The sequence below is a fragment of the Vibrio aquaticus genome (assembly GCF_003970385.1).
Taxonomy (GTDB): Bacteria; Pseudomonadota; Gammaproteobacteria; order Enterobacterales; family Vibrionaceae; genus Vibrio; species Vibrio aquaticus.
The window spans coordinates 57,672-115,342 of the sequence record NZ_RXZH01000007.1; the positions used below are offsets into that span (position 1 = coordinate 57,672).

General features: G+C 41.6%; 57 protein-coding genes, 1 pseudogene and 1 riboswitch (2 of these 59 cut by a window edge). Of the genes and pseudogenes, 40 read left to right on the forward strand and 18 right to left on the reverse strand.

Features of this window, described 5'->3' with window-relative positions; all coding sequences use genetic code 11:
• The 6 genes from EJ063_RS14970 to EJ063_RS14995 all read left to right on the forward strand — a co-directional run.
• On the forward strand, positions 1-305 hold the final stretch of the coding sequence (locus EJ063_RS14970) for a surface lipoprotein assembly modifier (RefSeq protein ID WP_126575165.1). It extends 1,174 nt beyond the left edge of the window; only the last 305 of its 1,479 coding nucleotides appear in the window; the start codon falls outside the window, past its left edge; the stop codon is at positions 303-305.
• 89 nt (positions 306-394) lie between these two features.
• Positions 395-1,330, forward strand: a complete 936-nt coding sequence (exbB, locus tag EJ063_RS14975) for a tonB-system energizer ExbB (RefSeq protein WP_244225196.1) — start codon at positions 395-397, stop codon at positions 1,328-1,330.
• A 13-nt stretch (positions 1,331-1,343) separates the two neighbouring features.
• Positions 1,344-1,775, forward strand: coding sequence for a TonB system transport protein ExbD (exbD, locus tag EJ063_RS14980; RefSeq protein ID WP_126575167.1), 432 nt, complete (start codon positions 1,344-1,346; stop codon positions 1,773-1,775).
• Positions 1,772-2,644, forward strand: a complete 873-nt coding sequence (locus EJ063_RS14985; RefSeq protein ID WP_126575168.1) for an energy transducer TonB — start codon at positions 1,772-1,774, stop codon at positions 2,642-2,644. The genes exbD and EJ063_RS14985 overlap by 4 nt, the downstream gene beginning before the upstream one ends.
• Positions 2,645-2,740: 96 nt before the next feature.
• Positions 2,741-2,840: riboswitch (purine riboswitch) on the forward strand.
• A gap of 66 nt (positions 2,841-2,906) precedes the next feature.
• Positions 2,907-4,277, forward strand: a complete 1,371-nt coding sequence (locus EJ063_RS14990) for an NCS2 family permease (protein WP_126575169.1) — start codon at positions 2,907-2,909, stop codon at positions 4,275-4,277.
• 103 nt (positions 4,278-4,380) lie between these two features.
• Positions 4,381-4,806, forward strand: coding sequence for a phosphate-starvation-inducible protein PsiE (locus EJ063_RS14995; protein ID WP_126575170.1), 426 nt, complete (start codon positions 4,381-4,383; stop codon positions 4,804-4,806).
• Between the two features lie 62 nt (positions 4,807-4,868).
• On the opposite strand, the gene EJ063_RS15000 is transcribed toward EJ063_RS14995, so the two are convergent.
• A complete protein-coding gene (locus tag EJ063_RS15000) occupies positions 4,869-5,735 on the reverse strand; it encodes a YicC/YloC family endoribonuclease (protein WP_126575171.1) in 867 nt (288 codons plus the stop codon).
• A 142-nt stretch (positions 5,736-5,877) separates the two neighbouring features.
• Between EJ063_RS15000 and rph the strand changes: the two genes are divergently transcribed.
• Positions 5,878-6,594 carry a ribonuclease PH gene (rph, locus tag EJ063_RS15005; protein WP_126575172.1) on the forward strand — a complete coding sequence of 239 codons (717 nt, stop codon included), beginning with the start codon at positions 5,878-5,880 and terminating at the stop codon, positions 6,592-6,594.
• A gap of 122 nt (positions 6,595-6,716) precedes the next feature.
• Entirely contained in the window at positions 6,717-7,358 is a 642-nt protein-coding gene (pyrE, locus tag EJ063_RS15010) for an orotate phosphoribosyltransferase (protein ID WP_126575173.1), read from the forward strand.
• A 178-nt stretch (positions 7,359-7,536) separates the two neighbouring features.
• On the opposite strand, the gene lpxM is transcribed toward pyrE, so the two are convergent.
• The 4 genes from lpxM to coaBC form a co-directional block, all read right to left on the reverse strand.
• On the reverse strand, positions 7,537-8,499 hold the full coding sequence (gene lpxM, locus EJ063_RS15015) for a lauroyl-Kdo(2)-lipid IV(A) myristoyltransferase (protein WP_126575174.1): 963 nt from the start codon (positions 8,497-8,499) through the stop codon (positions 7,537-7,539).
• 16 nt (positions 8,500-8,515) lie between these two features.
• A complete protein-coding gene (locus EJ063_RS15020; RefSeq protein WP_126575175.1) occupies positions 8,516-9,466 on the reverse strand; it encodes a Kdo(2)-lipid IV(A) acyltransferase in 951 nt (316 codons plus the stop codon).
• Positions 9,467-9,471: 5 nt separating this feature from the next.
• Positions 9,472-10,062: a nucleoid occlusion factor SlmA gene (gene slmA / locus EJ063_RS15025; protein WP_004410873.1), complete on the reverse strand. Its 591-nt coding sequence runs from the start codon at positions 10,060-10,062 to the stop codon at positions 9,472-9,474.
• A 100-nt stretch (positions 10,063-10,162) separates the two neighbouring features.
• A complete protein-coding gene (coaBC, locus tag EJ063_RS15030) occupies positions 10,163-11,368 on the reverse strand; it encodes a bifunctional phosphopantothenoylcysteine decarboxylase/phosphopantothenate--cysteine ligase CoaBC (RefSeq protein ID WP_126575176.1) in 1,206 nt (401 codons plus the stop codon).
• Between the two features lie 235 nt (positions 11,369-11,603).
• On the opposite strand from coaBC, the gene radC reads away from it, so the two are divergent.
• The 5 genes from radC (at position 11,604) to mutM (ending at position 14,516) form a co-directional block, all read left to right on the forward strand.
• Entirely contained in the window at positions 11,604-12,272 is a 669-nt protein-coding gene (radC, locus tag EJ063_RS15035; protein ID WP_126575305.1) for a RadC family protein, read from the forward strand.
• 276 nt (positions 12,273-12,548) lie between these two features.
• Positions 12,549-12,785 (forward strand): 50S ribosomal protein L28, encoded by a 237-nt coding sequence (gene rpmB, locus EJ063_RS15040; protein ID WP_004743834.1) that lies wholly within the window; start codon positions 12,549-12,551, stop codon positions 12,783-12,785.
• Positions 12,786-12,798: 13 nt separating this feature from the next.
• Complete coding sequence (rpmG, locus tag EJ063_RS15045; protein WP_004410866.1) at positions 12,799-12,969, forward strand: 50S ribosomal protein L33; 171 nt, start codon at positions 12,799-12,801, stop codon at positions 12,967-12,969.
• A 237-nt stretch (positions 12,970-13,206) separates the two neighbouring features.
• Positions 13,207-13,689 carry a hypothetical protein gene (locus tag EJ063_RS15050; RefSeq protein ID WP_126575177.1) on the forward strand — a complete coding sequence of 161 codons (483 nt, stop codon included), beginning with the start codon at positions 13,207-13,209 and terminating at the stop codon, positions 13,687-13,689.
• Positions 13,690-13,709: 20 nt separating this feature from the next.
• A complete protein-coding gene (gene mutM / locus EJ063_RS15055; RefSeq protein ID WP_126575178.1) occupies positions 13,710-14,516 on the forward strand; it encodes a bifunctional DNA-formamidopyrimidine glycosylase/DNA-(apurinic or apyrimidinic site) lyase in 807 nt (268 codons plus the stop codon).
• A gap of 124 nt (positions 14,517-14,640) precedes the next feature.
• On the opposite strand, the gene coaD is transcribed toward mutM, so the two are convergent.
• Entirely contained in the window at positions 14,641-15,135 is a 495-nt protein-coding gene (gene coaD / locus EJ063_RS15060; protein WP_126575179.1) for a pantetheine-phosphate adenylyltransferase, read from the reverse strand.
• Between the two features lie 106 nt (positions 15,136-15,241).
• Here coaD and EJ063_RS15065 point away from each other — a divergent pair, with 106 nt between their 5' ends.
• The gene (locus EJ063_RS15065; RefSeq protein WP_126575306.1) at positions 15,242-16,276 is read left to right on the forward strand and encodes a glycosyltransferase family 9 protein; all 1,035 of its coding nucleotides are present in this window, start codon (positions 15,242-15,244) and stop codon (positions 16,274-16,276) included.
• A 46-nt stretch (positions 16,277-16,322) separates the two neighbouring features.
• Here EJ063_RS15065 and EJ063_RS15070 read toward each other — a convergent pair whose 3' ends face one another.
• Positions 16,323-17,108, reverse strand: coding sequence for a glycosyltransferase family 2 protein (locus EJ063_RS15070; RefSeq protein ID WP_126575180.1), 786 nt, complete (start codon positions 17,106-17,108; stop codon positions 16,323-16,325).
• 27 nt (positions 17,109-17,135) lie between these two features.
• Positions 17,136-18,191 (reverse strand): glycosyltransferase family 9 protein, encoded by a 1,056-nt coding sequence (locus EJ063_RS15075; protein ID WP_126575181.1) that lies wholly within the window; start codon positions 18,189-18,191, stop codon positions 17,136-17,138.
• Positions 18,192-18,284: 93 nt separating this feature from the next.
• Between EJ063_RS15075 and EJ063_RS15080 the strand changes: the two genes are divergently transcribed.
• Positions 18,285-18,974 carry a 3-deoxy-D-manno-octulosonic acid kinase gene (locus EJ063_RS15080; RefSeq protein WP_126575182.1) on the forward strand — a complete coding sequence of 230 codons (690 nt, stop codon included), beginning with the start codon at positions 18,285-18,287 and terminating at the stop codon, positions 18,972-18,974.
• A 3-nt stretch (positions 18,975-18,977) separates the two neighbouring features.
• Here EJ063_RS15080 and EJ063_RS15085 read toward each other — a convergent pair whose 3' ends face one another.
• The 7 genes from EJ063_RS15085 to waaF form a co-directional block, all read right to left on the reverse strand.
• Positions 18,978-19,895, reverse strand: coding sequence for a WavE lipopolysaccharide synthesis family protein (locus tag EJ063_RS15085; protein WP_126575183.1), 918 nt, complete (start codon positions 19,893-19,895; stop codon positions 18,978-18,980).
• Between the two features lie 54 nt (positions 19,896-19,949).
• The gene (locus tag EJ063_RS15090; RefSeq protein ID WP_244225197.1) at positions 19,950-20,903 is read right to left on the reverse strand and encodes a glycosyltransferase family protein; all 954 of its coding nucleotides are present in this window, start codon (positions 20,901-20,903) and stop codon (positions 19,950-19,952) included.
• A 96-nt stretch (positions 20,904-20,999) separates the two neighbouring features.
• Positions 21,000-21,872 carry a phosphotransferase family protein gene (locus tag EJ063_RS15095; RefSeq protein ID WP_126575185.1) on the reverse strand — a complete coding sequence of 291 codons (873 nt, stop codon included), beginning with the start codon at positions 21,870-21,872 and terminating at the stop codon, positions 21,000-21,002.
• A gap of 16 nt (positions 21,873-21,888) precedes the next feature.
• Positions 21,889-23,154: a lipid IV(A) 3-deoxy-D-manno-octulosonic acid transferase gene (waaA, locus tag EJ063_RS15100; RefSeq protein ID WP_126575186.1), complete on the reverse strand. Its 1,266-nt coding sequence runs from the start codon at positions 23,152-23,154 to the stop codon at positions 21,889-21,891.
• Complete coding sequence (locus EJ063_RS15105) at positions 23,151-23,939, reverse strand: glycosyltransferase family 32 protein (protein WP_126575187.1); 789 nt, start codon at positions 23,937-23,939, stop codon at positions 23,151-23,153. Before EJ063_RS15105 ends, waaA begins: the two co-directional genes overlap by 4 nt.
• 39 nt (positions 23,940-23,978) lie before the next feature.
• Entirely contained in the window at positions 23,979-24,992 is a 1,014-nt protein-coding gene (locus EJ063_RS15110) for a glycosyltransferase family 9 protein (protein ID WP_126575188.1), read from the reverse strand.
• A gap of 5 nt (positions 24,993-24,997) precedes the next feature.
• Positions 24,998-26,026 carry a lipopolysaccharide heptosyltransferase II gene (waaF, locus tag EJ063_RS15115; protein WP_126575189.1) on the reverse strand — a complete coding sequence of 343 codons (1,029 nt, stop codon included), beginning with the start codon at positions 26,024-26,026 and terminating at the stop codon, positions 24,998-25,000.
• Between the two features lie 177 nt (positions 26,027-26,203).
• On the opposite strand from waaF, the gene EJ063_RS15120 reads away from it, so the two are divergent.
• The 3 genes from EJ063_RS15120 to EJ063_RS15130 are packed head-to-tail and all read left to right on the forward strand — an operon-like array spanning position 26,204 to position 29,117.
• Positions 26,204-26,929: a glycosyltransferase family 25 protein gene (locus EJ063_RS15120; RefSeq protein WP_126575190.1), complete on the forward strand. Its 726-nt coding sequence runs from the start codon at positions 26,204-26,206 to the stop codon at positions 26,927-26,929.
• A 14-nt stretch (positions 26,930-26,943) separates the two neighbouring features.
• A complete protein-coding gene (locus EJ063_RS15125) occupies positions 26,944-28,149 on the forward strand; it encodes an O-antigen ligase family protein (RefSeq protein ID WP_158676002.1) in 1,206 nt (401 codons plus the stop codon).
• Between the two features lie 2 nt (positions 28,150-28,151).
• Positions 28,152-29,117 carry a hypothetical protein gene (locus tag EJ063_RS15130; RefSeq protein WP_126575192.1) on the forward strand — a complete coding sequence of 322 codons (966 nt, stop codon included), beginning with the start codon at positions 28,152-28,154 and terminating at the stop codon, positions 29,115-29,117.
• Here the strand turns inward: EJ063_RS15130 and EJ063_RS15135 are convergent.
• The 3 genes and pseudogenes from EJ063_RS15135 to rfaD all read right to left on the reverse strand — a co-directional run bounded on the left by EJ063_RS15135 (position 29,114) and on the right by rfaD (position 31,828).
• Positions 29,114-29,683: an acyltransferase gene (locus EJ063_RS15135; RefSeq protein ID WP_126575307.1), complete on the reverse strand. Its 570-nt coding sequence runs from the start codon at positions 29,681-29,683 to the stop codon at positions 29,114-29,116. The genes EJ063_RS15130 and EJ063_RS15135 overlap by 4 nt on opposite strands.
• A 105-nt stretch (positions 29,684-29,788) precedes the next feature.
• Positions 29,789-30,805, reverse strand: a pseudogene (locus EJ063_RS15140) (glycosyltransferase family 4 protein); the annotation flags it as partial.
• 81 nt (positions 30,806-30,886) lie between these two features.
• Positions 30,887-31,828: an ADP-glyceromanno-heptose 6-epimerase gene (gene rfaD, locus EJ063_RS15145; RefSeq protein WP_126575193.1), complete on the reverse strand. Its 942-nt coding sequence runs from the start codon at positions 31,826-31,828 to the stop codon at positions 30,887-30,889.
• Positions 31,829-32,075: 247 nt separating this feature from the next.
• Between rfaD and wecB the strand changes: the two genes are divergently transcribed.
• The 22 genes from wecB to EJ063_RS15255 form a co-directional block, all read left to right on the forward strand.
• Positions 32,076-33,200 carry a non-hydrolyzing UDP-N-acetylglucosamine 2-epimerase gene (gene wecB / locus EJ063_RS15150; protein WP_126575194.1) on the forward strand — a complete coding sequence of 375 codons (1,125 nt, stop codon included), beginning with the start codon at positions 32,076-32,078 and terminating at the stop codon, positions 33,198-33,200.
• Positions 33,201-33,223: 23 nt separating this feature from the next.
• Positions 33,224-34,483, forward strand: coding sequence for a UDP-N-acetyl-D-mannosamine dehydrogenase (wecC, locus tag EJ063_RS15155; protein ID WP_126575195.1), 1,260 nt, complete (start codon positions 33,224-33,226; stop codon positions 34,481-34,483).
• 27 nt (positions 34,484-34,510) lie between these two features.
• A complete protein-coding gene (pseB, locus tag EJ063_RS15160; RefSeq protein WP_126575196.1) occupies positions 34,511-35,524 on the forward strand; it encodes a UDP-N-acetylglucosamine 4,6-dehydratase (inverting) in 1,014 nt (337 codons plus the stop codon).
• Positions 35,521-36,690 carry a UDP-4-amino-4,6-dideoxy-N-acetyl-beta-L-altrosamine transaminase gene (gene pseC, locus EJ063_RS15165; protein ID WP_167469909.1) on the forward strand — a complete coding sequence of 390 codons (1,170 nt, stop codon included), beginning with the start codon at positions 35,521-35,523 and terminating at the stop codon, positions 36,688-36,690. Before pseB ends, pseC begins: the two co-directional genes overlap by 4 nt.
• Positions 36,687-38,303 carry an aldo/keto reductase gene (locus EJ063_RS15170; RefSeq protein WP_126575197.1) on the forward strand — a complete coding sequence of 539 codons (1,617 nt, stop codon included), beginning with the start codon at positions 36,687-36,689 and terminating at the stop codon, positions 38,301-38,303. The genes pseC and EJ063_RS15170 overlap by 4 nt, the downstream gene beginning before the upstream one ends.
• Position 38,304: 1 nt before the next feature.
• Positions 38,305-39,090, forward strand: coding sequence for an SDR family NAD(P)-dependent oxidoreductase (locus EJ063_RS15175; protein ID WP_126575198.1), 786 nt, complete (start codon positions 38,305-38,307; stop codon positions 39,088-39,090).
• Positions 39,091-39,135: 45 nt separating this feature from the next.
• Positions 39,136-40,215: a UDP-2,4-diacetamido-2,4,6-trideoxy-beta-L-altropyranose hydrolase gene (gene pseG, locus EJ063_RS15180; protein WP_126575199.1), complete on the forward strand. Its 1,080-nt coding sequence runs from the start codon at positions 39,136-39,138 to the stop codon at positions 40,213-40,215.
• On the forward strand, positions 40,212-40,862 hold the full coding sequence (locus EJ063_RS15185; protein ID WP_126575200.1) for a formyltransferase family protein: 651 nt from the start codon (positions 40,212-40,214) through the stop codon (positions 40,860-40,862). The genes pseG and EJ063_RS15185 overlap by 4 nt, the downstream gene beginning before the upstream one ends.
• Positions 40,852-41,538 carry a formyl transferase gene (locus tag EJ063_RS15190; RefSeq protein WP_126575201.1) on the forward strand — a complete coding sequence of 229 codons (687 nt, stop codon included), beginning with the start codon at positions 40,852-40,854 and terminating at the stop codon, positions 41,536-41,538. The genes EJ063_RS15185 and EJ063_RS15190 overlap by 11 nt, the downstream gene beginning before the upstream one ends.
• Position 41,539: 1 nt before the next feature.
• Positions 41,540-42,595 (forward strand): pseudaminic acid synthase, encoded by a 1,056-nt coding sequence (pseI, locus tag EJ063_RS15195; protein ID WP_126575202.1) that lies wholly within the window; start codon positions 41,540-41,542, stop codon positions 42,593-42,595.
• On the forward strand, positions 42,585-43,259 hold the full coding sequence (locus tag EJ063_RS15200) for a PIG-L deacetylase family protein (RefSeq protein ID WP_126575203.1): 675 nt from the start codon (positions 42,585-42,587) through the stop codon (positions 43,257-43,259). Before pseI ends, EJ063_RS15200 begins: the two co-directional genes overlap by 11 nt.
• 37 nt (positions 43,260-43,296) lie before the next feature.
• Complete coding sequence (locus tag EJ063_RS15205) at positions 43,297-44,433, forward strand: hypothetical protein (protein ID WP_126575204.1); 1,137 nt, start codon at positions 43,297-43,299, stop codon at positions 44,431-44,433.
• Complete coding sequence (locus tag EJ063_RS15210) at positions 44,430-45,800, forward strand: capsular polysaccharide export protein, LipB/KpsS family (protein ID WP_126575205.1); 1,371 nt, start codon at positions 44,430-44,432, stop codon at positions 45,798-45,800. The genes EJ063_RS15205 and EJ063_RS15210 overlap by 4 nt, the downstream gene beginning before the upstream one ends.
• Position 45,801: 1 nt before the next feature.
• A complete protein-coding gene (locus EJ063_RS15215) occupies positions 45,802-47,040 on the forward strand; it encodes an O-antigen ligase family protein (protein WP_126575206.1) in 1,239 nt (412 codons plus the stop codon).
• Between the two features lie 15 nt (positions 47,041-47,055).
• On the forward strand, positions 47,056-48,930 hold the full coding sequence (gene asnB / locus EJ063_RS15220; protein ID WP_126575207.1) for an asparagine synthase (glutamine-hydrolyzing): 1,875 nt from the start codon (positions 47,056-47,058) through the stop codon (positions 48,928-48,930).
• A gap of 100 nt (positions 48,931-49,030) precedes the next feature.
• Positions 49,031-51,172, forward strand: a complete 2,142-nt coding sequence (locus tag EJ063_RS15225) for a bi-domain-containing oxidoreductase (RefSeq protein WP_126575208.1) — start codon at positions 49,031-49,033, stop codon at positions 51,170-51,172.
• Positions 51,173-51,195: 23 nt separating this feature from the next.
• Positions 51,196-52,983 carry a heparinase II/III family protein gene (locus EJ063_RS15230; protein WP_244225198.1) on the forward strand — a complete coding sequence of 596 codons (1,788 nt, stop codon included), beginning with the start codon at positions 51,196-51,198 and terminating at the stop codon, positions 52,981-52,983.
• Positions 52,980-54,227 (forward strand): glycosyltransferase family 4 protein, encoded by a 1,248-nt coding sequence (locus tag EJ063_RS15235; protein WP_126575210.1) that lies wholly within the window; start codon positions 52,980-52,982, stop codon positions 54,225-54,227. Before EJ063_RS15230 ends, EJ063_RS15235 begins: the two co-directional genes overlap by 4 nt.
• Entirely contained in the window at positions 54,211-54,807 is a 597-nt protein-coding gene (locus tag EJ063_RS15240) for a sugar transferase (RefSeq protein ID WP_167469910.1), read from the forward strand. Before EJ063_RS15235 ends, EJ063_RS15240 begins: the two co-directional genes overlap by 17 nt.
• On the forward strand, positions 54,800-55,429 hold the full coding sequence (locus EJ063_RS15245; RefSeq protein ID WP_126575211.1) for an acetyltransferase: 630 nt from the start codon (positions 54,800-54,802) through the stop codon (positions 55,427-55,429). Before EJ063_RS15240 ends, EJ063_RS15245 begins: the two co-directional genes overlap by 8 nt.
• Positions 55,430-55,433: 4 nt before the next feature.
• Positions 55,434-56,609 (forward strand): DegT/DnrJ/EryC1/StrS family aminotransferase, encoded by a 1,176-nt coding sequence (locus EJ063_RS15250; RefSeq protein WP_126575212.1) that lies wholly within the window; start codon positions 55,434-55,436, stop codon positions 56,607-56,609.
• Positions 56,610-56,676: 67 nt separating this feature from the next.
• Positions 56,677-57,671: the 5' portion of a polysaccharide biosynthesis protein gene (locus EJ063_RS15255; protein ID WP_126575213.1), read on the forward strand. 916 nt of this gene lie beyond the right edge of the window; the window shows 995 of its 1,911 coding nt (coding positions 1-995); it begins with the start codon at positions 56,677-56,679; the stop codon falls past the right edge of the window.

The window sequence follows — 57,671 nt, forward strand, 5'->3', positions numbered from 1 at the left end:
CCGTGCATGAGTACCATCTTTGGGGGGGGAGATTGGGTGTCAACAAGACGTTTTCGTCAATCGATACAGATGTCACCCTGTTTGCTTCTCTGCGTGAGCGCCTTTACGGTGACTACAACGCTGTTCTAGGTGAGCGACGTGATGACACAGAGCAGAGCTACACCTTGGTGGTGACGCTACCGGAACTGTTTGCAGGAATTAAGCCTTTGATAGAGCTCAAAGCGAATAAAACAGAGAGCAATGTTAATTGGGCATACAGTTATAAACAGCATCAATACAGTGTAAAGCTTGAAAAAAGATTTTAATAATAATCAGCCGCTTAAGGCTAATTGGTGAAATAACTTAAAATTAAATTACGGATATTGGTTTTTGGTTCGGTGTAAATATTGGAGGTGTGCGCATTTGGCTAGGTGCAGTACACACAGATAAACCGAATGTGAGTAAAACAATGGAATGCTTAACCAAACCACTACTGATTCTTTTCACTGTCTTGTCCCCTGCGATCAGCTGGGCGGAAGCAACGTCAGACATAGGGTTACAACCTGTCACGCAAGAGGTTACCCAACAAGTAGAGGAGGCGGTTATTTCTGAACCCAAAGGCGAAGAGTTGGGTTCAGAAGCCGTCGTTCTCTCTCCTCATCATGATCTTTCTCCATATGGTATGTATCAGGCCGCAGATTGGGTCGTAAAATCGGTAATGATCCTATTATTGGTCGCTTCTGGTGTGACTTGGGCCATTGGTATCGCAAAACAAATCCAGCTACACCTCGCTTGTTGTCGTGCTAAGCATCTTCTTACTGAGTTGCTTGATTCGGAAACCTTGGTTGAAGGGAAGCTAAGATGCAATAGTGCCGAAGGAGCGGGGCTTGCTTTGCTTGAGGCTACGGAAAAAGAACTGGCATTGTCGGCGAGGGCAGACAATGACGATGGGATTAAAGAGCGCCTGCAGTTAAGGCTAGAACGTGTGCAAGCAGGACTTAGTAGTGCAATGACGAGTGGGACTGGGGTTTTGGCCACGGTAGGTTCGGTCGGCCCTTTCATTGGTTTGTTTGGCACCGTTTGGGGAATTATGAATGCCTTTATTGGCATCGCTAAATCTCAGAATACCTCTTTGGCTGTGGTTGCTCCTGGCATTGCGGAAGCCTTGTTGGCTACGGCGATTGGTTTGGTCGCCGCTATTCCCGCGGTTGTTCTATACAATCACTTTATTCGTGGAGTCGGTCAGTATCGCGCTCTAATGGCTGATATCTCTGCTGCCTTAATGGTGCTGGTCAGCCGCGATTTAGACCGAGAACCGATTTCCATTGATGGCAAAAAGCTCGCAGCTTAGGTGAGGTTTGTCTATGGGATTTAAAGTATCTCCTCAGCAAGATGAGCTAGCGGTTAACCATGAAATCAACATCACTCCTTTTGTGGATGTGATGTTGGTTCTGCTTATCATCGTGATGGTTGCCGCTCCGCTAGCGACGGTGAACGTGCCAGTGGATCTTCCGACGTCTTCGGCGACTCCTTCTCCTCAACCTAAAGAGCCTTTTTATCTTACGGTAAGCGCTGATTTGGCTCTTACGCTAGGAGAAAAGACGCAGGTGAACTTAGAGCAGTTGCCGCAGGCTTTGGGTCAGGCTTTGGCTGATAAAGAGCAACGCATTTATCTCCGAGCGGATAAGACGCTAGATTATCAAAGTTTGATGAAAGTGATGAACGTGCTCGTCTCCTCAGGTTATGGACAGATTGCTTTGGTCGGTTTGGAGTCTACAGAGAATAAAAGCACATGATGCAAAATCGAAAAGTAGCGAGTGATGGTTTTATGCCGTGGCTTGTACCGGGTGTTGCAGTCAGTGTCGTTATCCATCTTGCCATCGCTCTCTATTATCTTTACCAACCGAAAAGAGAAGTCGTACAACTGCCAGCCGCAATACCTGTCAGCGTCGCTATGGTTGCGCCAATTGCAGCACCTAAGGTTGAAGAGCAAGCCATTAATGATGGAGCTAAGCAGGTAGAGTCGATCGACTCAGTTGCTACGGTTACCGACGACGCTCCAGCAGAGCAAAAGGAAATCGAGCCAGAACCAGAACAGAAAGAGGTGGATCTTGCTTCTGAGCCACCGCCTATCATTGCCAAAGAGTCCAAGCTTGACTCTGAATTGGCCAAACCTCAGAACGTTGAGCCGAGTGAAAGTACGCCTACAGTTAAGCAGACTCCAGCAAAAGCTAAGCAAGCGACCCCTGTAAAACCGGCAGTCTCTCAACCCGCTTCCGTTGCCAAAGTCGAACAAAGCGCACCTAAGATTGAAGTGGAAAATCGGCAAGAGAAAGTGCAAGGAGTCGCCGGGGCTTTCAGTCAACACTTAAGACAAGTGCGTTTAGATTGGAAACAACAGCTGGTATTGCATCTTGAACAGCATAAGCAATACCCAAGGCGCGCCAAGCGACTACGTAAACAGGGCGTACCACTTATTACCTTTACCATGGACCGGGCTGGAGAAGTTTTAGGGGTAGAGTTGGTTCGTAGTAGTGGCACAGAGTCTTTAGATAAAGAGGCTCTGGATTTGGTATTTAGAGCAGTGCCTCTGCCTACTCCTCCAAAGGAAGTTGATGGTGAGACGTTGACTTGGACGGTACCTGTTCGGTTCTATGTTCAATAATGATTTTGCTTTGTGGTGTTCCTCAGAGAACACTACAGAGCAAACGTTTGCTAAAGTCTCATAAAACTATTGAGTTTTTATTCAAGATTCGTACAATTCGCGCAAACGATTAAATGCTGTATATGTCTGATGAAAAGGATTAGACGTTTCTACCACTGAGCCTACCTTAGTGACTACAGTTTTTAAGTGATGAGCGCCTTTTTAGCAACGCTTACAGCATTTGATTATGTTTACCATCCATTTTGATTGTAAAGGTTTCACTGTGAGTATCGATTCAACGCTAAAGGCACCAAAACACACGGGTCTATTGGATTCTTTGTTCAAGATTACTGAGCGAAAAACCACTCTAGGTACAGAGCTGTACGCTGGCTTTATTACCTTCCTTGCGATGAGCTACATCCTAGCAGTTAACCCTGCTATTTTGGGCGGCATACCAGGTATGGATAAGGGGGCGGTATTTACAGCAACGGCTTTGGCTGCGGCAATCGCAACCTTCATCATGGGTGTATGGGGTAACTACCCAGTCATGCTCGCACCAGGTATGAGCATGAACGGTTTCTTCAAAGGCATGCTGTTAAGTGGTTCAGTAGCGCTTGTTTGGAATGAAGCGCTGTTTGGTATCTTCCTTTCTGGTGTTCTTTACTTGCTGCTTTCTTTGACCAATATTCGTAAATCGCTGATTGAATCCATTCCTGAAGACTTAAAAAATGCCATCACCGTATCGCTTGGTCTCTTTATTGCTTTCTTGGGCCTTAAAAATGCGGGCATCATCGTCGATAACAAGTTTGTATTGGTGGGTATGGGCAACATTGCAGACCCTCAAGTGATCATCGCTTACGTTAGTATCTTTATTGCTCTGGGCTGTATGGTTCGCGATATCAAACTCGCAACCTTTATTTCTTTTGTGAGCGCGATTGTTTTAACGGTTATCGCAGACATGGTGATGGGGACGAACAATGCGCCAATGCCTGAACAAATCACAACACTGCCACCAAGCATGGCGAGCACATTCGGTGCGATTTTTGACTTCTCTGGATTAACCGCTGAGAAGATGTTCGATCTACTGTTTATTGTTGTTATTTTCCTGATTGTCGACTTCTTTGACGGTATGAGCACCATCGTGGGTGTAGGCCGTGATGCAGGCATCATCGACAAAGACGGTAAAGTGCCAAACGCACGTTCTGCTCTGGTCGCTGATGCGGGCGGCACAGTGATTGGTTCTGTACTAGGTACAACCTCTATTACTGCATTCTCAGAGTCAGGTATTGCTTCTTCTCAAGGTGCGAAAACGGGTCTAGCGGCGGTTGTTGTTTCAGGTCTGTTCCTTGTTTCTCTATTCCTATACCCACTGTTCTCTATTTTCTCAGCTGCGATGGTTGCGCCTGCGATGGTAGTTGTCGGTATCTACATGATTGGCCGTTTAGGTCACATTAACTGGGATAAGAAAGAGTCTCGCATTGCTGCGTTCTTTACCATTATGTTCACTGTGTTGAGCTTCTCTCCTGCCAACGGTATGGCGATGGGCTTTATCAGTTACGCCTTCACTATGGTGGTTGCTGGTAAAGGTAAAGAAGTTCACCCAGTTATCTACGGACTAGGTGTGGTGTTCTTAGCGTACCTATTGCTGCTTTAATGTTAAAAACGAGCGAGTATTGAGGAATCGATACTCGCTCGCTTTCTTGTCATCTCTCTCGTGGTAAACTGATTGCCTATTAGATTTCCTACGGATAGAGGTTATGCCTTCCAATCTTCCTAAGTCTTTCAGTAAGCCCTTTCTTAAGACTTTCCACGCACTTGAAGCAGTTCTTCTGGTTGCTATTACTCTTGCGACCTTGTTTGCGATGGTCGAAGAGTTTGTTCATGTCTTTACTGAAAAACGTGTTCTACTGACCGATATTCTTTTGATGTTCATTTATCTCGAAGTGCTGGCGATGGTGAAGCAGTTCGTGATGAACGGTAAGATCCCAGTTCGATACCCTATCTATATTGCCATGATGGCGATTGCTCGTTATATAACGCTAGGTATGAAAGAGTTGGATGCGGTATTGGTCGTTTGGCTTTCGGTAGCGGCGTTGATCTTGGCCATCGCGACTATGGTGATTCGAGTGGGGCATCATTATTGGCCATATATTGATAATCATACTGCCGAGAAAGATGAGTAGGCTAGAGCCAAAATGAAAAAGCCTCGCTAAATGTGCGAGGCTTTTGGTATCAGGAGAACTGATTATTCAATGTTTTGGATCTGCTCACGCATTTGTTCAATCAGAACTTTAAGCTCAACACCTGATGCCGTGATGTCTGTGCTGATGGACTTAGAGGCCAGCGTGTTCGACTCGCGGTTAAACTCTTGCATCATGAAGTCTAGACGGCGGCCACAAGCGCCACCTTTCTTCAGGATGTTAGTGGCTTCTTTAACGTGAGAGTCTAGGCGGTCTAGTTCTTCAGCTACGTCAGATTTTTGCGCCAGTAGGATCAGCTCTTGTTCTACGCGTGATGAATCAAGCTCAATTTTCGCCTCTTCAAACTTCGAGAACAGACGCTCACGTTGCCATTCTAAAATCTCAGGCATACGAGCACGGACTTTCACCACTTCTTCAGTGATGGCATCTAAGCGCTGAACGATAAGCGCTTTCATGTTTTCACCTTCACGGCCACGCGCTTCAATAAACTCGCTTACCGCTTCATCGAATGCACCTAGCAGGTCTTTGTTTACCGCATCCATATCTTGCTCAGACGTTTCCATTACACCCGGCCAGTTCATGACTTGGAATGGGTTTAGACGGCTTTCTTCGCCAGTCATCTGCATCACTTGGTTTGCTGCGTTGATCACTTGCTGTGCCAGGCTTTCATTGATGCTTAACTCGCCTTTTGCTGCTGGGTTAGCTTCAAAGCGTAGTGCACATTCAACTTTACCGCGTGCTAGGCGCTTACGAAAACGCTCACGCAGTACTGGCTCTAGGCCACGGAACTGTTCTGGCAGGCGGAAGTAGGTTTCAAGGTAGCGTTGGTTAACACTACGGATTTCCCATACGGCGCTGCCCCAATCGCCTTTCACTTCTTTACGTGCGTAGGCTGTCATGCTGTAGATCATCGAATTTTCCTGTTTAATCATCTTTGAAAATAACGCGAGGCAATAGTAGCACAAATCCTAGACCGATAGCTTTGAAGAGCAAACTTCGCTATAATCCTGCTCCAACCAAAAACGTCTCCCCCTTCATATAAGGTAGATGCCCATGCGTCCAAACGATCGCAAGGCGGACCAAGTTCGCCCAATCAAAATTACTCGTAACTACACAGCTTATGCAGAAGGTTCTGTATTGGTTGAATTCGGCAATACAAAAGTACTTTGTAATGCGACCGTTGAAGAGAACGTTCCACGCTGGCTAAAAGGTCAGGGTAAAGGCTGGGTAACGGCTGAATACGGCATGCTTCCACGCTCTACACATTCTCGTATGCGTCGTGAAGCAGCAAGCGGTAAGCAAGGTGGTCGTACGATGGAAATCCAACGTCTGATTGCTCGTAGCTTACGTGCAGTGGTTGATCTAGAAGCGATGGGCGAAATCATGGTGACAGTAGACTGTGATGTAATCCAAGCGGATGGCGGTACGCGTACTGCGTCTATCTCTGGTGCGAGCGTTGCGATGGCAGATGCATTCCAACATCTAGTTGAGAAAGGCAAGCTAAAAGCGAACCCAATGAAAGGCCACGTAGCAGCGGTTTCAGTGGGCATTCTAGGTGAAGATATTCTATGTGACCTTGAATACACAGAAGATTCAGCAGCAGATACCGACATGAACGTTGTGATGACCGAAGATGGTCGCATGATCGAAGTTCAAGGCACGGCAGAGGGCGAACCGTTCACCCACGCTGAGCTGATGAAGTTGCTGGAGTCGGCAACCAAAGGTATTACCAAGATCGTAGCGGCGCAGAAGGCGGCGTTAGAAAATTAATTGTTATTAGATAGCTTCCCCTAAAAAGGAAGCTATTTTTTTATCAAGATTTAGTGAAGGCTAAGTTTTGACCTATTTATAAACCGTCTAGACAACTAGACCTTTTATTTAGAGAGAAAGTAATGAAAGCATACCAGCGTGAATTTATTGAGTTTGCACTAGAGAAAGAAGTCCTAAAATTTGGCGAGTTTACTTTAAAGTCTGGCCGAAAGAGCCCGTACTTCTTTAACGCTGGTCTTTTCAATACTGGCCGTGACTTAGCGCGTCTAGGTCGTTTCTACGCAGCGGCGCTAGCGGATTCTGGCATTGAATTCGACGTTCTATTTGGTCCTGCGTACAAAGGTATTCCAATCGCGACGACAACAGCGGTAGCACTTGCTGATCATCACGATGTGGATACGCCTTACTGTTTCAACCGTAAAGAAGCAAAAAATCACGGTGAAGGTGGCAACCTAGTAGGTAGCGCACTGGAAGGTCGTATCATGCTGGTGGACGATGTAATCACAGCAGGTACAGCAATTCGTGAGTCTATGGAAATCATCCAAGCAAACGGCGCTGACCTAGCTGGCGTTTTGGTTGCAATCGACCGCCAAGAGAAAGGTAAAGGTGAGTTATCTGCAATCCAAGAAGTTGAGCGTGACTTTGGCTGTGCAATCATTTCAATTGTAAGCCTGACTGACCTAGTAACTTTCCTAGAAGAGAAAGGTACTGACGCAGAGCACTTAGAAGCAGTAAAAGCGTACCGCGCTGAGTACGGCATCTAAAATAACCGTCATTCCATAGAGCGACGAAGGAGTGAGTAGGGAATCTCTCGAGATTTGCTACTCGCTTGAAAAGATTCCCAACTCGGTCATCTCTTCCTTTCGGGAATGACAATCTAATCTATTAAATCAAAAGGGGCTGATGCGTAAACATCAGCCCCTTTTTAGATCGTTTTGGTGTTTATGAATTATCGTAAATACCAATGCCATCACGGCGAGTCTTGAGTAGAGATAAATTCCACATGTATTGCTCAGGGCGAGGGCGAACCAGATCTTCAATCGCTTGGTTCATCGCACGCGCATCTGTCTCTTCATCACCAGTCGGGAAGTTCTCTAATGCCGGTAAAATGTGTACTTCATACTTACCCGTTTTGTCATTGTAGGCAGGAAGTATAGGGATGACTTTCGCTTTAGATAGGCGAGCCATCTTACCAAAGCCTTTCAAGGTCGCTTTTTCAGTGGCAAAGAAAGGGACAAACACTGAATTTTCTGGGCCGAAGTCTTCATCCGGTAGCCAGTAACCTAAATAGCCATCTTTAATCGAACGGACAAATGGCTTTACCCCTGCGTCACGAGCGAAGATACGACCGCCATATTGCATGCGTTGTACATGCATGAGCCAATCCCCGATCGGGTTCTTCTGTGGTTTCATGATGGTGGTGACTTTGTAACCTTTCGCAGCCAGCATAACGGCAGGGTAATCAACGGCCCATGCATGTGGCGCAAGAATAATGACATTTTCACCTGCATCTAGAAGAGGAAGAATGTTCTCTTCACCAATCATCACACCACGGTTTTGATTGTGTTTCGTTGAGCGTACTAGGAATTCAGAGTATCCAAGTAGGTATTGCGCCGCCTTTACGAAGGTTTCTTCTAAGATCTCTTGGCGTTCTTGCTCTGACTTTTCAGGGAAACAATACTCCAGGTTAACTCTCGCACGACGAACGACTCGGCCATTCTTTTTTACTGCAAAAACAGAGAGCTTACGAGCTAAGGCATCACGCCATCTAAAAGGCATAAATGCAAAGAGTGCGGCAAAGAAAATTCCAATCCAAGTTCCCCAATGTTTCGGGTGTAAAAAGCCCCACTCAAAGGTTGGATTATGTAGATGTTTATCAATGCTGTTTTTTTCGTTTGTGCTCATTCAAGCGGTGCCTATTTTATTGATAACGAGAGTTGGTGAGGTTGTGATCTGGAAGTGACTTAAAGCGTTTGTGTAGCCACATCCATTGCTCTGGCGCACGCATGATAATCTCTTCAATAAATTTATTCATGTATGCAGCGGCGGCAACCTCATCTTTTTGAGGATAATCTTTCTCAACCGACTTATCGGCAATGATTTCATACTTACCGTCTTTGTTTCTAAACCCTGAACCAGGAACAAGCGCACATTTGCTGGTGTAAGCCAGGATGCTAGTTCCAGTCGTTGTACACGCTTCTTCTACCGCAAAGAATGGGACGAATACCGATTTATTGTGACCGTAATCTTGGTCGGGTAAGTAGAACAAGCGTTCACCATCACGCAGTACGCGAATCATCTGCTTAATATCACGGCGATAAACCAGCTGATTACCATTCTGGGAACGGCCTCGGTATTGAATAAACTCGTAGGCCGGATTGCTATGAGGGCGATACACACCATAACCTTGCAAGCCCAAAACACCGAATGCACGAGCAGTGATCTCTAGGTTTAACGCATGGACACAACAAAGTAACGCGCCTTTGCCTTCGTTATCTAAACGCTTCAGCTCTTCAATATCTTTGGCTACCAAGATACGTTTAAAGCGCCAAGTCGGCCAAAACCACGTAATACCCGTTTCGATGAGTGCCATACCGGTGTTTTTGAAGTTTTCTTCGACCATTGCCTCGCGTTTATCCTGTTCCATATCAGGAAAGGCTAACTCTAGATTGCGACGAGCCACTTTGACACGGGATTTTCCTGCTTTCATTCCGAGTTTGCCAATACTGCGCCCTAGCCAATAAAGGACTTTGTATGGCAGTACATTGACGATGAAAGCCAGTAAACCAAAGCCGAGCCACACGCCCCAATATTTAGGATGCAGGAGCGCGAGCGTGAACTTAGGTTTCTCAACGGTCGATCTCTTTTTCATAGCGATTACTTAATTTGTGCGCTTAGCAGAGCCCAGTACTCTTCGAAATTAGCAGTAGGCTGATATTTAAAGTCAGAACGAACAAAGCGGTTTAAGCTGCCTTCAACTTGCCCAAGCAGCTGCGCCGCGAGAATTTTCTCATCAACAGGGAAAGACTTACCTTCGCGTAGTTTACGCTCACGCAGTATCTGACGAATAGAGGTTTCGATGCGTTCGAACAGCTGATTAATACGCTCGCGTAGACGTTCATTTTCAAACATCAAAGCGTGACCAGAAAGAATGCGACTTAGGCCAGGGTTACGCTCTGCAAAGGCTAAGATCAGCTGTAGCACAAGGCGAATGCGCGTCAGAGTGTCTTTCTCTTCATCTAGAATGCGATTGATGCGCGACATCAGAGACTCTTCGATAAATTCAATTAGCCCCTCGAACATGCGAGCCTTGCTCGGGAAGTGGCGATATAACGCTGCTTCAGAAACACCAACTTGTTTCGCCAGTTTTGCTGTCGTAATGCGAGAAGCACCCTCATTGGACTCCAGCATTTCAGCTAATGCTTGCAAAATCTCTTCTCGGCGGTTGGATTTTCTTGTTCCGGCCATGAACTCTGTTCCTTTTGTTACCATTCTGAATGAAAACGGCTTTGGAACCTTGCCAAAGCCAATAGGGTGAAGCAGCTTTCTACTACAGTGTGTGGCGTATTTACGCTTCTATTTTTTCTGCGATAGAAAGAAGAATTTGTGCTGCAATTTGCTGTTTTGAAGCAAGGGTAAGTGATTGCTTACCATCTTTCCAGTATACGGTGATTGCATTGTCGTTGCTATTGAAGCCTTGACCTTCAACCGAGACATCATTAGCACAAATCATATCCAAGTTCTTTTTCTCAAGTTTAGTGCGAGCGTAATGCTCAACGTCTTGAGTTTCGGCAGCGAAGCCTACTGTAAACGGTCGAGACTTTTTAAGTGCGGCCACTGAAGCAACGATATCAGGATTTTTCACCATGGTAATCGTCATTTGGTCGCTGTCATCGGTCTTTTTGATTTTCTGCTCAGCGATGGTTTGTGGGCGGTAATCAGCCACGGCAGCGCAAGCAATAAAGATGTCATGAGTTGTCGCGTTGTCCATTACACACTCAAACATGCTTTGAGCGCTATCAACGTCAATACGATCAACATTGGTCGGTGTAGCTAATGACACTGGGCCTGAGACCAAAGTAACGCTAGCACCTAACTGTGTTGCAGCTTGCGCCAGTGCAAAGCCCATCTTGCCTGAACTGTGGTTTGAGATATAACGCACAGGGTCAATTGCCTCACGCGTTGGGCCTGCCGTAATAAGTACTGATTTACCTTTCAGTGGTTTATCGCCAAAGAACTGCTCACAGCGCTCAACAAGCTGCATTGGTTCTAGCATTCGACCTGGGCCGACATCGCCACACGCTTGCTCGCCTGCAGCTGGCCCCCAAATGTGCATACCACGACGCTCTAGAGTCGCGATGTTCTCTTGTGTAGCAATATTGCGGTACATCTGCTGGTTCATCGCAGGAGAGACGGCAATAGGGGAATCAGTGGCTAAAACTAAAGTCGTCAGCAAATCATTACCCATGCCTGTGCTCATTCGAGCAATCAAATCCGCGGTCGCTGGCGCGAGTAGAACTAAGTCAGCCCATTTTGCCAACTCAATATGGCCCATTGAGGCTTCTGCAGCAGGATCTAATAAACTATCTGACACGGGTCTACCAGAAACCGCTTGCATCGTCAGTGGGGTAATGAACTCTTTGGCTGCATTGGTCATAACCACCTGAACTTGAGCGCCACGTTCTATGAGTCGACGAGTGAGTTCCGCGCACTTATAAGCCGCGATACCACCACTAATGCCTAAAAGGATCTTTTTGCCTGCGAGTGTTTGCATGATGATCTTCCTTAAAAATTCTGTCTGTAAGATATCACGGCTTATTTAAGACTTTCTAGCACCGAGAAGTGAGTTTCTGGCTTTAGCGTGTGAAGTGATACAGCAGTGGGATTCTCATCTTTTTACTTCATAAGATTACATGGTATCGATCTACCGACTCGCACTTGAGTTCGCTTCAAGTGTTGTGAGAATGACTTTTCTCTACTCTCTATCAGTAGAAACAGAGGAACATTTGATGAATGCACTACCGAAAGAGTCGATGCCGAGAGAAAAATTACTCTCCCATGGGCCTCAATCTCTTACTGATGCTGAGCTGCTGGCAATATTTTTGCGAACTGGGACTCAAGGGATGAATGTGCTCACGTTATCTGACCACTTGATCAAAGAGTTTGGATCCCTGAGAGCGATATTTTCATCAGATATTGAGAGCTTTTGCCGTCACAAAGGGCTTGGGGCTGCGAAGTATGTTCAATTACAAGCCAGTTTGGAGATGACTCAACGTTATTTAATGGAAACGTTACAGCGAGGAGAGGCGCTCACGAGCCCTGAACAGACCAAACTTTATTTATCGGGTTTACTAAGAGACAAGCAACGCGAAGAGTTTTACGTACTATTTTTGGACAATCAGCATAGAGTGATTTGTGGAGAGCCATTATTTCAAGGCACGATTGATGCCGCTTCGGTTTACCCAAGAGAAGTCGTTAAACGCGCTTTAGAGCACAATGCAGCCGCATTAATACTTGCGCACAATCACCCCTCAGGCGTTGCTGAGCCTAGCCAGAGCGACAGACGCATCACGCGTAGAATCATTGATGCCCTTACCTTAGTTGACATTCGTGTGTTAGACCATTTTGTGGTTGGTGATGGTGAAATTGTTTCCTTCGCTGAACGTGGTTGGATTTAAGTCACATTTTGGGTTGTGAGTTTGCTGAATTCTGCTACAATCCCCCGACATTTTTTAGTACTTACATCAGCTCTGCCTAAAAAAGATCACGAAAACCTGTAAAAAGGATCTGTTCGGGTCTTGAGCAATGCTACTCAAGTTAGTATAATGCGCGACCTTTGATAGCCTTGTATGGGTTTCCATAGCGGTATAAGACCTCAAGCTTCTAATTTAGAAACTGAGAGGTTCGGCCACCAAGGTTGATATCGAGCTGAAACGATTTTGGAGAAGACATTCATGTCACGAGTATGCCAAGTAACTGGTAAGCGTCCAGTAACGGGTAACAACCGTTCACACGCACGCAATGCTACTAAGCGTCGTTTTCTGCCGAACCTACAAACTCATCGTTTCTGGGTAGAGAGCGAAAAACGTTTTGTTAAACTACGTCTATCTGCTAAAGGTATGCGTATCATCGACAAGAAAGGCATCGATGCTGTTCTTGTTGATATCCGTGCAAACGGCGTAAACGTTTAAGAGGAAATAGACAATGGCAAAGAAAGGCGTACGTGAGAAAATTCGTCTAGTATCTTCTGCAGGTACTGGTCACTTTTACACGACTGATAAGAACAAGCGTAACATGCCAGGCAAATTTGAGATCAAGAAATTTGATCCAGTAGTTCGCCAGCACGTTATGTACAAAGAAGCTAAAATCAAGTAATTGATTCTTCTTTGAACTTCCTTCGGGAAGCGTGAATTGAAAACCCAGCCTAAGTGCTGGGTTTTTTATTATCTGGACAAAATAGATGACGTTTAATCTTTCATCGTCATTCCGGAAGCGAGGCACGAGTTATCCGGAATCTGTTGTTAGCTAATTGGTCGCGGTTTACCTTCCACTCGCTAGTTATCACCTTTTCTGCTACTTTCTAAGCAATTATTGTCCACTAAGAATAAAATCATGCGAGTGTCACCTGCCCGTCGCCGACGTTGGAACAATATTCTCATTCTGGGAATTATCGCCTTTATCGGTATTCTTCAACTTCCTACTTTGATTAAAACCTATTTGATTGATGAACCCGCTGTTGTGAGCGATAACCCGTACTTGCTTAACCCAAACCTCGAATTGAAAGCCCTGCACTTTTCTAACTGGTCGTTAGAGCAAAACCAGAATCGTTGGCTTAGTTCTATTCCTAGCGCGATTGCTGAAGATGAACTTGCACAACGCTGGCAGGATTTAGTCGGTACGGAAGTGGCTCAAGAAAACTATGAAAGCTTAAAGCCACAATTAGGGCCAGCTGAGAGCATTGAAGTGTGGTATTTCGATCAAGAAGAGCCCCAAAGGATCACTTTCTATCAAACCCCTCAGTTTTGGTTGTTGCGTAACTGGCAGGATAAGTGGATAGCAATCTCTGTTGAACCTCGTTATCTTATGCCTGAATAACCACACCAAAGGATTTTGCCATGCCAGAATTACCTGAAGTCGAAGTTAGCCGAATGGGCATATCTCCTCACTTGATTGGAGAAACCGTTGCCAAGCTGACTTTCCGTACGCCTAAACTGCGTTGGGATATTCCCCAAGAGCTAAAGCAGATGGAAGGGCAGGTGATTCGTAACATTTCTCGTCGAGCTAAATATTTGCTGATAGAGACCGATGTCGGCAGTGCCATTGTCCATTTAGGGATGTCAGGCTCATTGCGAGTGCTAGACGCTGAAATAGCGCCAGCCAAACATGATCATGTTGATCTCAAGCTTACCAATGGCAAAGTGCTGCGTTACAACGACCCGAGACGCTTTGGCGCTTGGTTATGGACGGAAGATGGCAATCACGCAGCGTTAGGCGCTATGGGCCCTGAGCCTTTGACCGATGAATTTAATGCTGACTATATAGCTGAAAAAGCCAAAGGGAAGCGCGTGGCAGTGAAGCAGTTCATTATGGATAACAAAGTGGTTGTTGGCGTAGGGAACATCTACGCCAATGAGTCTTTATTTAGCGCCAGAATTCACCCCACTCGCCCTGCAGGTAAGATAACGAGCAAAGAGTGGGTGTTACTTGTTAGTGAGATTAAGCAAGTACTCGATACTGCCATCAAGCAAGGGGGTACAACCCTCAAAGATTTCGCTCAAGCCGATGGAAAACCGGGCTATTTTGCTCAGGAACTACAAGTGTATGGCAAAGCAGGAGAGCCTTGCCCAAGTTGCGAAGAGCTGATTTCAGAGCAGAAAATAGGTCAGCGGAATACGTTTTTTTGTAATAACTGTCAGAAATAGAACTTAGGCTTTCTTGTCATTCCTTGGAGCGAAGAATGAGAGAGCAAGGAATCTCTTCAATGAACTACGAGATCTTCAACTCGCTCGTTCCTTACTCTCGAAGATGACAGCTTATAGGTCGAACTTAAACTTTTGCCTTTGTTTTCAGCGCTTCGGCCACCACTACTGGTACAAAGTTCGTCACATCGCCACCATGAATTGCGACTTCTCGAACAATCGTCGATGAGATGAAAGCGTGCTCTTCTGCTGGCGTAAGGAATACACTTTCTAGGCCCGGCATCAAACGACGGTACATATTAGTTAAGCCAAATTCATATTCAAAATCGACGGTTGTGCGTAAGCCACGGATAAGAACGTTTGCTTGCTCTTGCTTGGCGAAATCAACCATCAAACCTGAGAAACCTTTTGAAGTGACATTATCTAAATGACTTGTCACTTTCTGAGCAAACGCGACACGCTCATCAAGGGTAAACATGGTGTTTTTACTTGGGCTGGCAGCAACTGCAATGATCACTTCATCAAACATATCGGCGGCACGTTCAATTAAATCTAAATGCCCATTAGTAATGGGATCAAAAGTTCCTGGGTAGATGACTCGGGATAAGCGTTTTTGACTCACGTTAAGTTACTCTAATTATTCTATCTCATTCAATGGTAACAAAAAGGCTCACATTTACCCACTCAAGCCGTTATCATTACAACAAATTAGAGAATTGGATTGGATGATGAAAAAGATACTGGTTGTGCGCAATGATAAGATTGGTGACTTTATGCTGGCTTGGCCAAGCTTTGCCATGTTGAAAGCCTCACTACCAGATTGTCATATCACTGCGTTAGTTCCGAACTATACAGTAGCCCTTGCTGAGCTATGCCCTTGGATTGATCGTGTATTGGTCGATCCCACAGATAAAGGCAGTAAAGAAAGCCATGCAGAGTTAATCCAACAGATTCGTAAGGAACAGTTTGATGCTTCCATTAACTTGTTCTCAACTACCTATAACGCAAAACTGGTTTGGAAAGGGAAAATTCCTTATCGTTTGGCACCAGCCACCAAACTCGCACAGATTTTTTATAATAAACGTATCAAGCAAAAACGTTCTCATTCGGCTAAGCCAGAGTTTGAGTACAACCTAGACTTGATTCGTGCTTTCCTTAAGGACAACTCTATAAATATTGTGGAGCCATCAGCTCCTTATTTATCGTTCACTGAGCAGCAGCTTCGCCAACAGAAAAGCAAATTGTCTGAGCAGCTAGAGCTTAGCCTTGATAAGCCTTGGATTTATGTTCATGCAGGGAGTGGGGGCAGTGCTAACAACCTATCGTTACAACAATACACAGACCTTGTGACAGGCTTGGAAGGTGAATGCGAAATAGTACTAACGGCTGGCCCGGGAGAAGAAGAGAAAGCCGCTGAACTCAAAGCGATGATCGAAGCGAAAGGCAAAAGCGCTGCTCTGTATGATAAGAATGATGGGCTGGTGGACTTTTCATGCTCGATAGCGTGTGCTGATCTGTTTATTGCAGGTTCTACTGGCCCGTTACATATTGCAGCAGCGATTGATGTACCAACGGTTGGATTCTTCCCAAGTAAGCGCTCCGCGACACCTTTGCGCTGGCAACCAATTAACTCTCAAGGCAATCACATCGCATTTTGTCCGCCCAAAGCAGATGATAAAGCGAGCCAAGAGGATATGGCGAGAATCGATATCGAGAAAGCATTAGCAGAGCTAAAACCTTGGGCAACAGAAAAGCTACATTAAAATAAAGGCGACCAATGGGTCGCCTTGTTGTTGAACCGAGTTAAACCTAAAACTTTTCTGGCATTTTTTCGGTTTCAGTTCGAATCCATAGATCGGCATACTTCACAAAAGTAGAGTGCGCAGAGAGCAAGGACAGCAAAAAGCCCTGTTTGCCATCTAGGAACCCAGCTTTAATCACATACATCTTCAAAAAGCAGCCAAAAGCGTGAAGGATTCCTTGAGAGATGCTGCTTTTTTTGCCTTTTTTCTCACGTTGTTCTGCCCAAGCTTTAGCGTATCCCGCTGATTTTACCAAATAGTGGTTCATGTCGTTGTATGTGAAATGAATCAAGTCGCCTTGCAGATTCTCGACCTTCGTCTCTTTGGTCACTTCTACCTTTTCATGTACCAGCGAGTCGTTATATTGGGTTAGCTTGGTTGGGTATAAGCGAAGCACACGATCTGGATACCAACCACTGTGACGAATATAGCGACCAAATACCCAGCTTAAACGTGCTGTTTGATAAATTGTATCAGGTTTGTTATTAGATACGGCTTTGAGAATGCTTTCTTTCAGCTCTGGGGTAACACGTTCGTCAGCATCTAACCAAAGTACATAGTCTGACTCTACATAAGATTGGGCGAGGCGGCGCTGTGGACCAAATCCAGGCCAAGATTCATTTACAAAGAACTTGTCAGTAAACTGATTAGCAATCTCTTTGGTGTTATCGGTACTGCCAGAATCAAGCACGACAATTTCATCGACCCAGTCATGAACAGTTTCCAAGCAGGCTTTAAGGTGTTGCGCTTCGTTTTTAACGATAAGTGCGACGGCGATGGTTGGTTTATTCACTGTGATACCTCTAAAGTCTCTCGGATCTTAATGTAAATCGAGTTCGGTGGTTACTTTATCAAACATGGCGATGACTTGCTGCGGTTGAATGCGCTGCATAGCGGACTTATCTTTGACGCGAGCACGCCAACTAAGCTCACTAGAAGGTTTGCCTGTTTCCGCTTGAATCGCCTCTTCATACGCAGAGACGACATATTGGCGATATTGATAAGGGCCAGTGCGTTCGGGGTTATGGTGGGCATACAAACCGATCACAGGGGTATTCACCGCATTCGCCATATGCGCAGGGCCTGTATCTGGAGCAATAACTAAGTCGGCTTTGTCGAGTAAGGCTAACATCTCTTTTAGGGAGCTTTTTCCCACGAGGTTGTTAGCGGGAACATCGATAAGCTCCTCAATCTCTTTGGCTAAATCAAGCTCAATTTGTGCAGGGCTGCCAGCAAGGATAATGTTCCAGCCTAATTGATGAGCATGCTGGATGGTTTGTGCATAACCTTCGGCCGTCCAGTTTTTATACGCTTTGCTCGCCGCTGGCACCAAAACCAAGTTGCGCTTATCTGTGGCAAGCTTACTTACCGCCCACGCTGAATCACTCGCACTGTAATCAATCTTCCAGCTTGGGGACATATCAGTTACCCCCAGTGTTTTTCCGAAAGCCAGCAGCCCGTCAAGCACATGCATAGAGCTTGGTGAAGGAACTTTGACATTGGTAAACAGGGATTGAAAATCTTGGCTACGCACAGCATCAAAACCGAGTTTGTATTTGGCCTTAATGCCTAACGTGGCGATACTGGCCCGAAACGCATATTGCATATGCAGCAAAGCATCAAACTTATAGCTCTTTAGCTCTGCCCAAAGCTTCTTATACCCTTGCCAGCCCTTTTTCTTATCAAAGATAACCACTTTAATACCTGATAAATCTTCGATGAGCTTTGCTTCAAGCTGACCGGTAATCCAGACAATTTCTGTCGTTGGCCACTGACGCTGTATAGCTTGCACCGTAGCAACGGTATTGCACACATCACCAATGGCTGACAAGCGCAAGATGCAGAGAGATTTAGGAGCAGAAGAGAAGAGAGTCATAAGCGTTTCTTTTAACAAGCAATAGCGAAGATTATGCAGAGAGGCTCAATAAATGTAAAATACCAAGCAGTATTTATTAAGAGAAAGCCGAGCATGAAGACTTTGCAATTTGATAACCAGACGATTTGGTACGATGAAGCCTTGCTAAAAGAAGACCCGAAACAAGTATTCAACTCAGATTTTTGGCAGCAAAATGACAAAGTGATTGGCAGCGCTCAAGGCCGAGGTAAGACTTGGTTTGTACAAACTGAAACTATCGAAGCAGCGCTGCGTCATTATCGCCGCGGCGGTCTGTTGGGCAAGTTAGTGGAAGACAGCTATCGCTTTTCGGGTTGGGAACAAACTCGCAGCCATCAAGAGTTTCAGCTTTTGAACACTCTAATTGAGGCTGGTGTGAATGTGCCTAAGCCCATCGCAGCCCGAGCAGTGAAAAGTGCTTTTACGTACAAGGCTGATCTACTGAGTGAAAAAATCTCCAACGCACGAGATTTGGTCTCGATCTTGATGGAGAATCCACTCCCTGCGGAGATGTACAAAAAGATCGGCCAAGAGATTAAAAAAATGCACGATGCTCAAGTCAATCATACTGACTTGAATATCCATAATATTCTTATCGATGATCAAGATAAAGTCTGGATTATTGATTTCGATAAATGCTTCCAGCAATCAGGTGATGACTGGAAGCAGAGTAATTTAGATAGACTAAAGAGATCGTTTGAGAAGGAAGTGGGTAAGCGTAATATTTGTTGGGCTGAGAGTGACTGGGCTTTACTCTTTGAGTAATAGCTAATTTCTCAGAGCGCCAACTACTTTCTGCTCAAACACTTTATAGCCACGATAGAGTCTCTTTTTATCAAAAGGTTTTCCTGTTTGACCATTAAGATATAACCAATCTTTTAAGTCGTACTCTAATGCAAGGTTGCCGCGTTTATAGAACCTTTCGGTAACATCTAAGCCAATATTTTCTGGTTTATCGACAATCAGATTATTGGCAATAAACGATTCCCAAAAGTCATCACCTAAACCTGCATCATCACCAGCTTTGGTATTGATGTGACAATCTGTACCCAACAGGCGCGAAACCCAATGTAAGCATAAGAATTGCTCTGTTGCAGGATAGCGAGATTTGTAGCCGCCTTTCTTGCTAAAACTTAGCTCGGAGATGAGGTTTTCCCCCCAAACTTTAAGTAAGTCTTCAGTCTCACCAAAATCAAACAGATCACTTTTATGGAAGTAGACCGGCTTACCAGCGTGAGAAGAGATGAAGAAAGCACTGCTTGTCACAACTCTTGAATTCAGCAGGCTCAACTCGTCTTCTCGTGGAAGGCTAGCATACTGCTCAAAAAGCCTAACGAAACCACGCCCATTGATTTTATTATCCGTTCTAAGCTTTACTGCATATTTAGTTGTTACAGCTCTCAGACCCATGTGAGCGCTGTAAATCTGGCGATTATTATTTAGCTTTAGCTGTTTATCATCTTGAAGTATGAAGTTTGCCCCAGGGTCATCAAGCTCAACCAAATGGTCATAATTTAAACCACTCAGGTTTTGTCCTTTCCATGTTGAAAGAATTATTGGAGAGTTAGGAAAGTGCTCTCGAATAGACCGCAAGCACTCTTCTGTAATACCGGTACGTTGTTTTCTATCCTGGCTAGCTTGCACTGGGCCTTGTACAACAAAGGATATCTCTTGGTTTTCTATCATTTTTACTTGGCACTGGGGTAGAATTACACCCCGAAACCTCGGGGTGTAATTCTTTTAGTCATCGAAAAGGTGGCTAAGAGTTTCACTATCTCTTTCTAAGTTTATAGCTACAGCTGAAGGATATGGGTTCGTTGCTGAGTGGTCATTGATTAAGTATCTGCGGGTATGCGGAAGACCAAAGAGGCAGCGATCAACTCTAACACCAAATTTAGCTAACTCGTTTGTTGTGTATTCGATCTCACTTTCCGGTCTTGACGAAGTTAGCACCAAAAATAGCCCACCGTCTTTTTGTAACTGAGCTATTTTTAGAAGGTTCGCCTCTAAGCCAGGAGTTTTCCAGCCATTTTTAGCAAATTTGCTTCCGTTTTTCAGTAACACTCCATCCACATCGCAAAATACAGTAATGTGTTTTTTACAGTAATGTCGATACTCACGAAGTGTGCCCCAGTCAGTGTACTCTGAAGCTGTGCGACGAACGAACTCTTCTCCAGACATTAGCATTTTGTATATAACGTGAGAGATATAAACTTCTTTGTCAGACGAAATCGATTCGAAAGTTTGGCAGAACTTCGAGGCAGACTGGAAACTGTAACCACCACAACAGAAGAAGTTACTAATTACTTCTTTCTCTACGATGTTGGATATGACATCTAATGAGTCAACTTCCACGTAACTCTTATTTTTAGCATCAACTAGTTCAATGTCATTTAAATCAATAGTAGCGACGGAGTTGATAGGCTCAGGTTGATACTGGAAGGTATTGTCACAGTCCTTGATAAAGAATGAACCTTCAATATTTCCTTTCTTTATTGCTTGATAAATCGTTTCAGATTGAGACGTTGTTGGCTTTTCTAGAATAACTAGTTCTGGTTTTACTCCAGTAGAACGCTCAAAGCTTTCTACTACTAACTCTGAACTTGTATATTTTTCCAGGTGTTCTTGCAGGCAGACAACTACGATACGATCAAAGCGTTCAAGATCAATATTCTCTACTGACTTTTCAATCATGAGCTTCCCGTCAGGCATCGTAAGTAACCACTTTGGTCTCATATTAGGGAACCTAGAAGAGCGGCCTGCCACGGGTAAGATTAATGTGAACATAAGTTATCCTGTTATTTTTTCGATGCTTCGAGCGATGGTACGATTGAACCAATTGATGGTAATAGTATCATGCTCTTGTATATAAGGGGCAATTCTCAATATGGTAAGAGTCTCGATAATGCGCATTTCATAAGCATAAATACGGTTCAAAGTATCCAGAAAGTTAGGTCTTGCGTACTCACAAAAAATATCGCCTTTAACACATGCACTTTCTTTTTCTTTCCTGAAACTCCACCCATATTCAAAGTCTTGCACTAATTTTGCAGCGTCTTGGAGAGGGCTGTTGATATCACATTCTAGAAAATCAAATAACATCAGGTGGTTGTCTTGAGTTACCTTTATGTTCGAGAGCGTTAGGTCACCATGACATGATCCGACAGGCAAAGCCAAGTCTTTAGAGCAATACTCTTCCAATACATCTATATGCTCTTTGAGGTTAGGGAAAAATTGCCATTTATTGGTCAGCTTACTCCGGATGTCCGCTACTTTTTCTAGAACTTTTGCAATAGCATAGGTGCCATCTTCACTTTCCGAAAGTGAGTTTATTAGGTAAAAGTTAAGTGCAGTCTTGAGGTTTTTAGCTATCGCCTTCGAACCTCTATATGCAATTTGTTCACCACCAATTCCTTCCACATAAGGCATGATTACGTTTAAATATGAATCACTTAGGTCAAGTTCTGTGATAGGAATAGATGAAATTGTATAAGTAGCTGTAGGGATAGGTTTAAAGTTTTGTTGCTTGATTGCTGCTAAACGATTTCTTTCGATTCCATCTGTAATGGTTTTTTTTACCATGTAGCCATCAGTACGATTTTCTACTTTTAACTGAGCACCTGAATGAGATGCTGCCTGTATTTTATTGTTTATCTCATGCATTGAATAAAGCCTTAAATCAATTTAGCCCGACATAAGTAATAGTTCGGGATAGTGCACCTTTACTTGATTCCACTATTTCCCCCGCATTTTTGCCAATAGTTTGCCTTTTATGAGAATCCATTAATAACTCTCTCAGAGAACAGGATATATCACGGTCGTTCTCGACGACCACACAGGCTTTAGCATTAATCAAGGAACTGGAAATTTCTTTGAAGTTGTAATTACTTGGGCCTGTAAGCATAGGTTTCTTTAGTGCAGCAGGCTCTAGCAAATTGTGTCCGCCAACTTTTTTACCTAACAAGCTGCCACCCATAAAGCATACATCAGAGGCGCCAATGAGAGTCATCATTTCACCCATGGTATTGCCAATATACACTTGAACCGAAGGCTTGATATTTTCAACATCTGTGCGAGCGACTGTTTTGAACATCGAAGCGGATAGTTGCTCAACATGAGAAAATCGTTCAGGGTGTCTTGGTACAAGAATCAATAGTGCGTTAGGAATGTCTTGTAATAATAACTTATGTGCGGACAACACTATTTCGTCTTCTCCTTGATGTGTACTGGCTGCTATCCACACTGGTCGCTGCTCACCGATATTAGATCTTAGCGTAGTTGCGTCCTTCTGGGACTCTTTACTGACTTTAATATCAAACTTAATCGAACCTGTGATTTCTAGCTTTTCTTTTTGGATTCCCAGTTTAGCGAAGTTGTTTACATCACTGTCGTATTGGCATAAGACTTGTGTTAACGCCGGAATACACTGCTTAAAAAGAGGTGAAATACGGCGATACCCTTTGAAGGACTTATCAGATAACCGAGCATTGACTAGAGTTGCTGGAATACCCGTTTTATGGACCTGGTGCAAAGTATTAGGCCACAGTTCAGTTTCAATAATGAGTAATTGAGAAGGGGTAAAACGTTTGATGAAGCTATTGACCGCAAAACTAAAGTCTATAGGCATATAACGGTGCTCGACTAAGTCACCGAGAGCCTCTGCTTGTTTTGCTCCCGTAGGGGTTGTTGTAGTCAGTAAAATCGTTAGCTCAGGATGATTTTGTTTAATTTGCTTGATAAGTGGCGTAGCGGCTATGGTTTCACCTACCGATACGGCGTGAATCCAAATTGGCTGGCCGTTCGAGCTCAACTTAGGGGAATAACCAAAGTGCTCTTTCCAGCGACAGCCTACATGAGGCTTGCCTTCTTTTTTTCGGAACAGGCTATAAAGTAAAAAAGGTGCGACCAAAGCAAGTAGCACCGTATATAACGCTCGAATAATCATTTCTTTTTGACAAGTTCATTCGGGTTAATGTGCGTCCATTTACCCCGTGGTTTATCGATATATTGAAAGTACTCGTTGGTAAATGTTCCTTGGATGCAGACAAACTTTCTGTCTCGCGAATTGACATCGCCGCGGTTGATCAATAGATCATGTAAGACTGTTGGTCCAGTTGAATGGTAGACACCCATTGATGGTTCATAATTATTGACATTGTAGACCGCTTGCTCAATTGCTTTTTCCAAATCAGGGTTGTTTGGAGCAGAGGCAATGAAGTAATTAGTAAAGCGAGTATTCTTACTTATCTTTATATAAAGAGAGTCATGGTCATTACCTAAGAGTTTGTCTAAAGACCATACAACAGTCGCATCGATATCCATGTAGATGCCACCTCTTTGATTTAGTACAACTAAGCGCCATAGATCAGCCTGAGCTGCTCCATTCGTTAGGCGAGAGTATGCGTCATACACATCATCAGGAGCATTGGCTTTTAGATATTCTCCACGTGCTTCGGTGCTTACATAGTTGTAGTCACAATGTAAAGTTAGCAAGCGATTAAAAAGGTAATTTAAGTAAACAGGTAAAGACGCTTGATCGGTGAAGTTTGTTTGCCAAATCTGACGAGGAATCCTTCTACTGCCCGAAAGCCTAACCTTTGCAGGGGAGTGAGCCGGAATCGTAAAACGCTTCTTTGGGAAGATAAAATGAAATGGGTAAGACAGCGTCTTAAATATATTGCCAGTTAAGCGAATCAGCCGATTAGCGACTAAAATAGGTAGATTATTCATGCTTTAAATGCTCTTTCAGTGAACCGGTACGAATGATTATTAGCTTAGTGCTGTCTTAATTGCTTGTGTAATCTGCTCTGTTGAAGGGATCTCTCCATTAGCTTTCATCACAATATCATGGCGTTCGTACAGTGGGGTGTATCTAAATGGTACGGTTGCATAAAAAATACCAACTGTTGGTGTATGAGTAGAAATAGCAATGTTTCTTACACCAGTGTCAGGAGCAACCATTAGTGTCGCTTTGGCCGTAAATTCAACCAACTGATCCAATTGCAAACAAGGTTGAATTTTAAAGTTCGGGTACTTTAATAGTTCTTGGCAGAAATCACCCTTCTCAAAATCGTTCTTACCTTCTAAATAGATGTGTGTATGGTTTGGATTGTCTTGAATGGCCTTTTCCAATACTTGAAACATCTGCTCTTTGGTCAAGATTTTGCGTAGTTGTGATGCTCCGTTGAAGTAAAGAACATATGGATTCGTGCTGTCTTTGATCTCTCGATGATCTGGATAGGCAAAATCTAGAGGGTGACTTGGGTTATGGCCGAGAAGCTTGAGCATATCGAGCATACACTCTACTTCTGGTTGAAAATCAGAGCGAAAAACAGCCATATTGAAGAGAGTGCCGCACAGGTAAGGCTTGTATGGGAAACCCATTTTGATTTTTGCTTTACTTAGCGCCACCATCCAGTGTGAACGGTTCGTACTCGCTAGGTCAAAGACAATGTCTTGTTCGCCAAGTTGCTTAATATTGTTAAGTTTATCTTTGAAGGATGTTTCTTCTTTTTTGTCTTTGCCTGGCATAATGAGAGTGCGATCTGCGAGGTCGCTAGGAATCCCATACGTGTAGTTTGAGACACCAACCAGAGTTATTTCTGCATTTGGAAAGAATTTTCTAGCTTCAACTAAAAATGGGCGAACTACCACTTGGTCTCCAAGGGCCGCATGTCTAATAACTGCAATTTTCTTGATAGTGTCGGGATTAAAGTCGTTTTCGATATATTGGCGTGCTTTTTTAGAAGCGTAAGCACCACGCTCAAACCATAAGTGTTTCATGAATTTTACTCTAGAAAATTGTCAATAGCAGAGATAACTTGAGAAGGCATGAGTTTGTTTAAACAGTCTTGATGACCAAGAGGGCACTCTCGCTTAAAACAAGGTCGACATTCGATATCAGTATGCACCATCGCTAGTTGGTTCGTTAGAGGTGGAGTGTATTTCGGTGAACTAGAGCCATATATTGCAACGATGTTACACCCGACTGCGGCAGACACGTGCATTAAACCTGAGTCATTGGATACAACAGTATGGCAAACAGCTAAAAGATCGACAGCTTCAATTAGGGAAGTTTCTCCCGCTAAGTTGAAGCACTGTTGTTGCTCGTCAGCTGTTAATGATGAGCGAATTTTACTTGTCACGGCATTATCTTTAGCTGAACCAAACAACCAAACTTGTTGTCCTTTTCCAATTAGATACTTGGCTAGTTGTGCATAGTGCTCATCAGGCCAACGTTTAGCAGGTCCAAATTCAGCGCCAGGGCAAAGGCCTATGACAGGTCTATCTGAATCAAGCTTTAAGCGCTCACGAGCGAGTCGCTGTGAATTGTTATCGACAATGAGTTTAGGTGATGGACAGCTCTCAAGTGTGACGTCAGCCTGCATAGAACCACGACTAGATGCTAAAGCGACATATCGCTCCACCATATATTGAAACACACGTTTGTCGGGTCGAAGGTCAGTTAGCAATCCATATCTAAACTCACCTTTCCAACCCACCCTAACAGGGATACCCGCAAACCAAGGGATTAACGCAGATTTTGCTGAGTTGGGTAGTACGAATGCGTGAGTATAGCTACTATTTGCTAGCTCTTTACCTATAGCTCTGCGGCCAAAAAGATTAAACGCTCCATGTCCGATCGGCATTTCAATAGTTTTGTTTATTTCGGCCATCCTCTCTAATATCGGCTTACACCAAGCTGGGGCGAGAACATCGATCTCACAGTTAGGATATTTAGCCTTGAGAGTAGTATATAAGCTCTGCGACATGACCATGTCGCCTACCCACGAAGGGCCGATAATGAGGATTTTCATATCAAAAACTAAAAAATAAAGATGACACAAAGTTTAACATATACGTAGACCAAATAGTAATGCTAGTGGCCTAGGTCAGGCCCCCTTGCTACTTGTTAGAGTTTATTAAAATCGTTCAATTTGTATTGAGGATATGGTCTAATAGCGACCGAATTTTTCAAGGTTGGTAGTTAGTCAGTGAAAGTATTTGTCATCAGTTTGAAGCGTAGCCCTGAGCGTAGGGAATATATAAAAAAGCAACTTGACGATCTTGGCGTCGAGTTTGAGTTCTTTGACGCGGTTGACGGCAGAGCTGAACCACCACACCCGTTGTTTGAAAACTATCACTATAAGAAACGTCTATGGTTGACGAGTGGTCGCATGCCATCGAAAGGTGAGTTGGGCTGCTATGGAAGTCACTATCTACTCTGGCAACGCTGCGTGGAGCTCGATGAACCAATTTTGATTATTGAAGATGACTCGGAAGTCCAACCAAGATTTAAAGATCTTCTGCCTCTGATCAGTGAAAAAGTGTTGGAGTATGGTTTTCTACGATTGGAGCCAGAAACTCATAAATGTACACTTTATGAAAAAGAAAAAGCAGAAAATTACTCGATCTCTTTTATGAGTAATAATTTCGGCGGAACTCGCTCTTATGCTATTGAACCAATGGCCGCAAAAAAATTGCTCGTACAATCTGAACGTTGGTGTATGCCTGTTGACAACTATATAGGTTCTATTTATCTACACGATATGCCCTCGTATATTTTGAGCCCATTTATTGTTGAAAATCCAGAAGAATTTGGTACGACAATACAACTTGGTGAAGAGAGTAAAGCTGAATGGTACCGGAAGCCCTTGAGGGAGCTTTATTCTATTTATAGAAAAGTTAAAATGAATCAGTTCAATAGAAAATACTTATGAATAAAAGATGCATAATGTCAGTAGAAGCTTTTATTTGTTTGCTTCCTATTGTTTGGTCTTTATGTGTTATTTACAATATTCCTAACACCAAGCACCTTCAAACAGATATAACATTATTAACGTCGGTTTTTTGTTTGATTAAGTATCGAGGGTGGAGATTTTTCCGTGATGGATTAAGAGATAATTTTTTCCTCTTTATATTTCTTTCGATGACTTTTTTATCTTCTTTGTTCTATGCTTATCATTTTCTCAACGGAGGGCATTCAGATTTGCCTAGAGCGCTTCTGTTATGCGCGTTTTATATTCTATTTGTCCCTAAGCATGTGTTTTCTATAAATAACCTAATCATTGTTGTACTTCTATCTTCTTTATCTGTTTTCTTTGGGTTTTTCTACGAGATTGTATATTTAGATAATGTTAGATTAGGTTCTAATGCAATTAATCCTATACCTTACTCATTCTATGTTGGATTTGTGTTGTTTCTTTGCTTAATGCTTGCAAGAGTAAGTTTGGATGAGGGTAGGAGTAAAGTAGCTATACTTCTTGTTTTTTGTTCGTTTCCCTTGTTTTTTGCAATTCTATATACAGGTACAAGAGCGACGTTATTAGCTATAGCGTGCGCTCTGATTTTTTACTTTTTACGTTCTGCAATGATAGGTAGTAAAGTAAATGCCCTTTGGGCGATGTTGTTTTTTTTATTAATGTCGCTTTTTTTATCTCAGGTACCAATTGCCAAAAACAGAACAATAGAAACTGTCGAGCAACTGACCAATTACTCTGATGGTGGGGCCGCTAAACTGAGAGTTAATATGTGGTTAACAGGTATACAACTAGCTGGTGATAAACCATGGCTCGGATATTCTAGAGATGAGCTTCAGTTAGAGTTAACCAATGGGATCGAAAGTGGTTTGTTCCCTGCTGAGGTTGAACCATTTTTAGTACACTCTAATCCTCACTTTCACAACCAGTTTGTACAATTTCAAATAGATAGTGGTTTGTTAGGATTATTATCTATGTTGGTTTTTGTTTTTTCACCTTTGTTGATCTGTTTATTTTTGAAGGAAAAAAGAATCACCGAATTAATATTGTCTTTCCAAATTTTTTCCATTGTATGCTTATGGTTTGACTCCTTGTATTTACATAATCACAGTGTATACTTGATGTGCTTTTTTGTTTTTATTGTTGCATTACTATCAGAAAAAAAACTTAGAGTGAGATAATTATGAAAGTTGCAGTTCAACTTTTCGGTCATTTACGTAGTTATTTATCTACACAACCATACTTGTCTTCACACCTATTAGATAGTTATGATTGTGATATTTTCATTCACACCTGGGATGAACTAGAGCATAAAGATCCTACATGGTATAAATCTGAACATCTTGTCGAAGATAACAGTGTTATCTTTGATGCCGTGAAGGATCTATATAAGCCTAAAGGAATCTCAATAGAAAAAAACTCGATGATTAAAGAGGAAGGTTTCTTTAATAAAGATATTACACTGAGAGGCCTAAAAGCTATGCTGTACTCGCAATATAGAGTCAGCCAGCTGCGAGAAGAGTATCAGAAATCTAAGAGCATACAGTATGATCTAGTTATCACACTGAGGCCAGATGTACTACTATTAGCAGAACTGGATTTATCTAGGTACGTGCAAGAAATGTCTTATAGTAATAAGGCATCAATACACTTCTCCAACGGAATGCATGCACACACAGAGGGTTCAAAAAAAATAATAACCCCCCTAGCGATAGATCTGTTTTTTATAGCTAAACCTGATACCACTAGCCTTATATGTTCTAGTTTCTTGGGCTTTGAAAAATATTACATCGATTTTTCTTCTACTTACCCGAACGGTATAAATGCATCAGAAGCTTCATATCTTGAAGCGATGCAATCCAATGGCATAATGCCAAAGTTCTATGCATTCCCTTATGTAGTGAAGCGTTTGACTGGCAACAATCACTTAGTCGCTGGTTTGGAAGTTATGGAGGAGTTTGATAGAAAGTTAGACTTACCAGACTTCATTGATTGCAATAAGAATGATCAATCTAAGTTAATAGCTATAATGTTGAACAGGTTGTCAAATGAAAAACTGGACAAAGTAAAAAAGCAACTTGCCCGAAGTAAACGGAATATGGACAAGTTGATGGCTCTTTGTGATTCAATTAAATTAAAACGAAGTTAATACGTTAACTCATCTTGCCAAATGATATCCTCTTGGATGCATTTGGCTGGGTTACCTGCGGCAATACAATTAGCTACGAGGTCTTTGGTTAGCGTCGAGTTGATTCCAACTATCGCGCCACTCCCAATCGAACAACCTTTTAAGACCGTAACATTATCAGCAAGCCAAACATTATTACTGATACTAATATTTTGGGCTGAGTTGATACGCACACCATCTTTCAATATATCATGCCCATCACTGGTCATTATTTTCACATTGCGTGAAAGCATACAGTCTTCACCGATAACTAACTGAGTATTCTCTTCTCGTGAAGATATGTAACAACTATGGCCAATGACCGTGCCTTTCCCAATCTTAACAATGCAGTTGTTTCCATCAATTTCGATCTGGCTTTCACGAATATTGACGTCCTCTTCAATAATGAGCTGATTGTTACTGCCTTTAATCGAGATATTGCACTTTCGTACTTTTGAGTTTGAGGCTATATCGACTAGATGGCCTTCGCCCTTTATACGAACTTTATTTCTCAGTTTTATGGCTAAAGGTAACCCTGAAGACTTCATAACACTCATATCCTTTTGATAATATTGTTCTAACTTAGATATATGACAGGCCATTGAAAACTCAGTTTGTGCTCGCTCGAAAGCTAGCTTTGCATTTTTTTCAACTAGCTCTGGAGACTGCAAATATTTTTCTATTTGGGATGAAATGTCTTGAGGAACAAGTGGGTTAGATAGGAGGCCTACTGGTTCTAAAATTTCCGGGAATGCGCCAGTGTTAGCTCCAACAATCGCTTTTTTTGCGGCCATTGCTTCGATTGCGGTTAAACCGAATGCTTCGTTGTGGTTAGGTAAACATACAATATCCATTGCAGCGAGCATACGATCTGTATCTTTTCTAAACCCAGCAAGGTGGACGTGCTGAGTTAAACCTAAATCTGTAACTCTGTTTTTTAGCTTATCCACGAATGTATTGTCTGATCCCTCAGAAACATCTAACCCTCCGACAACCAATAAATGAAGATTAGAGTAATTACCTTGAAGTAAATTGAATGCCTCTAAGAGCTCCAATTGCCCTTTACCAAAGCAGACTCTACCTAGATTACCAATGACAGTACTGTTTTCAGGTATTCCTAACTCTAACTTAATAGAAGATATTTCATTTGGATCATCGATAGTCTGAGCCGGAATATCAGTGCCTAGCCAAAGCCTCGTAATTCTATTCCCATTGATAGGAAGAGCCTTGAGGTTACGCTTATAGGTCTCATTACTGATTGAGAAAACCTGATTTACATGTGAATACGCCCACTTATGATAGAGGTCTTTTTTAGGGCGGGTTACACCCATATGTTCAGTAAAAAATGTTTTTCGTTCAGTGAGTACGCTCAGAAGTGCAGAAATAAGAATATCACCAGATTTGTGGCAATGAATAACCTCTACATTTCTTTGTTTTAACCATTTGTTCAGTTTAAACAGTTGAGAAGCTATTAGCTGTCCCTTCCCTGATATTTCAAAGGTCTCGATGCCAGCCTCACACATACCTTCGGCAACTTGTGTGCCAGCGGTGCATAAGCCATATACTTTATAGCCTCGCTCTAGAAACTCTTTACCAATTCTAATTGGGTACATTTCTAATCCCCCCCAGCCCTGGGAAAGACAAATATGAAGAATTGCTGGTTTTTTCACAACTTACCTTATTCGTAGAAGGAGACATAAAAAAGGCGGCGATCAGCCACCTTTCAATGATGGTATTTGGGAGCGTAGGCGCTACTTGTTTATTAGCTGCATGTACTCAGTTACACCTTCAGCGACTGTTTTGAATTTGTGATCACAACCAGCTGCACGGAGTTTTGTTAGGTCTGCTTGAGTAAACTCTTGGTATGCGCCTTTGAGGTGTTCAGGGAATGGAATAGTTTCTACTTCACCCTTGCCATGGAATGCAATTACCGCTTTAGCCACTTCTTCAAATGACTCTGCATTGCCTGTGCCTAGGTTAAAGATGCCTGATTGGCCGCTTTCCAAAAACGATAAATTTACTGCTGCAACATCGCCAACGTAAACAAAATCACGCTTGAAAGTTTCACTACCCGCAAATAACTTTGGATTTTCGCCTGCGTTCATCTGGTTGTTCAGGTGGAACGCAACAGATGCCATCGATCCTTTGTGTTGCTCTCGTGGACCATAAACATTGAAGTAACGGAAGCCAGTAATTTGTGATAGTTGCTCACCATGATCTTCAGCATCTTGCCAAATACGACGAACGTAGTTGTCAAACTGCTGCTTTGAGTAACCGTATACGTTTAACGCGCCTTCGTACTCTTTTTCCTCAATGAAAGTATCAGTTTCACCATAAGTCGCAGCTGAAGAAGCATAAAGGAATGGGATTTCACGTTCTAGGCAGAAATGAAGCAGCTCTTTCGAGTATTCATAGTTGTTGAGCATCATGTACTTACCGTCCCACTCTGTCGTAGCAGAGCAAGCACCTTCATGGAAGATCGCTTCAATCGGGCCAAAGTCATCACCAGCCATGATTTGGGTTAGAAAATCATCACGGTCCATGTAGTCATTGATATGAAGATCAACCAAATTTTGGAATTTCTTACCATTCTTTAGGTTGTCGATTACCAAAATATCGTTAATGCCTTTTTCATTTAATGCTTTAACTATGTTGCTGCCAATCATGCCAGCACCGCCAGTTACGATGATCATAAGTGAGTCCTAGAAAACAGTTGATTTTAGGGTAGTATATCACGCAAAGGAAATGAGTAGCATGCGCTATTCTCCATAAAGTAACGTTTGTTCTTCTCCTAATTAAAGGTTCGAGTCGACCCCAAAATTCTATTGCGGTATCATTGGCTTCAATTCTAGGAAGTAGTTGCCTCTAAATTTATGGTATCTGGCTTTTTCTCACTGCCGATTAATATAATTGGTTGATTTGTCAGTTTGGATTTAAAGAATGATTAAGAAAAAAATTCTTACAGTTTTTGGTACAAGACCGGAGGCAATTAAGATGGCGCCTCTCGTTCATGCTTTAGCTATCGATAAGCGATTTGAAGCAAAGTGTTGTGTAACAGCCCAGCATCGAGAGATGCTGGACCAAGTCCTTGAACTATTTGCGATAAAACCAGATTATGACCTAAATTTAATGAAAGCAGGGCAGTCACTAAATGATGTAACTGCTCGAATTCTATTGGAATTAAAACCAGTTTTACAAGAGTTTAAACCTGATGTCGTTTTAGTTCATGGTGATACTGCAACTACATTTGCAGCAAGCCTTGCAGCATATTATGAACAAATTCCAGTTGGCCATGTTGAGGCAGGTTTAAGAACTGGCAACATTTACTCGCCTTGGCCTGAAGAAGCGAATAGGAAACTGACGGGTGCACTAACGCGATATCATTTTTCGCCAACAGAAACATCTCAAAAAAACTTGTTACAAGAGAACGTCGATGCAAGTCATATCTATGTAACAGGGAATACAGTTATAGATGCATTATTGATGATCAAAGCTAAAATTAGTCATGATAAATATCTTCGACAGCAACTATCAGAGCAATTCCCATTCCTGTGTGAAGATAAAAAGTTAGTGCTAGTTACAGGCCATAGAAGAGAAAGTTTTGGTGGCGGCTTTGAGCGTATTTGTGAAGCGCTAGCCATTACCGCACAAAAGCATCCAGATGCTCAGATTGTATATCCTATGCACTTGAACCCCAATGTACGTGAACCTGTTAATCGAATCCTCGCAGGAATAAATAATGTGTATTTAATTGAGCCCCAACAATATTTGCCATTTGTTTATTTGATGAATAGGGCACATATCATTCTTACTGATTCGGGTGGCATTCAAGAAGAGGCGCCCTCTTTAGGCAAGCCTGTGTTAGTCATGAGAGATACGACAGAGCGCCCTGAGGCTGTAGAAGCTGGAACGGTTAAGTTGGTTGGTACCAACATAGACCGAATCGTTGTAGGCTTGTCAACTTTGCTTCAAAACGAGCAGGCGTATAAGGAAATGAGCTTTGCACATAACCCTTATGGTGATGGAAAATCATGCCAGCGAATTCTAGATGTTCTGGAAAAATAATATAATTTAATGAGAAGTATCACATGTCTTTTGAAACAGTATCAGTGGTAGGTTTAGGCTATATTGGTCTGCCTACAGCAGCGATGTTCGCATCACGTAGGAAAAAGGTCGTTGGCGTTGATGTTAACCAACACGCTGTAGACACTATCAATCAAGGTAAAATTCATATTGTAGAGCCAGAGCTAGATATGATTGTAAATGCTGCGGTCAAAGGAGGTTACCTAAAAGCGGTGACAACACCAGAAGCGGCTGATGCGTTTCTCATTGCAGTCCCTACCCCTTTTTTACCTTGCAAAGAAGGTGAGATACCAGCTCCCGACCTTTCTTATATTGAAGCAGCAAGTAAAGCAATTGCTCCTGTTTTAAAGAAGGGTGATCTAATTATACTAGAGTCGACCTCACCAGTCGGCGCAACAGAGCAAATGGCTGATTGGTTATCTCAAGCTCGTTCAGACCTCACATTCCCACTGACTCACGGTGAAGAAGCAGACATTAATATTGCACATTGTCCAGAACGTGTCTTACCAGGTCATGTGGTGAGAGAGCTAGTTGAAAATGACCGTGTAATAGGCGGCCTTACTCCTAAATGTTCACAACGCTCAGTTGAGTTATACCAAACATTTGTTCAAGGTGAATGTGTAATCACCAATGCACGCACTGCAGAAATGGCGAAGTTGACAGAAAATAGTTCTCGCGATGTTCAAATCGCATTTGCAAATGAACTCTCTGTTATCTGTGATAAGTTAGATGTCAATGTGTGGGAATTGATTGCGCTTGCAAACCGTCACCCTCGAGTTAACATTCTCCAACCAGGCCCTGGTGTTGGTGGTCATTGTATTGCTGTTGACCCATGGTTTATCGTTTCGAAAACACCTGCGGAAGCTCAGATCATTCATACTGCACGTAAAGTCAATGACAGAAAGCCTGATTGGATAGTCGAGAAAACTAAGATAGCCATTGCTGATTTCTTGCAAGAGAATACGGATAAAACGGCAAAAGATATTACAATTGCTTGCTACGGTTTATCCTTTAAACCTGATATCGATGACTTACGAGAAAGCCCTGCTTTAGATATTACAAAAAAATTGTCACGCGTACATTCTGGAAGGGTGGTTGCGGTTGAACCTAACATAACTTCACTAGCCCTAGAATGCGTAGATTTGATAGATGTAGACGCTGCTATCGCAATAGCAGATATACATGTACTACTTGTCGATCATAAACAATTCGTCACGCTAAAACCTAGCTTAAAGTACTTAGTCGATTCAAAAGGCATTTGGTAAATAAATAATATTACTAGAGAAATTTAAATGTTAAATAATAAAGTTGTGTTAATCACGGGTGGTACAGGATCATTCGGTAAGCAGTTCATCAAAACGATACTGAAGCGTTATTCTAGTGTGAAAAAAATTATTATCTTTTCTCGTGATGAGCTGAAGCAGTTTGAAATAAAGCAGCAATACCCTCAAAAAGACTACCCTCAACTTCGCTTTTTTATAGGTGATGTTCGCGATCGAAATCGTATGATTCAAGCTTGTGAAGGCGTTGACGTGATCATCCATGCTGCAGCTATAAAACAAGTGGATACTGCAGAATACAACCCAACCGAGTGTATTAGAACAAACGTGGATGGTGCTGAGAATGTGATTAATGCAGCGCTGACTTGTGGCGTGAGAGATGTTGTTGCGCTGTCAACGGATAAAGCTTGTGCACCAATAAACCTATATGGAGCGACTAAACTAGCCTCAGATAAGTTGTTTACAGCGGCAAATAACATAAAGGGCTCAAAGGATATACGCTTTAGTGTTGTACGTTATGGGAATGTGATGGGCTCTCGTGGTTCAGTTATTCCATTTTTTATGAAAAAGAGAGAAGAAGGTATTTTGCCAATTACGCATGAAGAGATGACTCGCTTTAACATTTCATTACAAGATGGAGTTAATATGGTGATGTATGCTCTAGAAAATCATATCGGTGGTGAGATATTCGTACCCAAAATACCGTCATATAAGATCTTAGATATCGCCGAGGCTGTCGCACCAGAGTGTGCAACACAAGTAGTAGGAATTCGGCCAGGTGAGAAACTACATGAAGAAATGATCACAGACACCGACTCCCTCAATACTATTGATCTCGGCAAATACTATGCAATTCTTCCTTCGGTATCATTTACTTACACAGAACAAGAATACTTAGAACACCACAGAGCAAAGAAAGTACCATTCGGTTTTAAATATAATTCAGGTACGAATACCGAGTGGGAAACAATAGAGGGCTTGCGTGAGCTCATTAAAGAACATGTTGATCCAAACTTCACAGTGTGAGTACAGAAGTGATTCCTTACGGCAAGCAAGATATTAACCAGCAAGACATTGATAGTGTAGTTGATGTTTTGAAATCAGACTTTCTAACTCAAGGGCCTCAAGTACCTGCATTTGAGCAAGCTCTTGTTTCTCATACTGGTGCAAGTTATGCAATAGGAGTGAATAGTGCAACTTCGGCATTGCATATTGCATGCCTTGCTTTAGGTTTGGGGAAGGGGGATTGGCTTTGGACTTCACCAATTACTTTTGTTGCGTCAGCAAACTGCGGTCTGTACTGTGGTGCGCAAGTCGATTTTGTAGATATAGACCCTGACACTTACAATATGTGTCCGAAACGTCTGGAAGAGAAATTAACCAAAGCGAAAAAAGAGAATAAACTTCCCAAGGTAGTTATCCCAGTACATTTGTGTGGGCAACCCTGTGATATGGAGGCTATTGGGAGGCTATCAAAGCAATATGGCTTTAAAATAATTGAAGATGCTTCACATGCAATTGGTGGTCGGTATAAAGGTCTACCAATAGGAAACTGCGCATATTCGGATATTACAGTATTTAGCTTTCACCCTGTGAAAATAATTACGACGGCCGAAGGTGGTGCTGCGTTAACCAATCAACAAGAGTTAGCTGATAAAATGCTTCTATTACGTAGTCATGGCGTAACACGAGATGCAAGTTTGATGCAAGGAACAATTCACGGTGATTGGTACTATCAGCAGATTGATTTAGGCTTCAATTACCGTATGAGTGAACTTCAAGCTGTCTTAGGAGTAAGTCAAATAAAACGGCTCAGTGAGTTTGTTTCCGCTCGTCATCACTTGTCTAAGCGATATAGTGAGAAGTTGGCGAGTCTGCCTGTAGTCCTTCCTTACCAACTACCAGATACGTATTCTGGTCTGCATTTATTTGTAATTCGCCTTCAATTGGAAGATATTTCGTTAAGTCACAAGCAGGTATTTGATGCGTTACGTAAAAGAGGCATCGGAGTTAATCTACACTATATTCCAGTCCACACTCAGCCTTATTATCAAAATATGGGCTTTGAACAGGGCAGTTTTCCTGAAGCGGAAAAGTACTATGAAGAGGCTATTTCGTTGCCAATGTTTCAGAGTATGACTTTTGAACAGCAAGATGAAGTTGTTACTGCGTTAGAACAGGTATTGAAATGAAACAGGAAAACGTAGTCGTTTGTATTCAAGCTAGAACGAATTCATCTCGGTTACCAGGAAAAGTTATGCTTCCTATTTCAGGGATTCCATTATCCGTTCTCGCAGCCCAAAGGGCTGCTTACAATGCTTCTTATGAAGTAAGAGTTCTAACATCTGAAGAAGCTAGTGATGACCATTTGGCTTCGATCCTCTGCGATTATGGTGTTCGATGTTATAGAGGCTCATTGGATAATGTACTCCAAAGGTTTGTCGAAGCGTTATCTGATTTGTCCGAAGATACTATTATTGTACGCTTGACTGCTGATAATGTATTTCCTGATGCTAGTTTTATCAACGAACTAGTATCTCAATATACAGAAAATTGTCTAGAGTATATTTGCGCAAACGGAGAAAAGTCCCAACTACCGTATGGTTTGTCAGCAGAAGTTACTCGCTTGCGTTACCTAAGAGAGGCCTTACGTAATACTAGTGAACTTTTTGATTTAGAGCATGTAACACCATATATTCGCAGGAAATATGGTGATAACCATGCAAGAACAGAACTCAGTTCTGACGAGTTTGTACATTTGCGCTGTACAATCGATAATCTCGACGATTACTTGCAAGTTCTCAAGGTTTTTAAAAGTTGTGATGATGCGGTTAGTGTAACATCTAGGGAACTTACCAAAAAGCTAGTAGAGATTAGCTGTTGCAAAGGAAAGTCAAATTCATTGGTTCTAGGGGGAGCTCAATTAGGCCTAAGCTACGGCATAAACAACTCAACAGGCCAACCATCGTCAACAGAAGTTATAGATATCTTATCATATGCAGCGCGAGCTGGTGTTGAGTTTATAGATACTGCAAGGGTATACGGGAATAGTGAAGAGTTAATCGGTTCATGGTTGAAGTCTGGCTGGCAAGGTCGTTGTCAAATCATTACAAAACTCGACCATCTTAAGGAGTCAACAGAGGAGAACGTTGTTCTCGAAGTAGAGAACTCTATCCTTAAATCGAGTCTGTCTTTAGGAATGAAGACTCTTGATGTTCTTATGTTACATAGAGCGGATCACCTCACGTCACATAGTGGAGCTGTATTCAGAAAATTACAATCTCTAAAGGCTGACGGACGGATTAAGAATATAGGGGTATCTGTTCAGACACCTCAGGAGATAGAGTTAGCGTTGAGAACAGAGGACGTTTCTTTTATTCAACTACCTTACAACATATTAGACCATCGATGGGATTACTTAGTCCCAGCGATTAGGAAAGCTAAGACATCTCGTTCACTCACAATTCATGCCAGAAGTGTTTTGTTGCAGGGCTTGTTGGTTTCTGAAGACCTTAAACTCTGGGAAAAAGCCAACCTAAAGGAAAGTAAGGTCATTATCGAGTGGTTAAAAAAAGAATCTCAAGAGCAAGGTTTTGCTACGATTAGCGAACTTTGTATTTCATACGTTAGAAATGTTGATTGGATCGATGGTGTTGTTTTAGGGTGTGAAACAGAAAGGCAATTATCAGAAAATATCAAAACCATCAACATGCATCATACTCCAAATAATATAGTTCAGCTGAAAGAAATTAAGCCTCCCTTTGAACTTGATGAGAGTACCCTCAACCCTGTCTACTGGAGATAACATGAATCGAAACCTATTTTCTTTAAGTGGAATGACTGCATTGGTTACAGGAGCTTCGGGTTATTTAGGACAAGAGATGTGCATAGGGTTAGCAGAAGCGGGAGCTACGGTTTTAGTTAACTCTCGCAGTGAGGCTAAAGCAGCTGAACTTGTTGAGCGCCTAATATCTAAAGGCTTTGTCGCGGAAGAAGCGATTTTTGATGTTACAGATGAAAATGCAGTTGCAGAGTTCTTCTCTGCTTACCAGAGTGATATAAACATCATTGTAAATAATGCTTATTCAGGTAGTGCTGGGACTATTGAGAGCTCCCACGGGAGTTCATACCTTGACGCTTATATTATTGCGGTGAAATCGGTGCATCATATCGTAAATTCGGCTTTACCGCACCTTAGATCTTCTGTAGGTAAAATGGGTTATGCCTCGGTTATTAATATTGGCTCAATGTATGGTGTAGTAAGTCCTGACCCTAATTTATATGAAAGTGCTGAAACTACTAATCCCCCTTTCTATGGTGCTGCTAAAGCGGCGTTAATACAGTTGACCAAATACTCTGCATGTGAATTTGGAAGAGAAAATATAAGATTCAATTCAATATCACCCGGACCATTCCCTAATTTGGCGACCAATAATGACCATTTTGTAAACAATCTATCTAGTAAAGTCCCTATGGGGAGAGTAGGTAAAGCTGAGGAAATTAAAGGGCCTTTGGTGTTTCTCTCTAGCGAAGCGAGTTCGTTCGTTAACGGAGCGAATTTAATTGTTGACGGTGGATGGACTATTTGGTGACGAAAATATCTGTGAATGTTACTTTATTGAAAGAGAGTTTATAAGGTGAAAGTTCTAGTTCGAGCTGACTCAGGTACTGAGATTGGGACAGGGCATATTATGCGTTGTCTAACATTAGCAGTTGAGCTGCGGCGGCGAAATCATGAGGTGGTGTTTTTATGCCAGAGGTTAGAGGGGAACATTAGCGATAAAATTATAGCCGAAGGCTTTGAAGTACGTTTTGTCGAGCTTTTGAGTGTCAATAATGACAAGCTACCTCACTCTCACTGGCTTAGAAATTCTCAAAGTAACGATGCTATACAAACTATCGAAGTTTTGGGTGAGTGTTTTAACGGTAGAGCTCACTGCCTTATTGTTGATCACTATGGAATCGATCACAGATGGGAATCAATAGTTGGACAACATACTGATAAACTATTGGTGATTGATGACCTTGCCGATAGATTACATTGTTGTGACTTCCTTATAGATCAAACGTTCAACCGCGATAAAAATGACTATGACGCCCTAATTCCAAACCGCTGTAGTATCATGACTGGTACTAAATTCGCCCTGTTGAGAAGTGAGTTTTCAGTTCCAAACAGAATGGTTTTAAAGGCTAGGATATGCTCGCGAAAGCGATCAGTTTCAAATGTACTAATTATGATGGGAGGAACTGATCACCTGAATTTGACCAGAAAAGTTCTAGACTCTATCCTTCCCGATGAGCGTATTACACGAATTACTGTAGTGTTGGGTCCAACCGCCCCACATGTTGAACAGATCAAAAACTATCGAGAGTTGGACGATAGAGTCTCTATCATACGGGATACCTCTGAAATTGTTGAATTAATGTTGGCACATGACATTTGCTTCGGAGCCGCTGGCACATCGTCTTGGGAGAGGTGTGCGACAGGGTTGCCTAGTATCTTAACTTCCTTCGCTAAAAATCAATCAACGATACTTCAAAACCTTAAGCAGTTTGGGGCAATCGACGTATTTAATATAGATGATACGGGACAACAAATACTAGCGAAATTAGAGCAGTTAAGGGATGAAAAAGTTTATGATGAAATGTCATCTATGTGCCTAAAAGTTTGTGATGGAAATGGAACGAAAAGAGTTGTGGATAAAATAACACAATGAATACAATACATACGGTCAATATACTTGTTGATAATGACTCATGGATTTTACCTTACGCAAAAGAGTTTGCTTGCTGGTGTGAGTCTAAAGGTTTAAAAGTGAACTTTGCAAGAGCTCAGAGTGAACTGCTAAATTGTGATATTAGCTTTTTCATAGGGTGTGTCAGAATTGTTAGCTCAGAAAATTTAAACAAAAGTCGTCTAAATCTAGTTGTTCATGAAAGTGCACTTCCAGCTGGTAAAGGTTTCGCTCCTGTTGCGTGGCAAATCTTGGAAGGAAAACGTATCATTCCGATCTGTTTGCTTGAAGCAACAAACGCTTTTGATAGCGGAGATATTTGGGTACAAGAGAGTTTCTCTTTAATCGGAGTTGAGCTCTATGATGAATGGCGAAGAAAACAAGGAGAAGCTACTTTGTCAATTTGTCAGAACTTTATCAATAGGTACCCTCAGATTGAACCAAAGAAGCAACGTGGTCTAGAAACATTCTACGCAAGACGAACGCCTAATGATAGTGAATTGGATATCGACAAAACTATACGAGAACAATTTGAGCTCTTGAGAATAGTTGATAATAATAAGTTTCCAGCTTTTTTTAGCTATAGAGGAAAAAAGTACAAGTTAGAGATTTCAGAGTATGCAGAATAATTATGTAGTGGCGACCATTAAGCCATGGAATATCAAAGAGTTCCAATCGCTTAAAGGTAGGTTATCAGGCAAATGGCATTTAATCACATCTAAAGAAGAGTTAAGTGTAGAAAGATTAGAGCAACTTAATCCTAGATATGTGTTTTTTCCGCATTGGAGCTGGATAGTTCCTTCTGAAATTTTAGAACGCTGGGAATGTGTATGTTTTCATATGGCCGATGTACCATATGGGCGTGGTGGTAGTCCTCTGCAGAATCTAATTGTGCACGGGCATAAGAAGACAAAGCTCAGTGCTTTAAGAATGGTAAACGAGCTAGATGCTGGCCCTGTTTATAGAAAAGTCCCTATGTCTTTGGAAGGAAGCGCAAGTGATATTTTTCATCGTATGGCCCCACTGACCTTTCAGCTGATAGGGGATATTGCTAAAAATGAACCTTCACCACAGGAACAAGAAGGTGATGTCGTAGTGTTCAAAAGAAGAACGCCAAAACAGAGTTTGTTACCAAAGAGTGGTGATGCTTCTTCACTATATGATCACATACGTATGCTGGATGCGGAGACCTATCCAAAAGCTTTCCTAGAGTGGGGAAAGGTCAGGTTAACGTTTGATGAGGCTCGACTGGATGTAGATAATGGTCAGTTGACAGCTAGAGTAAAATTCGAGAGTAATGAATAAAATGAAAGAGATTAAAATTGATGGCCGAGCAATAGGTCCAGCGCATAAACCATACATCATTGCTGAGCTTTCCGCGAATCATAATGGTTCAATTGAAAAAGCTTTTGAAACTATAGAAATGGCTAAAAAAGCGGGGGCTGACGCTATTAAGCTTCAGACTTACACTCCAGACACTATGACCATCAATTGTGATAAAGAAGACTTTCAAGTGAAAGGTGGATTATGGGATGGATATAAGCTTTATGATCTTTATAAATGGGCCCATACTCCGTTTGAATGGCATAAAGCTATGTTTGAAAAAGCTCGAGAGATTGGTATTACAGTCTTCTCGACTCCATTTGATGAAAGTGCTGTCGATTTGTTAGAAGAGTTAGACGCTCCCGCATATAAGATAGCGTCTTTCGAATTAACAGACTTACCTTTGATCAAACGTGTTGCCCAGACGGGAAAACCAATGATTATGTCGACAGGAATGGCGAACTATCAAGAAATCTCGGAAGCTGTAACTACAGCACGAGAGAACGGCTGTGACGAATTAGTCGTGCTACATTGTATTAGTGGTTACCCATCTCCAGTAGAGCAAGCAAACCTAGCAACAATACCAAAAATTGAGAACGACTTTAACTGTATAGCTGGCTTATCGGATCACACTTTAGGAACGGTTGTCTCGGTAGCATCCATTGCAATGGGAGCGAGTCTTATTGAAAAACACGTGACGATGAGTAGAGCAGAGAAAGGTCCTGATTCAGAATTTTCTCTTGAACCTCAAGAGCTGGCAACTTTATGTAGAGAAACAGAAGCAGCTTGGTTGTCTATTGGGAAGGCTGGTTATGAGAGAAAACCAGTAGAAGAAGCGAGTATGAAGTTTAGACGCTCTATTTATTTCGTTCGCTCTATAAAAGCGGGCGACGCGATTTCGAAGTCAGATATTAGACGTGTGAGACCTGGATATGGGCTACCTCCCAAGTACTTTGATGAGCTAATAGGTAAACGAGTTAATAAAGACGTTGACTTTGGTGATGCTACATCATGGGAACTGATAGAGAATGACAACTAAGAATAAAGTGCTGGTCGTAGCAGCCCACTCAGATGATGAAGCTTTGGGGTGTGGCGGAACTATTGCTAAACATGCTCATAATGGTGATGAAGTGTTCGTCGCTTTTATGACTGATGGTGTGGGATCTAGAGAACCTGGTTGTGAAGAGTCAATCGAAAGACATAAGTGCTCTGAAAGAGCACTTGATGTGCTGGGCGTAAAAACGACGTTCAGGTTTGATTTTCCAGATAACCAAATGGACAGTGTCCCGTTGCTTTCAATCAGCAAAAAAGTAGAGAGTATAGTAAGCGAAGTTCGTCCAACTATCGTTTACACTCACTTCTCTGGTGATTTAAACGTTGATCATCGAGTCACCAATCAAGCTGTTTTAACCGCGTGTAGGCCACAGATAGGCTGTAGTGTAAAAGAAATATATTGTTTTGAAGTATTATCTTCGACAGAATGGTCAACGAAAGCTAGAGAGGTATTTTTACCGCAGAAGGTGGTTGATATATCAAATTTTTGGGAAAGGAAGAAAAGAGCACTTATTGAATATAAAAAAGAAATGAGAGCATCCCCCCATAGTAGAAGTTTTCACTCTGTAGAGGCCCTTGCAATTCTTAGAGGAGAATGTCATGGAATAGATAGGGCTGAAGCATTTTATGTTGAACGAATAATTGGTTGATGGCCTTAACTTGTTGAAAATAGTCATTCTTAGGTACATGCTTTTTGCTGTGGTAGGTATAGAGGCGCTTGCTTTGCCTCATATATTAAGTGAAGAAGGGTATGTAGAATTTGAATTTATTAAGTCTACAACATTTTTGTTTCAATTTTTATTGTTAGGTAGTTGTAGTGGCTATCTAACAATTAGTACTTCTAGAGGAAATGACAATCAAAAAAGTATGAACTTCTTCATGCTTTCATCATTGTATATAATCTTCATAGCAACACTTTTATCTTTATTCTATGGCTATTATTGGTCGTTAGTATCACTCATTGCCATGATTGCTTTAGTTATCGAAACCCAGTTTAAATCTGAAGAGAAATATTTTTTCGCTATGGCATTTAAGCCTATGGTTTCGCTAATTTCAATATTTGCAGTAATAAGCCTAAGTGAATGGGAAGAAGATGATATTTTTATGCTTGCTATATTAATTAGTATAGTGATCTACATTTTTGTTTTTTTTATTAAAGGAAAGCTTTTCTCTGAGTTAGGTAAATTACAGCTAGATTTTAAGGCTTTCATTGAATTTTTTGTTCGCGGTCTACCAATAAATTCTTCCGCACTGCTTCTATATGCAATATTTTATTTAGATAGAACATTTATAATAGAAAACTACGAGGCATCAGCCGCGTCCTATTCATTAGCTTTTTCGATTAGCCAAATGGTTTTTATTGCAATAAACATGTTTTCTTATGTAAATGTTGTAGATTTTGGAAAGTGCATAAGACTTCATCCAGAGCGATTGCCCCAGCTGTTAATGGATAAGCTAAGATCATGTCTATTGTTCTACGGACTTATTTCTTGTATATCACTTATCGTAATTGGTGTTTTTATAGAGGATTTCTATGGATTCAATGATCTGTTTGAATTTAGCTTAGTTATCATTGTTATTGGTGGACTGGTTAATGTCCTTATTTCTGTAGGCTCTCTACATACGTATTTAAAAACCCAAAGGTATAATGTAACTGCGCTCGCACTAGTTATGCTTTGCTCATATCTGTTAAATCAGTTGCTATTTCTAAATGATGACTTTTCTTCCTTACATATTTTATTGAAAAGTTACATTTTACTTCTTTTATATTCTGTATTTTCTGTTTCTATTGTAATTTATAAGAGCGTCAGGTGTGATTTATGAACAGTGTCTTTTGTTATGTACGACCTTGGAACTTTGATCAATTTAAGGTCATTGCAGAAGAATTATTCTATGAAAATGGTCTTGATATAAAATATGTGAGCGAACATCAGTCTTTAGATGAACTAAATTTAATTTCTGACTATTATAATAACCTCGAGACTAGGCTGAATAATCAGAATGATTATTTTAATGAAGATGAAATCAATCAAATAATTAAAAAATGTCGCTTATTAAGAGAATTAAGTTATTTTGAGGCTAGAAATCATGTAGTGGCTATGACCAACTCACTGACGAGTATATTTATTAAGTATGAACCTAAAGCATTTTTAAGTGTTACCGTTGATTCGTATATATTGGATATATGTTCAAGGCTCTGTGATAAATTTTCAGTTGTAAAAATGTTTATCGTCCCTTCATTTGTCAACGGACATTTTCGAGTGACTACATGCGGAGAATCAAATCTTGTTCGAGAACCAAACCAAGAGATTGTTGAAAAAATTAACTCTACAGTATTGGATGATTACTATATACCTCATTTCAATAAGAAAAATGTTCAAAATCCAAACTTAAGCTTGTTTAAACGTTTTTTTTCAAATATAGCAAGATATGCTTATTTTTCTATACTGAGAAGAGTTAAAGATGATAAGTATAATTACCATTATTGGTCAAGTGAATTGGTTTCTAGGCAAAATCTATCCTTCGAAATTCCCCTATCTTTAGGTGACGAGAACTGGGAGACCAAAGTAGGGTTAGACAATAGGAAAAATATATTTATTCCGCTACAAATGTATCCTGAATGTACGATTGATTATTGGTCTACTAATGATGATGCAATAAACTATAATGATTTTTTATTTCAAATCATCAAAGGACTATCAAGAAAATTTAATGTTTTTATTAAAGAACATCCTTCTGTTTCTGGTCAAAGGCCTAATGGTTTCTATAAAAAATTGTCATCGATGGAGTCGGTGTACATCATTCCAACAACCGTTCATAGCAACTACATTTTAACAAAAATAGATGCTACAGCTGTACTTACTGGAACTATTGGACTTGAGAGTAATCTGCGAGGCATACCCACTATTTGTTACTCTGGATCATATTATCAAACTGGGTCTTCCTTCTTTCATGCCGAGACAAATTCTAATAATGATGATATCCTCAGTTTTATCGAGGGTTACCATAATGTGAAAAAAGGTAATGAAAAAATAATGTTGCACTTATCTCAACAACTCCTAGAAGGTAGGTTTAGGAATGATGGTAGCTGGAATATGAATAATAGTGAGCATATAAATGAATCTAAGTTAATGGCTCGATCCCTACGTAGTTACTACATTGAAAAAATGAAAAAAATTAAAGGGGAATAAGGTGCCAAACCCATCTAAAGAGTATTTGGTGGCTATAAATCTCTTTCGCCTAGTTAGTCTAACGGTGGGATTGTCTTTAGTTTTGTCAGCAGTCCTTATTTTTTTTAGGTTAGTAACTCCCGTTTTTGGTATTGATCAGTACTCCTTTTCTCAATTAATAATAATATTCAATCTTATTATACTGGCAGTGTCTGGTTTTTCAATTTCAATTATTTGGTTAGATAAGGGTAAAATACCATTTAGCTTTATTATATTTTCCTTAGTGCTTTTTGTTTACTTTTATTACGGATTCATTCTCAACGGTATTAACTACTTTTCATTCCAACATATTTACTACTTCCTTGCAGCATATGTTTTCTTTGAGTTTGGTAGGAATCTACTTGATTATATCTCGTTTTCTCGTCTTCAAGGATTATTTAAACTGGGTTTTTTTTCCAACTTCTTTGTTGTTGTTTGTTATAAAATAATGAGTGTGTTCTATGTGATATACCCAGGATATGGTGGGAGTTTTATCGGGTATATTGCCATCTACTTTCTTTCATTAAGAAATCGTATCTACTTTTTTGTAAGCGTTATTCTTATTGTTGCGCAGGGAAAAAGAAGCATATTATTGTCTTTCATTGCGTCACTGGTTGTCTACTATGCATTTTTTAAGGTTAAGTTAGGTTTCTTTTTTACTTTTTCATTAATGATTAGTTTTGTTACCGCTTTACTTTTAGGGATAGAATACCTAGACCTATACAGCATTGGAGGGTTGGGAAGATTAGCCTACATTAACCCTTTTTCGGATAGGTTCGATCTCTATCTAGGTTCAAGTGGCAGATTTGACGAAATTCTTTCAATGTTTCGAGGCTTTAGTTCATACGGTTTGGAATACTTGTTTGGTCGAGGTTTCGGTTTTAGCTATGAATGGGAGCTTAGCTATAGACCTGACTTTATTGAAATTAAAGGTTATGTGCATAATACTCATCTTCTTATATTTGCTCTTACAGGTTTAGTCGGCTTGTCGATTTGGCTGGGATATTTTATTTTTGTCTTCTCTTCTATCAGAAGACGCATGAACGGATTTCCTCCACATGAACAAAGGATTGTTCAGTTTTTTTGTATGAGTTTGATCTTCTTTTTTATTTCTGGTTTCTTCTCTTTAAATATTATTAGTGATATTTTTGGTGTTATTTGTGTTGGTGTTGTTCACTATTTATCTATTTATTGCAATAGAAAAGGTAGAGAAGCAACTTAAGAATAGGTGTGATTTATGTGTGGTATAGTTGGTGGCGTTGGTGATGTGACTAGCGATCTACTTGATAAGATGCTAAGCGAAATTCAGCATAGAGGGCCAGATAACACTGATACTTATCATTCCGAAGGCGTCGGGTTAGGCCATGCTAGGCTCAGTATCATAGATTTATCTGAATCGAGTAATCAACCTTTATGGGATACATCTCGAACAGCGTGTATCGTATTTAATGGTGAGATATACAATTATAAGAAGCTTCGAGAAGAACTTTTAGAAGGTGGTGTTTCATTTTCTACTCAAGGTGATGCAGAAGTTCTATTAAATACATACTTGAAATATGGTGTCGAAGGGTTGAAGTCAGTATCAGGTATTTTCTCTTTTGCTATTTGGGTTCCTGAAAGAAAGGAACTTTTCTTAGCTCGTGACCCCTACGGGGTTAAACCTCTTTATTACTTGGAAAGCGAGAATAAACTATACTTCTCCAGTGAGATGAAATCTTTAATCCCTGCAATAGATGGTGAGGTAAGTATAAATAAGAATGCTCTACTAAGAACTTTAATTTGCCTTTGGAGTCCGGGAGAAGAAACCATCATAGCTGGTATTAAAAAGATAAAGCCAGCTTATTATATGAAGGTTTTAAATGGTGCTGTTGAACAATATGACAGTTATTGGGAATGGCCAGATTACAAGCCTAACAACTCCCTATCGGAACAGCAGCACTCAGTTAATACTATTGAGTCAATTGAAAAAGCGGTTGGCGAGCAATTAGTATCGGATGTAGAAGTCGGTACCTTTCTATCTGGCGGATTGGACTCTAGTTTGTTAACTGCTTTAGCATCAAGGGAAATACCTGGAATTAAATCATTTACAATTGACTCGAATGAAGGCTCAAGAGGTAATGATGGTTTCAGTGATGACCTGCCTTATGCAAAGGCAGTAGCTAGTTTCTTGAAGTCCGAACTAAATATATTGAAAGCTTCACCTGATATTACGAAGTTACTACCAAAAATGGTATATCATCTTGATGAACTGCAAGCAGATCCTGCTCCTCTTAATGTGCTGCTTATTTGCGAAGAAGCTAGAAGACAAGGTATAAAAGTTCTTCTTTCAGGTGCTGGTGGTGATGACATATTTTCTGGTTATCGCAGGCATTATGCTGTCACCAAAGAAAAATACTGGGCAGGATTACCAAAAGTAGCCCGTAGGGCTTTAAAAGGTGTAACTAGTAAGTTATCTAAACAGAATCCGTCTTTGCGTCGAGTCTCAAAAGCATTTCAATATGCTGATTTAGAAGGCGACGAACGTTTACTATCTTATTTCTTTTGGCTAGATCCATCTATCGCCAAGGGCTTATTTGTTGCTCCCGAGGAGCTAGTCGAGAAGCCATTTGAGTTCATTACTGATGAACTCAACACGTTAAATTATTCCGATCCTTTAGAGAAAATGTTGTACCTTGAGAGAAAATACTTCTTAGTAGACCATAACTTTAATTATACGGATAAAATGAGTATGGCCGCTGGTGTTGAAGTTCGTGTTCCCTTTCTTGATAAAGGAGTTATCGACGTTGCTTCATCTATCCCAAGTAGTCTTAAACAAAAAGGTAAAGTAGGGAAGTCTATTCTAAAAAAAGCTTCTGAAAGCATTTTGCCTATTGATGTTATTTATAGATCAAAATCCGGGTTTGGAGCACCTCTTCGGAGTTGGTTGAAGAATGAACTTTCCGACATGGTTGATGAGTTATTGAGTCAAGAAAAAATCCAAAGGAGAGGTATATTCAAATATGACGCTGTAAAGGACCTAATTGAAAAGGATCGGAAAGGAATTGCTGATTACTCTTATCCAATATTTGCACTTTTGTGTTTTGAAATTTGGTGTCAGCAGTTTTTGGACTAAATAACTAGTATTATGATTTGAGTTGTTCGGCAATTTAGCGTCGCTCATTGTAGAAGGTTTGGGCGAACGAAATGTTGACATTATTTTTATAGGTGGATCGGTGAAGCAAGTTTTACAAGATATGGCAAATGGTGGCTCTAGTTTAGTGGAAGCCCCAGCTCCAATAGCTACGAATGGGAGTGTGTTGATCGATTCAACAGTTTCTTTAATATCTGCAGGTACGGAGCGTATGCTTGTTGACTTTGGCAAGGCTAGCCTTTTAGATAAAGCACGTCAGCAGCCTGACAAAGTAAAGATGGTTTTAGAAAAGGTCCAAACTGACGGTTTGATGACTACAATTGATGCAGTACAATCAAAGTTAGCTCAACCTTTACCTCTTGGCTACTGCAATGTGGGCACAGTTAACTCGGTTGGAAAAAATGTCGAGGGCTTTAAAACGGGCGATCGAGTTGTTTCTAACGGACCTCATGCTGATGTTGTCAGAGTCTCTAAAAATCTATGTGCACTGATTCCAGATAATGTTTCAGATGAAGAAGCTTCATTTACTGTTGTTGCAAGCATTGGCTTGCAAGGTATTCGATTGGCAGAGCCAACTCTTGGCGAATCTTTTGTTGTAACAGGTGTTGGACTTATTGGTTTGCTTACTGTACAGCTTCTTCGAGCTCAGGGCTGTCGAGTTTTAGCAATAGACTTTGATGACTCAAAACTAGAATTGGCAAAACAGTTTGGTGCGGAAACATGCAACCCTGGACGTGGCGAAGATCCTGTTGCTGCTGGTATGGCGTTTAGCCGTGGCAAAGGAGTCGATGGTGTTATTATAACAGCATCAACTAAATCGAATGACCCTGTTACGCAAGCAGCACGAATGAGTCGGAAGCGGGGACGTATCGTATTGGTTGGTGTTACTGGCTTAGAGTTAAACCGAGCGGACTTTTATGAGAAAGAGCTGACGTTTCAAGTATCATGCTCTTACGGCCCGGGACGATATGATTCAGATTATGAAGATAAGGGTAACGATTACCCATATGCATTCGTACGTTGGACAGAGCAAAGAAACTTTGAAGCCATTTTGGATATGATGGCTTCAGGGCAGATGGATGTTAAGCCTCTTATTTCACATCGCTTCAATTTTGAGGAAGCACCAAAGGCATACGAGCTTCTAACATCGGATAGATCTGCGCTTGGTATTTTGCTCAATTATGGTAGTGAGATAGCACCTCGTCATAAGAAAGTTGTTGAATTAGATTCACGTGTAACTTTCCAAGCTGCTAAACCAATTGTTGGCTTTGTTGGTGCCGGAAACTACGCTTCACGAATGCTCATTCCAGCATTTAAAGCAGGAGGAGCACAGCTTCACACAATTGCTACATCTGGTGGTATCAATGGTGTGACTCATGGTGAAAAAGCTGGTTTTTCAAAGACAACAACAGATACGCAGTCAATGATCATAGATCCAGAGATCAACACTGTTGCTATTGTTACTCGTCATAATAGTCACGCCAAGTTTGTTGCAGAAGCTTTAAATGCAGGAAAACATGTTTTTGTAGAAAAGCCACTAGCGATTTCACTATCGGAGCTCGCTGATGTTGAGGCTGCATATTATTCGAAAACCTCTACTGATGCTGCTCCAAAATTAATGGTTGGCTTTAATCGTCGCTTTTCGCCGCAAGTTCAAAAGATGAAGGAGCTTCTTTCTTCAATTAATGAGCCTAAAACTTTTATGATGACAATGAACGCAGGTGCAATACCTGCCGAACATTGGACTCAAGATAGTAATGTTGGCGGTGGTCGTATTATCGGAGAGGCATGTCATTTTGTTGACTTGATGCGCTTCCTTGCGGGTTCGGAAATCACTTCAGTACAATGCAGAAGGATGGGTGATACAGACAGTGTAGAGATTACAGAGGATAAAGCGGCTATTATTCTAGGCTTTGCTGATGGCTCTTTTGGTACTATCCATTACTTGGCAAATGGTGCAGCTAGTTTTCCTAAAGAGCGAGTTGAGGTTTTTGCCGCTGGTCGAGTTCTTCAATTAGACAATTTCCGAAAATTAAAAGCCTTTGGTTGGCCTGGCTTTTCAAAAATGAACCTGTGGAAACAAGATAAAGGGCAAGCTGACTGTTCCACCGCATTTCTTCAATCGATAGAGAAAGGTATAGATGCCCCGATTCCAGCTAGGGAGTTGTTTGAAGTCGCTAAAGTGACAATTGAAATTGCAGAACAGCTCCGTCGTCAGAAATGATAAGTAAAGACAAGGTTAAGACCGTGCTTAAGCTCGGTGTGCTGAATTTGGCGCGCGTGGCATATTACCAAGTGGGCTTGCGCACGGGCTTAAATCCTGTAAAACGTATTAAAGCGGCCCCAATTTTGGGGCCTTTATTTAACCAAAGTGAAGGCCAGCTAAGTTCAAGTGGTAAAACTGATTATTTGTTTCAGCCATTTGGGTGGAAAAATGCTGTTAAAGTTGATGAAATTCAATGGGATAAAAGTGTTTTAACTGAGGGGAAGTACGAATTCTTTTCTCGTCCTTGGTTCCTGTTATCTGATTTTGGTTCTACAGTCGGGGATATCAAAGGTATCTGGGAAGCATCTCGATTTGATTGGGCTATTGGTTTAGCTATTGAGCATCAAAAAGGCAAAAGTGATGCAGTTCAATTGCTAAATCAAACATGTAGTGATTGGCTTGACAAGAATCCGCCATATATGGGACCTAATTGGAAATGTGGTCAGGAAGCCTCAATTCGTGTAATGCACATAGCTTTTGCAGCAAAGCTGCTTGGTCAAGTTGAAAAGCCTACAGAATCAATTTTGATGTTTGTTAAAGCTCACCTGAAGCGAATAGCACCTACGATGTCTTATGCAGTCGCACAAGATAATAATCATGGAACTTCAGAAGCAGCAGCGCTCTTTATTGGAGGGACTTGGTTAGTTCATTCAGGTGATAAGAAAGCTGAGAAATGGGTTAGGTTGGGGCGAAAATGGTTAGAAAATCGCGCACGTCACTTAATTGAAGAAGATGGGTCTTTTAGCCAATATTCTGTTAACTACCATAGGGTCATGTTAGACACTTACACTATGTCTGAGTTGTGGCGTCGAGAAATGAGCGTGCCTGCTTTTTCTTCGCTACTATATAGTCGCCTTAAAAGCGCTACCAATTGGCTATATCAGCTAACGGATGAAATCTCTGGAGATGCTCCAAATATGGGCCACAATGATGGAGCGAGGTTACTCCCATTAACCGATTCAAGTTATCGGGACTTTCGTCCATCTGTTCAACTTGCTGCGAAAGTTTTCTGTAATAGAGCAGCTTGGCAAAGAAGTGGAGGTTATGACAAAGCTCTTCAGTTTCTTGGTTTATCGAAGCCGACGGAATCATTAGAAAAACAATGCTCATTTCATTTCTCTGATGGTGGCTACTTTGGTTTACGAAATAGAAGTGGGGCCTTTGCGTTTGTAACTTACCCTAAATACAGATTTCGCCCCGCACAGTGTGATGCTCTACATATCGATTTATGGCTCAATGGCGTCAATTTGCTAAGAGACGGTGGTACCTTTAGTTATAATGCTGGCCAAGAATATATAGATTACTACAGTGGGGCTCGGAGCCATAATACCATTGAGTTTGATGGTCGAGATCAAATGCCTCGTGTTGGTCGGTTTTTACTTGGTGAATGGTTAAAGCCAAATTCTGTTCAATGGACACCAGAGATAATGTGTTGCCAAGCGGGGTATAGGGACTATTTAGCCAATCAACATACACGAACAGTTACGCTATCTGAGACAAGCTTACTGGTTGAAGATCAAATATCTGGCTTTGATACAAAGGCTACACTGCGTTGGCGATTAGCGCCTAGTCGCTGGCAATTGATAGGAAACCAAGTTGCCAATGGAGAGCATACAATCAACATTACATGTAGTCATGAGCCAAAATCAATTAAGTTAGTTCAAGGCAAAGAGTCTCGTCATTATTACCGAGAAGAAGATACACCAGTCATAGAAGTAGAAGTTACTTCCGACTGCAAAATAATAACAGAGTACATTTTCATACAATGAATATTTTATACTTCCATCAACATTTTTCGACCCCTAAGGGCTCAACGGGAATCCGATCATATGAGATGGCCAAACGTCTGATCCACCATGGCCATTCGGTTACTATGGTTTGTGGTACATATGGTGGAGGTGAAACAGGTTTAGTCGGCTCATTTGCAAAAGGTAAGCGGGAAGGTTACGTCGACGGTATTAGGATAATTGAGTTTGATCTTGCTTACTCAAATGCAGACAGTTTTCTTACACGAACTATGACGTTTGTTAAGTTTGCATTGAAGAGCATCGGATTAGCTTTTACAGAAAAGTATGACGTTTTATTTGCCACAACGACACCACTTACGGCAGGTCTTCCTGGAATTTTCGCTCGTTGGTTAAGAGGGAAACCGTTTGTTTTTGAAGTTCGAGACTTGTGGCCTGAACTGCCTAAAGAGATGGGGGTAATAAAAAATCCAGTCGTTTTAGGTCTAATGTCTATATTGGAGTGGGCATCTTACCGAAGTGCTCACCGTTGTATAGGGCTATCTCCGGGTATAGTCGAGGGAATAAGAAAACGCGGTGTAAACCCCTCTAAAATTAGGCTGGTGCCTAACGGATGTGATTTATCTATTTTCGGTAAAGTTGTGAACCCTTGGCGCCCCCAAGGTATATCCGATAGTGACCTAATGGCAGTGTTTACTGGTACTCATGGCGTTGCGAATGGTCTTGATGCGGTTATTGATGTCGCTCAAGAACTCAAAACTAGAGGGCGAAGTGATATCAAGCTGGTCTTAGTTGGCCAAGGAAAATTAAAATCTGAGCTTGAATTGCGGGCAAAAAAATTGGATTTAGATAATGTTATTTTCCATCCACCAGTTAATAAAGAAAAATTAGCGGGGCTGATGGAGAGTGCTGACATTGGTATGCAGTTACTTGCTAACATTCCCGCTTTTTATTTCGGGACATCACCAAATAAATTCTTCGATTATATCTCAGCGGGTTTGCCTGTTCTAAACAACTACCCAGGTTGGTTAGCTGGTATGATTCAAGAAATGAATTGTGGCTACACGGTTGAGCCAGAGAACTCTTTGGAATTTGCTAAGGCACTTGAACATGCCGCAGATAATAGGGATTGTTTAGTCGAAATGGGAGTGAATGCCCGCCTGTTAGCAGAAAGTGAGTTTGATCGTAAGCTGCTTGCTGATAGATGGGTTTCATGGGTTGTGGATTCAGACACTGGCAGTGGAGTGAGACGTGAAAAGGTTATTTGATTTTTTTGCATCGTTGTGCGGTTTGATGGTGTTGGTACCTGTTATTGCTTTAGTCGCGTGGAAAATCCGGAATAACTTAGGTTCTCCGGTGTTATTTCGACAAACACGTCCAGGGCTTGATGGTAAGCCATTTGAAATGGTGAAGTTTAGGACGATGAAAGATGCTGTAGATAAGGATGGAGTCCCTCTTCCTGACTCAGAACGAATGACATCATTTGGTGTTAAGTTAAGAAATACAAGCCTAGATGAATTGCCAGAGCTTTGGAACGTTCTAAAGGGGGACATGAGTTTAGTCGGTCCTCGACCTCTTCTTATGCAGTACCTTCCCCTTTACAACGAAGAACAAGCACGTCGCCATGAAGCGAAACCAGGTGTGACTGGTTGGGCTCAAATTAACGGACGTAATGCGATTAGTTGGGACGATAAATTCAAGCTAGACGTTTGGTATGTCGACAATCGTACATTCTGGCTAGATATTAAAATTATTTTCTTAACGATCAAAAAGGTGTTTGTAAAAGAGGGTATTTCAGCAGATAACCATGTGACTATTGAACCTTTTAAGGGCAATACGAGTGAGTAAATGTGCAATTTTGGGTGCTAGTGGTCATGGTAAAGTTATTGCAGAAATTGCGGAACTTAATGGCTATAACAGCATTTGTTTCTTTGATGACCGTTGGCCTGAGGTTTCTCAGGTTGCTCATTGGCAAGTTATTGGAACGACAAAGCAATTGCTGGAAAATTGTTCGTGTTTCGATGCTGTTATTGTCGCCATTGGCCATAATCAGACCCGAATTGAAAAGCAGTCCCTCCTTTCTCAAAAAGGTGCTCACTTTCCTACATTTACTCACCCAACCGCGACTGTAAGCCAATACTCTCAAATAGGCGAGGGAACCGTTGTCATGGCGGGGGCCGTTATTAATCCATTTTCTACTATTGGACCTAGCTGTATAATCAACACGTCAGCCACAATTGATCATGATTGCGTATTGGATGAGGGAGTTCATATTAGCCCTGGAGCTAATATGGCCGGAGGAGTTCATGTAGGCGTAGGAAGCTGGGTTGGCATCGGTGCGAGCGTAAAGCAATTAATAAAAATTGGTAATTATGCAGTTATTGCAGCGGGAGCTGCGGTAACACGAGATGTGCTCGACGAGCAAATTGTGGCCGGAGTTCCTGCTCGACCACTTATTATTAAGGATTAGAAAAGTGTTAAATACTCCTTTTTCCGCGTGGCCTTCGTTCACCCAAGAAGAAGCGGATGCTGTTAGTAAAGTGCTGCTTTCAAATGAAGTTAACTATTGGACAGGTCAAGAAGGGCGTCAGTTTGAAAAAGAGTTTGCGGCTTGGGTTGATTGCGATTATGCCGTAGCTTTGGGAAATGGAACCCTGGCATTAGACGTTGCTTTAAAAGCACTGGGGGTTGGTCAAGGCGATGAAGTAATTACTACCTCAAGGACTTTTTTAGCATCAGCATCCTCTATAGTCACAGTGGGAGCTAAACCAATTTTTGCAGATGTTGACCTTAATAGCCAAAATATAACTGCCGAAACAATTAAAGCAGTGTTAACGGAGAAAACTAAAGCTGTCATCGTTGTACACCTTGCCGGAATGCCCGCTGAGATGGATGCAATTATGGATCTGTCTGATAAACATGGTTTCAAAGTTATAGAAGATTGCGCTCAAGCTCACGGTGCAAAATACAAAGGTCGCAGTGTAGGTACTATTGGTCATATTGGAGCTTGGTCTTTCTGTCAAGATAAGATCATGACGACTGGTGGTGAAGGGGGGATGGTCACGACGAATGACAAAGAACTTTGGTCTTTTATGTGGTCATACAAAGATCATGGTAAGAGTTTCGATGCTATCTACAACCGAGAACACCCTCCAGGTTTCCGTTGGCTTCATGAGAGTTTTGGTACCAACTGGCGCATGACAGAAATGCAAGCGGTGATAGGCCGTATTCAAATCCGCAGAATGGCGGAGTGGACAGCAAAACGCCAGAAAAATGCTTCAGCTATTGAGACTGCAGTAGCAGGACTCCCAATTGTTCGTAGTGTGGAAATACCTGAATACATTCAACATGCTGAATACAAACATTATATATTCATTCAGGAGAAGTTTCTTAAATCGGGGTGGACACGAGATAAAATAATAAAGGCTATTGTTGAGCAAGGTGTACCTGCTTACCAAGGAAGTTGTTCTGAAGTGTATAATGAGAGGGCGTTTGATGGTACAGGGTTTCGACCTAAAGAACCTTTGTGGAATGCGATTCAGTTAGGAGAAACAAGCATTATGTTCCTTGTACACCCTACCCTTACCCAGTCAGAGGTTCACTTTATGAGTAGAGTAATTAGAACAGTTTTGTTAGAAGCACAGGCTTAATAACACTTGTTACATACCTTCTTTAACGCCAGTTTAATGCTGGCGTAAATTTTTATTAGAGAACAACATGGCTAGACTTAACTATATATGGAATTTGTCAAGATTACATAAGCGGCTAATTAGTGTAATAGTCGATTCCATATTTATTATTGGATCATTTTATATTGCCTATTGGGCACGTATAGGGACTGTTATTGCAATTGACAGTTCAGCTGTGCAGTACGCCATTCTTGGGACCTTGGTAATTACTGTCACTGCATTCACTAAGCTGGGCCTATACCGAGCGGTTTTACGATACCTTACGTTCCACGCACTAGCCGTTGTGAGTATCGGAACGGCAATATCTGCGTTTTCGGTCGCAGTGCTAGCCTTTTATTTCGATGCGCCAATTCCACGTTCTGTCCCTGTTATCTATGGTGCTTTTTTATGTTTGCTGTGCGGTGGTTCTAGGTTGATTGTTAGAGTCCTAGTAGCACAAGCCAACAGCAAAGGAAGTAAACGTGTCTTAATTTATGGAGCAGGCTCTGCTGGCCGTCAACTTGCGTTGGCAATGAGAAATTCGGAAACACATAAAGTTGTAGGCTTTATAGATGAAGATAAAACACTTGAAAATACGATGGTCTTGGGACTTAACGTTTGTGATATAGAAGGGGCGGCTAAGTTGCTCAAGAAGCATGATGTTAGTCAGATACTTTTAGCAGTCCCAAGTGCATCTAGAGCTCGTAGAAAAGAGATTCTTGAGTTACTAGTACCGCTTTCCGCAGAAGTACTAACTGTTCCTGATATGCAGGATATTGTCGAAGGTAAAGCCAATATTGACGAGTTGAAGGATGTACCTATTGAAGACCTTTTAGGGCGTGACCCTGTTGTGCCTCAACAATCTTTGATGGAGTCTAATATCAAAAATAAAGTTGTTATGGTGACTGGTGCCGGTGGTTCAATTGGCTCTGAACTTTGTAGGCAAATTATCTTGCTAGAACCAAAAGCACTAATCTTATTTGAGCTTTCTGAGTTTGGCTTATATCAAGTAGATCGTGAGCTTTCCATGATCGCACGGAGTAA

Excerpts from the sequence above, each read along its gene's own strand:
- exbD (WP_126575167.1), top strand. The coding sequence starts at position 1,344 with ATGGGATTTAAAGTATCTCCTCAGCAAGATGAGCTAGCGGTTAACCAT.
- EJ063_RS14985 (WP_126575168.1), top strand. The coding sequence starts at position 1,772 with ATGATGCAAAATCGAAAAGTAGCGAGTGATGGTTTTATGCCGTGGCTT.
- EJ063_RS14995 (WP_126575170.1), top strand. The coding sequence starts at position 4,381 with ATGCCTTCCAATCTTCCTAAGTCTTTCAGTAAGCCCTTTCTTAAGACT.
- EJ063_RS15000 (WP_126575171.1), bottom strand. The coding sequence starts at position 5,735 with ATGATCTACAGCATGACAGCCTACGCACGTAAAGAAGTGAAAGGCGAT.
- rph (WP_126575172.1), top strand. The coding sequence starts at position 5,878 with ATGCGTCCAAACGATCGCAAGGCGGACCAAGTTCGCCCAATCAAAATT.
- pyrE (WP_126575173.1), top strand. The coding sequence starts at position 6,717 with ATGAAAGCATACCAGCGTGAATTTATTGAGTTTGCACTAGAGAAAGAA.
- lpxM (WP_126575174.1), bottom strand. The coding sequence starts at position 8,499 with ATGAGCACAAACGAAAAAAACAGCATTGATAAACATCTACATAATCCA.
- EJ063_RS15020 (WP_126575175.1), bottom strand. The coding sequence starts at position 9,466 with ATGAAAAAGAGATCGACCGTTGAGAAACCTAAGTTCACGCTCGCGCTC.
- slmA (WP_004410873.1), bottom strand. The coding sequence starts at position 10,062 with ATGGCCGGAACAAGAAAATCCAACCGCCGAGAAGAGATTTTGCAAGCA.
- coaBC (WP_126575176.1), bottom strand. The coding sequence starts at position 11,368 with ATGCAAACACTCGCAGGCAAAAAGATCCTTTTAGGCATTAGTGGTGGT.
- radC (WP_126575305.1), top strand. The coding sequence starts at position 11,604 with ATGAATGCACTACCGAAAGAGTCGATGCCGAGAGAAAAATTACTCTCC.
- rpmB (WP_004743834.1), top strand. The coding sequence starts at position 12,549 with ATGTCACGAGTATGCCAAGTAACTGGTAAGCGTCCAGTAACGGGTAAC.
- rpmG (WP_004410866.1), top strand. The coding sequence starts at position 12,799 with ATGGCAAAGAAAGGCGTACGTGAGAAAATTCGTCTAGTATCTTCTGCA.
- EJ063_RS15050 (WP_126575177.1), top strand. The coding sequence starts at position 13,207 with ATGCGAGTGTCACCTGCCCGTCGCCGACGTTGGAACAATATTCTCATT.
- mutM (WP_126575178.1), top strand. The coding sequence starts at position 13,710 with ATGCCAGAATTACCTGAAGTCGAAGTTAGCCGAATGGGCATATCTCCT.
- EJ063_RS15065 (WP_126575306.1), top strand. The coding sequence starts at position 15,242 with ATGAAAAAGATACTGGTTGTGCGCAATGATAAGATTGGTGACTTTATG.
- EJ063_RS15075 (WP_126575181.1), bottom strand. The coding sequence starts at position 18,191 with ATGACTCTCTTCTCTTCTGCTCCTAAATCTCTCTGCATCTTGCGCTTG.
- EJ063_RS15080 (WP_126575182.1), top strand. The coding sequence starts at position 18,285 with ATGAAGACTTTGCAATTTGATAACCAGACGATTTGGTACGATGAAGCC.
- EJ063_RS15085 (WP_126575183.1), bottom strand. The coding sequence starts at position 19,895 with ATGATAGAAAACCAAGAGATATCCTTTGTTGTACAAGGCCCAGTGCAA.
- EJ063_RS15090 (WP_244225197.1), bottom strand. The coding sequence starts at position 20,903 with ATGATTGAAAAGTCAGTAGAGAATATTGATCTTGAACGCTTTGATCGT.
- EJ063_RS15095 (WP_126575185.1), bottom strand. The coding sequence starts at position 21,872 with ATGCATGAGATAAACAATAAAATACAGGCAGCATCTCATTCAGGTGCT.
- waaA (WP_126575186.1), bottom strand. The coding sequence starts at position 23,154 with ATGATTATTCGAGCGTTATATACGGTGCTACTTGCTTTGGTCGCACCT.
- EJ063_RS15105 (WP_126575187.1), bottom strand. The coding sequence starts at position 23,939 with ATGAATAATCTACCTATTTTAGTCGCTAATCGGCTGATTCGCTTAACT.
- EJ063_RS15110 (WP_126575188.1), bottom strand. The coding sequence starts at position 24,992 with ATGAAACACTTATGGTTTGAGCGTGGTGCTTACGCTTCTAAAAAAGCA.
- waaF (WP_126575189.1), bottom strand. The coding sequence starts at position 26,026 with ATGAAAATCCTCATTATCGGCCCTTCGTGGGTAGGCGACATGGTCATG.
- EJ063_RS15125 (WP_158676002.1), top strand. The coding sequence starts at position 26,944 with ATGTCAGTAGAAGCTTTTATTTGTTTGCTTCCTATTGTTTGGTCTTTA.
- EJ063_RS15130 (WP_126575192.1), top strand. The coding sequence starts at position 28,152 with ATGAAAGTTGCAGTTCAACTTTTCGGTCATTTACGTAGTTATTTATCT.
- EJ063_RS15135 (WP_126575307.1), bottom strand. The coding sequence starts at position 29,683 with ATGAAGTCTTCAGGGTTACCTTTAGCCATAAAACTGAGAAATAAAGTT.
- rfaD (WP_126575193.1), bottom strand. The coding sequence starts at position 31,828 with ATGATCATCGTAACTGGCGGTGCTGGCATGATTGGCAGCAACATAGTT.
- wecB (WP_126575194.1), top strand. The coding sequence starts at position 32,076 with ATGATTAAGAAAAAAATTCTTACAGTTTTTGGTACAAGACCGGAGGCA.
- wecC (WP_126575195.1), top strand. The coding sequence starts at position 33,224 with ATGTCTTTTGAAACAGTATCAGTGGTAGGTTTAGGCTATATTGGTCTG.
- pseB (WP_126575196.1), top strand. The coding sequence starts at position 34,511 with ATGTTAAATAATAAAGTTGTGTTAATCACGGGTGGTACAGGATCATTC.
- EJ063_RS15170 (WP_126575197.1), top strand. The coding sequence starts at position 36,687 with ATGAAACAGGAAAACGTAGTCGTTTGTATTCAAGCTAGAACGAATTCA.
- EJ063_RS15175 (WP_126575198.1), top strand. The coding sequence starts at position 38,305 with ATGAATCGAAACCTATTTTCTTTAAGTGGAATGACTGCATTGGTTACA.
- EJ063_RS15185 (WP_126575200.1), top strand. The coding sequence starts at position 40,212 with ATGAATACAATACATACGGTCAATATACTTGTTGATAATGACTCATGG.
- EJ063_RS15190 (WP_126575201.1), top strand. The coding sequence starts at position 40,852 with ATGCAGAATAATTATGTAGTGGCGACCATTAAGCCATGGAATATCAAA.
- pseI (WP_126575202.1), top strand. The coding sequence starts at position 41,540 with ATGAAAGAGATTAAAATTGATGGCCGAGCAATAGGTCCAGCGCATAAA.
- EJ063_RS15200 (WP_126575203.1), top strand. The coding sequence starts at position 42,585 with ATGACAACTAAGAATAAAGTGCTGGTCGTAGCAGCCCACTCAGATGAT.
- EJ063_RS15205 (WP_126575204.1), top strand. The coding sequence starts at position 43,297 with ATGCTTTTTGCTGTGGTAGGTATAGAGGCGCTTGCTTTGCCTCATATA.
- EJ063_RS15210 (WP_126575205.1), top strand. The coding sequence starts at position 44,430 with ATGAACAGTGTCTTTTGTTATGTACGACCTTGGAACTTTGATCAATTT.
- asnB (WP_126575207.1), top strand. The coding sequence starts at position 47,056 with ATGTGTGGTATAGTTGGTGGCGTTGGTGATGTGACTAGCGATCTACTT.
- EJ063_RS15235 (WP_126575210.1), top strand. The coding sequence starts at position 52,980 with ATGAATATTTTATACTTCCATCAACATTTTTCGACCCCTAAGGGCTCA.